44 protein-coding genes (2 of these 44 only partly in view) are annotated in these 57,671 nt (G+C 64.9%); 12 read left to right on the top strand and 32 right to left on the bottom strand.

All coding sequences use genetic code 11. The annotated features are described in order from the left end of the window. From KF715_06795 to KF715_06770, 6 genes are all read right to left on the bottom strand, one after another. Positions 1-1,138, bottom strand: the 5' portion of a protein-coding gene (locus tag KF715_06795) for a UDP-glucose/GDP-mannose dehydrogenase family protein (GenBank protein MBX3736374.1). The gene continues 125 nt to the left of window position 1, outside the view; only the first 1,138 of its 1,263 coding nucleotides appear in the window; the start codon lies at positions 1,136-1,138; its stop codon lies off the left edge, out of view. Positions 1,139-1,147: 9 nt separating this feature from the next. Then, positions 1,148-2,794 carry a hypothetical protein gene (locus KF715_06790; protein ID MBX3736373.1) on the bottom strand — a complete coding sequence of 549 codons (1,647 nt, stop codon included), beginning with the start codon at positions 2,792-2,794 and terminating at the stop codon, positions 1,148-1,150. A 4-nt stretch (positions 2,795-2,798) separates the two neighbouring features. Then, positions 2,799-3,785, bottom strand: a complete 987-nt coding sequence (locus KF715_06785; GenBank protein ID MBX3736372.1) for an NAD-dependent epimerase/dehydratase family protein — start codon at positions 3,783-3,785, stop codon at positions 2,799-2,801. Positions 3,786-3,789: 4 nt separating this feature from the next. Beyond that, complete coding sequence (locus KF715_06780; protein MBX3736371.1) at positions 3,790-4,521, bottom strand: class I SAM-dependent methyltransferase; 732 nt, start codon at positions 4,519-4,521, stop codon at positions 3,790-3,792. Positions 4,522-4,524: 3 nt separating this feature from the next. After that, positions 4,525-5,463: a glycosyltransferase family 2 protein gene (locus KF715_06775; protein MBX3736370.1), complete on the bottom strand. Its 939-nt coding sequence runs from the start codon at positions 5,461-5,463 to the stop codon at positions 4,525-4,527. Between the two features lie 71 nt (positions 5,464-5,534). Further along, a complete protein-coding gene (locus tag KF715_06770; GenBank protein MBX3736369.1) occupies positions 5,535-7,136 on the bottom strand; it encodes a hypothetical protein in 1,602 nt (533 codons plus the stop codon). Between the two features lie 167 nt (positions 7,137-7,303). Here KF715_06770 and KF715_06765 point away from each other — a divergent pair, with 167 nt between their 5' ends. Continuing rightward, positions 7,304-8,122, top strand: coding sequence for a hypothetical protein (locus KF715_06765; GenBank protein ID MBX3736368.1), 819 nt, complete (start codon positions 7,304-7,306; stop codon positions 8,120-8,122). A gap of 16 nt (positions 8,123-8,138) precedes the next feature. Here KF715_06765 and KF715_06760 read toward each other — a convergent pair whose 3' ends face one another. The 12 genes from KF715_06760 to KF715_06705 form a co-directional block, all read right to left on the bottom strand. Further along, the gene (locus tag KF715_06760) at positions 8,139-9,413 is read right to left on the bottom strand and encodes a glycosyltransferase (GenBank protein MBX3736367.1); all 1,275 of its coding nucleotides are present in this window, start codon (positions 9,411-9,413) and stop codon (positions 8,139-8,141) included. 14 nt (positions 9,414-9,427) lie between these two features. After that, the gene (locus tag KF715_06755; GenBank protein MBX3736366.1) at positions 9,428-10,849 is read right to left on the bottom strand and encodes a glycosyltransferase; all 1,422 of its coding nucleotides are present in this window, start codon (positions 10,847-10,849) and stop codon (positions 9,428-9,430) included. Positions 10,850-10,970: 121 nt separating this feature from the next. After that, positions 10,971-12,545, bottom strand: a complete 1,575-nt coding sequence (locus KF715_06750; protein ID MBX3736365.1) for a hypothetical protein — start codon at positions 12,543-12,545, stop codon at positions 10,971-10,973. A 13-nt stretch (positions 12,546-12,558) separates the two neighbouring features. Next, on the bottom strand, positions 12,559-14,223 hold the full coding sequence (locus KF715_06745; protein ID MBX3736364.1) for a phospholipid carrier-dependent glycosyltransferase: 1,665 nt from the start codon (positions 14,221-14,223) through the stop codon (positions 12,559-12,561). Then, entirely contained in the window at positions 14,220-16,844 is a 2,625-nt protein-coding gene (locus tag KF715_06740) for a hypothetical protein (protein ID MBX3736363.1), read from the bottom strand. The genes KF715_06745 and KF715_06740 overlap by 4 nt, the downstream gene beginning before the upstream one ends. A gap of 15 nt (positions 16,845-16,859) precedes the next feature. Next, entirely contained in the window at positions 16,860-17,453 is a 594-nt protein-coding gene (locus KF715_06735) for a class I SAM-dependent methyltransferase (GenBank protein ID MBX3736362.1), read from the bottom strand. Positions 17,454-17,477: 24 nt separating this feature from the next. Further along, on the bottom strand, positions 17,478-18,416 hold the full coding sequence (locus KF715_06730) for a glycosyltransferase (GenBank protein ID MBX3736361.1): 939 nt from the start codon (positions 18,414-18,416) through the stop codon (positions 17,478-17,480). A gap of 89 nt (positions 18,417-18,505) precedes the next feature. Then, positions 18,506-19,651: an acyltransferase gene (locus KF715_06725; protein ID MBX3736360.1), complete on the bottom strand. Its 1,146-nt coding sequence runs from the start codon at positions 19,649-19,651 to the stop codon at positions 18,506-18,508. Further along, positions 19,648-22,494: a glycosyltransferase family 39 protein gene (locus KF715_06720; GenBank protein ID MBX3736359.1), complete on the bottom strand. Its 2,847-nt coding sequence runs from the start codon at positions 22,492-22,494 to the stop codon at positions 19,648-19,650. Before KF715_06720 ends, KF715_06725 begins: the two co-directional genes overlap by 4 nt. A 258-nt stretch (positions 22,495-22,752) precedes the next feature. Continuing rightward, on the bottom strand, positions 22,753-25,593 hold the full coding sequence (locus KF715_06715; protein ID MBX3736358.1) for a glycosyltransferase family 39 protein: 2,841 nt from the start codon (positions 25,591-25,593) through the stop codon (positions 22,753-22,755). Next, positions 25,590-26,870, bottom strand: a complete 1,281-nt coding sequence (locus tag KF715_06710; protein MBX3736357.1) for a glycosyltransferase — start codon at positions 26,868-26,870, stop codon at positions 25,590-25,592. Before KF715_06710 ends, KF715_06715 begins: the two co-directional genes overlap by 4 nt. A 19-nt stretch (positions 26,871-26,889) precedes the next feature. Beyond that, positions 26,890-29,769 carry a glycosyltransferase gene (locus KF715_06705; protein ID MBX3736356.1) on the bottom strand — a complete coding sequence of 960 codons (2,880 nt, stop codon included), beginning with the start codon at positions 29,767-29,769 and terminating at the stop codon, positions 26,890-26,892. Between the two features lie 83 nt (positions 29,770-29,852). Between KF715_06705 and KF715_06700 the strand changes: the two genes are divergently transcribed. The 4 genes from KF715_06700 to KF715_06685 are packed head-to-tail and all read left to right on the top strand — an operon-like array spanning position 29,853 to position 35,227. After that, entirely contained in the window at positions 29,853-30,893 is a 1,041-nt protein-coding gene (locus KF715_06700; protein ID MBX3736355.1) for a glycosyltransferase family 2 protein, read from the top strand. After that, positions 30,893-32,773 (top strand): asparagine synthase (glutamine-hydrolyzing), encoded by a 1,881-nt coding sequence (gene asnB / locus KF715_06695; protein ID MBX3736354.1) that lies wholly within the window; start codon positions 30,893-30,895, stop codon positions 32,771-32,773. The genes KF715_06700 and asnB overlap by 1 nt, the downstream gene beginning before the upstream one ends. After that, positions 32,751-33,497, top strand: a complete 747-nt coding sequence (locus KF715_06690; GenBank protein ID MBX3736353.1) for a methyltransferase domain-containing protein — start codon at positions 32,751-32,753, stop codon at positions 33,495-33,497. Before asnB ends, KF715_06690 begins: the two co-directional genes overlap by 23 nt. Then, positions 33,494-35,227 (top strand): hypothetical protein, encoded by a 1,734-nt coding sequence (locus KF715_06685; GenBank protein MBX3736352.1) that lies wholly within the window; start codon positions 33,494-33,496, stop codon positions 35,225-35,227. Before KF715_06690 ends, KF715_06685 begins: the two co-directional genes overlap by 4 nt. A 4-nt stretch (positions 35,228-35,231) precedes the next feature. Here KF715_06685 and KF715_06680 read toward each other — a convergent pair whose 3' ends face one another. The 14 genes from KF715_06680 to KF715_06615 all read right to left on the bottom strand — a co-directional run bounded on the left by KF715_06680 (position 35,232) and on the right by KF715_06615 (position 50,173). After that, positions 35,232-36,026 carry a class I SAM-dependent methyltransferase gene (locus KF715_06680; protein ID MBX3736351.1) on the bottom strand — a complete coding sequence of 265 codons (795 nt, stop codon included), beginning with the start codon at positions 36,024-36,026 and terminating at the stop codon, positions 35,232-35,234. A gap of 33 nt (positions 36,027-36,059) precedes the next feature. Then, entirely contained in the window at positions 36,060-36,569 is a 510-nt protein-coding gene (locus KF715_06675; protein MBX3736350.1) for a DegT/DnrJ/EryC1/StrS family aminotransferase, read from the bottom strand. A 339-nt stretch (positions 36,570-36,908) separates the two neighbouring features. Next, positions 36,909-38,273: a nucleotide sugar dehydrogenase gene (locus KF715_06670; protein MBX3736349.1), complete on the bottom strand. Its 1,365-nt coding sequence runs from the start codon at positions 38,271-38,273 to the stop codon at positions 36,909-36,911. 13 nt (positions 38,274-38,286) lie between these two features. Then, positions 38,287-39,069, bottom strand: a complete 783-nt coding sequence (locus KF715_06665) for a class I SAM-dependent methyltransferase (GenBank protein MBX3736348.1) — start codon at positions 39,067-39,069, stop codon at positions 38,287-38,289. A gap of 1 nt (position 39,070) precedes the next feature. Next, positions 39,071-40,078 (bottom strand): NAD-dependent epimerase/dehydratase family protein, encoded by a 1,008-nt coding sequence (locus KF715_06660; protein ID MBX3736347.1) that lies wholly within the window; start codon positions 40,076-40,078, stop codon positions 39,071-39,073. Between the two features lie 94 nt (positions 40,079-40,172). After that, positions 40,173-40,979 (bottom strand): hypothetical protein, encoded by an 807-nt coding sequence (locus KF715_06655; GenBank protein ID MBX3736346.1) that lies wholly within the window; start codon positions 40,977-40,979, stop codon positions 40,173-40,175. A 68-nt stretch (positions 40,980-41,047) separates the two neighbouring features. After that, positions 41,048-43,012: an NAD(+) synthase gene (locus KF715_06650; protein ID MBX3736345.1), complete on the bottom strand. Its 1,965-nt coding sequence runs from the start codon at positions 43,010-43,012 to the stop codon at positions 41,048-41,050. Next, positions 43,009-44,511 carry an FkbM family methyltransferase gene (locus KF715_06645; protein MBX3736344.1) on the bottom strand — a complete coding sequence of 501 codons (1,503 nt, stop codon included), beginning with the start codon at positions 44,509-44,511 and terminating at the stop codon, positions 43,009-43,011. Before KF715_06645 ends, KF715_06650 begins: the two co-directional genes overlap by 4 nt. Then, on the bottom strand, positions 44,508-45,278 hold the full coding sequence (locus KF715_06640) for a hypothetical protein (GenBank protein MBX3736343.1): 771 nt from the start codon (positions 45,276-45,278) through the stop codon (positions 44,508-44,510). The genes KF715_06645 and KF715_06640 overlap by 4 nt, the downstream gene beginning before the upstream one ends. Next, entirely contained in the window at positions 45,275-46,672 is a 1,398-nt protein-coding gene (locus KF715_06635) for an ABC transporter ATP-binding protein (GenBank protein ID MBX3736342.1), read from the bottom strand. Before KF715_06635 ends, KF715_06640 begins: the two co-directional genes overlap by 4 nt. Next, positions 46,672-47,913, bottom strand: coding sequence for a sulfate adenylyltransferase (locus KF715_06630; protein MBX3736341.1), 1,242 nt, complete (start codon positions 47,911-47,913; stop codon positions 46,672-46,674). Before KF715_06630 ends, KF715_06635 begins: the two co-directional genes overlap by 1 nt. Beyond that, positions 47,913-48,818, bottom strand: coding sequence for a sulfate adenylyltransferase subunit CysD (gene cysD / locus KF715_06625; protein MBX3736340.1), 906 nt, complete (start codon positions 48,816-48,818; stop codon positions 47,913-47,915). Before cysD ends, KF715_06630 begins: the two co-directional genes overlap by 1 nt. Position 48,819: 1 nt before the next feature. Continuing rightward, the gene (gene cysC, locus KF715_06620; GenBank protein ID MBX3736339.1) at positions 48,820-49,350 is read right to left on the bottom strand and encodes an adenylyl-sulfate kinase; all 531 of its coding nucleotides are present in this window, start codon (positions 49,348-49,350) and stop codon (positions 48,820-48,822) included. A 13-nt stretch (positions 49,351-49,363) separates the two neighbouring features. After that, a complete protein-coding gene (locus KF715_06615) occupies positions 49,364-50,173 on the bottom strand; it encodes an ABC transporter permease (GenBank protein MBX3736338.1) in 810 nt (269 codons plus the stop codon). 127 nt (positions 50,174-50,300) lie between these two features. Here KF715_06615 and KF715_06610 point away from each other — a divergent pair, with 127 nt between their 5' ends. The 7 genes from KF715_06610 to KF715_06580 all read left to right on the top strand — a co-directional run. Beyond that, positions 50,301-51,650, top strand: a complete 1,350-nt coding sequence (locus KF715_06610; protein ID MBX3736337.1) for a TolC family protein — start codon at positions 50,301-50,303, stop codon at positions 51,648-51,650. Next, positions 51,647-52,786 (top strand): efflux RND transporter periplasmic adaptor subunit, encoded by a 1,140-nt coding sequence (locus KF715_06605; GenBank protein MBX3736336.1) that lies wholly within the window; start codon positions 51,647-51,649, stop codon positions 52,784-52,786. Before KF715_06610 ends, KF715_06605 begins: the two co-directional genes overlap by 4 nt. 71 nt (positions 52,787-52,857) lie before the next feature. Beyond that, positions 52,858-54,057 (top strand): ABC transporter permease, encoded by a 1,200-nt coding sequence (locus KF715_06600; protein ID MBX3736335.1) that lies wholly within the window; start codon positions 52,858-52,860, stop codon positions 54,055-54,057. Between the two features lies 1 nt (position 54,058). Continuing rightward, positions 54,059-54,748, top strand: a complete 690-nt coding sequence (locus KF715_06595) for an ABC transporter ATP-binding protein (protein MBX3736334.1) — start codon at positions 54,059-54,061, stop codon at positions 54,746-54,748. Between the two features lie 285 nt (positions 54,749-55,033). After that, a complete protein-coding gene (locus KF715_06590) occupies positions 55,034-55,216 on the top strand; it encodes a hypothetical protein (protein MBX3736333.1) in 183 nt (60 codons plus the stop codon). A gap of 24 nt (positions 55,217-55,240) precedes the next feature. Next, entirely contained in the window at positions 55,241-55,894 is a 654-nt protein-coding gene (locus KF715_06585; protein MBX3736332.1) for a cytochrome c3 family protein, read from the top strand. After that, on the top strand, positions 55,894-57,671 hold the 5' portion of the coding sequence (locus KF715_06580) for a TAT-variant-translocated molybdopterin oxidoreductase (GenBank protein MBX3736331.1). The gene runs 1,546 nt beyond the window's last position; only the first 1,778 of its 3,324 coding nucleotides appear in the window; it begins with the start codon at positions 55,894-55,896; its stop codon lies off the right edge, out of view. Before KF715_06585 ends, KF715_06580 begins: the two co-directional genes overlap by 1 nt.

Genomic DNA, 57,671 nt, shown 5'->3' with positions numbered 1-57,671 from the left:
CGCGCAGGGCAGACCACTCGGTGCAGATGGCGACCGCGTGCGCGCCGGCGAGCGCGGCGTTGGGCGAAGCGACGAGCGGGATGTCGCGATGTTCGGCGTCGGTCTCGCGGATGAGCGGGTCGAAGGCGCGCACGGTGGCGCCCGATGCGGCGAGGGCGCGGCACAGTTCCACGGCGGCGCTGCGGCGGAGCGTGCTGGTGCCCGGGGTGTAGGCGAGGCCGAGGACGGCGATGGTGGGGTGCGGCACGTCGGCGAGGGCGGCGGAGATTTTGCGTGCGGCCCAGCTGCGGTGGCGGTCGTTGCTTTGCTTGATGGCGGGAATGAGGGCGAGCGGGAGCTGGCGCACGGCGCCGAGCTCGCTGAGCGCGACGACGTCGCGCGCGAGCGTGCCGCCGGCGAAGGGGCCGCCAGCGCCGAGGTAGGCCCGCGGGCCGATGCGCGGCTCGGATTTGAGACCGGCGGAGATTTCGGCGGCGTCGGCGCCGACGGTTTCGGCGACGGTGGCGATTTCGTTGATGAAGGCGATGGAGAGAGCGAGGAAGCCGTTGAGCGCGTGCTTGACCATCTCGGCGGAGGCGGGGCGCATCCAGAGCAGCGGCGCGCCGATGGGCGCGAGCAGGCGTTCGAGCGTGGCGCGGGCGGCGTCGGGTGCGCCGACGACGATACGTGCGGGTTTTTCGAAGGCGTCGATGGCCTTGCCGAGGCGGAGGTTTTCCGGCGAGCAGGCTAAGAGCAGATGCGGGTGCGCGGCGGCGAGGCGGGCGCAGGTGCCGACCGGCAGTTGCGACGAGAGGAGCACGGGGGTGCCGGGGCGCAGGTGTGGGAGGGCGCGTTCGATCTGCGCGACGACCCAGGCGGCGTCGGCGCGATCGTCGGAGTCGACCGGCGTATCGTAGCATACCCAAAGCACGTCGGCGGAAGCGACGGCGGCGGGTTCGACGGAGAAGCACAGCGCGCCACGCGCGAGGCCCGCGGCGAGGAGGTCGTCGAGGCCGGGCTCGTGGAGCGGGGCGCGGCCGGCGGCGAGTTGCGCGATGTTGGCGGCGTCGAAGTCGATGCCGACGACGGCGTGGTGGCGCGCGGTGCAGGCGGCGGTGACGGAGCCGAGATGCCAGAGGCCGAGGATGGCGACGTTCATGAGAGGTGATCAGGCGCCCGCGCGCTTCGCGTAGAGAGTGAGTTTGCGACCGTAGACCTCAAACGACTCGAGTCGGTCCAGGTTGGCGTCGCACCAGGTTTTGAGCTGCGGATAGAGGCGCCGGAGCTCCTTGTCGTAGGGCCAGAAACCGTTGCCGCTCATCTCATCGGTGAGGACGACGAAATGGCAGAGCTTGATTTTGTAGAGGATAGCGTCGGTCGGCTCCGCGAGAATCGAGTTGGGGAGTTGGATGACGAAGTTCACCCAGACCTTTTTCCGTTCGTAGCAGGTCACGGCGAGGATCTGGGCGTCGAGGTAATCGACGATCTGATCCACCGCGATGTAGGGATGATCGAAGCGGCGCGAGTGTGCGGTTTCGAAGATGCGGTCGGAGATGAAATTCACGGTGCGGGCGCTCGCAATCGTGTCGGCGTCGGCCACAGGCGCGAATTGGCGGGAAACATAAATGCCCGTGCTGCCGGCGAGAAGGGCCGCCGCGAGACTCGCGAAGGCGAGGCGGGGCCAGCGCCGGGTGTCGGCGAAATCGACCCGATCCCAGAGCCAGACGGCGAGTCCGAGAATGAGCAGCAGGGTGCCCGGCGCGAGGATGCCGAGGACGACCTCCGATTTTTGCCGGTGTAATGTCAGGATCAGCCCGGGGAATATCGCGAAGACAAACGCGATGACGAGCCAGTCGCTCCGGCGGGGGACGGCGCTCGAGCGCCGGGACGAGACCAGAGCGAGCAACGCCAGGGTGGCGAAAAGGGCGGCAGCGATCACGCCGAAAGCCAGGCCGAGGTGTTCCGTGGCGAATTGGCCGAAGACAAACTGGAGCGAGTGGAGCGGATCGAGACCGGGCGTGCGGACGTTGCTCTCGGCTCCCGCGATGTGGCCGATCCAGTAGTAGGTATAGATGCCTTCGCGATTGTGCCAGAATACGGGGCCTGCGCCCGCCGCGGCGATCGCGCCGGCGGCGGCGAGGCGACCGAGGCGACGCCACCGGTCGGCGCCCGCCAGGATCCAGCCGCCGAGCGCGACGAACACGATGGCAAAATAGGCGCCGGTGAGAAAGCGCGTGAGCAGCGTGAGTCCCACCGCAGCGCCGAACGCGAGTGAAGCGCCCGTGCGGCGAAATCCATCGGTGAGCAGCGCCGTGCAGGCGGTGATGCCCATCAGGCACATGGCGGCGTGATCGAGGCGGAAGTCGACCGCAGAGCCGGGCGAATTGGACCAGGGTGACGCGAGGCTGAGCACGAGAGCGAACGCGATCCAGGCGAGCGGACGCGAGCCGGTGAGTCTCAGCACGGTGAACATCAGCGCGGCCTGCCAGGCGAGAAACACGAGCATGTTCAGGCTCAGCGCCGCACTGCGCGAGGCCGAGCCGACCAGTGTGAAAATGCAGAGGGCGGCGGTGTCGTGGAGCGTGCCTTGGAGCGCGGGCTTGGTGAGCGTTTGTTTGAGTCCGGCCAGGAACCCGCCGCCCTGCGCTTTCTCGTAGGCGGTGTAAGCTTCGGTGAGGTATTGGATCTGGTCGTTCCAGCGCGGATAGAATCCCGCGTGGTGTCGCGAAGTCATGCGGTCGAAGAGGAGAAACTCGCCGAGCATCAGCACGATGGCGGCGAGCCAGAAGGTGCGGTCGCGGCGCAGCCAGTTCATGTCTTCATCCGCGGGCTTCGTAGACCCAGGGGTTGTCGCGCAGCCAGCGGACGGTGCGGACGACGGCGTCGGCGATGGTGAGCTTCGGGCGCCAGCCGGTGGCCGAGATTTTTTTCGTGTCGAGGAAGATGAAGGGATTGTCGCCGATCCAGCCGCGGTCGCCGCCGGTGTAGTCGAGGCGCGGTGCGAGGCCGAGTTCGCGGCAGATGTGGCCGATGCTTTGGTTGACCTCGACGTATTCGGGCGTGCCGAGGTTGTAGACTTGCGTGCGGTGCTTGGCGTCGCGCGCGGTGTGGGCGCGGGTGACGTGGAGAATGGCGTCGATGCAGTCCTGCACGTAGAGGTAGCTCTTGCGCTGGCGGCCGTCGCCGAGGACGCGGAGGTGATCGGGGTGCGCGAGGAGCTGCTTGTAGAAGTCGAAGACGTGGCCGTGCGTGTAGCGCTCGCCGAGGATGGAGACGAAGCGGAAGAGATAGGCTTCGTCGAGCTGCCCGCCCTCGGCGTAGGCGGAGATGAGGCCTTCGCCGGCGGTCTTCGAGGCGGCGTAGAGCGAGGTTTGAACGGGGAACGCGTCGGTCTCGGGCGTGGGGCGGTCGGGCGTGACGAGCGCTTCGCCGTAGACGGAGCCGGTCGAGGAGAAGGCGATGCGGCGCACGCGATTGGCGCGCATGGCTTCGAGGACGTTGAAGGTGGCGATGGTGTTTTGCTCCAGGTCTTTTTTCGGATGCGCCCAGCCGTCCTTGATGTCGGCGTTGGCCGCGAGGTGGACGACGAAGTCGGCGCCGCGCATGGCGGAGGTGAGCGCGCGCAGGTCGAGGTTGTCGCCCTGCATGAGCAGGAAGTTCGGGTTCGCGATCGCGGCTTCGAGGAAGCGGAGCTGGCCGGTGGCGAGATTGTCCCAGCCGGTGACGCGGATGCCGTCGGCGAGGAGCCGGTCGACGAGATTGGAGCCGATGAAGCCGGCGGCGCCGGTGACGAAGACGTGTTTCATGGGATCACGCGAGCGGCGTGGGCCGCGGGCGGAGGGAGAAGCCGATGCAGAGGTTGCAGAAATGGAAGGGGACGAGCAGCGGGAAATGGCGGCTGCGCTCGATGGTGAAGAGCGGCGCGAGCTCGGCGCGGATTTCGGGCACGAGGTTGATGTGTTCGCGGGTGTAGAACTCCGCGTAGGGCGCGGTGAAGTGGCGATACCAGAGGCGTTGCGCGGACATCCGGCGCGCGAGGCCGTAGGCGGGGCTGCCCTCGGTGGGGATGACGATGAGCAGCTGGCCGCGGTCCTTGTTCAGCAGGCGATGGAGTTCGCGCAGGCAGGCGGGGAGATCGGGCAGGTGCTCGAGGACGTGGATGGCGAGGATGCGGTCGAAGAAACCGTCCGGAAAATCCATGCGCTGCTGGCAATCGCCGACGACGGTGCGCACGCGCGGGAAACGCGCGCGGATGGCGGCGGCCATGTTTTCGCGGTATTCGTTGCAGTAGTAATTCGCTTCCTGCTCGGGTGTGAGGCGTTCGTATTCGAGGTGCGCGCCGAGGCCGGCGCCGATCTCGAGCGTGGTGCGGAAGCCCGGGCGCGAGGCGCGGACGGGGAAGAGGTGGTTGAAGTTTTCCACCGCGCCGTAGCGCGAGCGGCCGCCCAGCTCCTCGTGCCAGAGGCGCATGAACTCGTGGTTGCGCGCCTGTTGCTCGGGTGTGAGCGGCGGCAGGATTTTCGGCCACTTGGCGGTCGGCATGGCTCAGGCGTGGGAGTCGAAACCGGCGGAGCGCTCGACGATGAAGCGCGGTCGGCCGCGGACTTCCTCGTAGATGCGGCCGATGTATTCGCCGAGGATGCCGACGCTGATGAGCTGAATGCCGCCGAGGAAGGAGATGAGGATGATCGTGGTGGGGTTGCCCCAGAGAATCGTCCAACCCATGAGCTTGTAGAAAAGATAGATGGCCGCGAGGAGCAGCGAACCGCCGGCGATGACGAAACCGAAAAGTGTGCTCAACTGCAGCGCGTAGGTGCTGAAGCAGAAGATGCCGTTGAAACCGATGCGCAGCGAACCGAGGAAGCGGTTGTAGTTGGTCTGGCCGTGCAGGCGCGCGGGCCGGTCGAACGGAATGATGCACTGGCGGAAGCCGACGACGGCGACCATGCCGCGGAGGAAACCGTGGGTTTCGCGGAGGCGCACGACCTCGTCGACGACGCGGCGCGACATGAGGCGGAAATCGCCGGTGTTGGGTGGAATCTGGACTTCGGCGATGCGGTTGATGACGCGGTAGCCGACGGCGGAGACGAGTTTCTTGAGCCACGGCTCGCCGGTGCGCTGGCGGCGTTGCGGAAGGACGACGTCGAAGCCGTCGCGCCATTTCGCGATCATTTCGCCGATCAGCTCGGGTGGGTCTTGCATGTCAACGTCCATCACGATGACGGCGTCGCCGCGCGAGTAGGTCATGCCGGCGAGCGTGGCCATGGGCTGGCCGAAGCGGCGCGAAAGTTGGAGGAATTTGACGCGATCGTCAGCGGCGCGGGCGGCGAGAATGACCTCCTGCGTGCGGTCCGGCGAGGGGTCCATCGCGAAGATGACTTCGTAGTCGCTCGTGATCGGGGCAAGGATGGGCTGCAGCCGCCGAAGGAACTCGGGGATGTTCTTCTCCTCCCGATAAACGGGGACGACGATGGACAACTGCATGATCGAAAAGCCTCAACAGCCACTCTGCGGAACGCAAGACCGCGAGCGGTCGCTGACGAGGGCCGGGCCCGTCAGGGAAGCTCCGCGGCGTGAGCGACGAGGAAGCGTTGCACCTCCTCCAGGTGATCCAAGCGCACATACACGGCACCGCCGATCCAGAGAGTGGGCGAGGTTCGGAAGAGGCAGTATTCCTCGCTTTGCGCGAGCTGTTTGAGCGCGGAGGAGCCGCAACCGCCGACGAAGACGAGCACGGGTTCTCGGGCGACGATTCTGGCTCGCTGTTGGGCGAAGACGGCGGTGAAACGCGGGCCGAAGTAGTTCGCATTCGCGAAAGCCTCGGCGACATCGCCCATGTCGACCGGCGGCAGGTTGCGGGTGCGTTTGAACAGGTGGGCTTCCTCCGAGCAGATCCCGAACTCGCGATCGAGCAGCACCAATTCGGCGGTGTAGCGACGCGCGGCGGGCAGCGTCTCCGCGAGCTGGGCGTATTGCCATCTCATCAACGGGAGGTTGTCCGAGCGCCAGAGCATGCCCAGGCAGCCGATGAGGAGCGCGGAAGCGGCACCGGGACCGAGGGTGAAGCGCGATTGATAGTAGACGAGCAGCACGAATGCCTGCGGGCTGAGATACCAGTAGCCCGCGCCTTGGAAGTTCATTTTGAAGGCGGCGATCGAGGCGCCCAGGCTGAGCGCCAGCGCCAGCGCGGCCAGTGTTCGCGGCAAGCTGCCGGAGCGGGCGAGCAGCCATTTGCCGCTTTCGAACAGCACGGGCAGGATCGAAAGAACGATGATCGCCGCGAAAGCCGGGGTGCGGACGTAATGGATCATGGTCGCGAACGGCGAGGAGGCGGCCGCCCACGGGGATTTCGTGCCGAAGAAGCCGAAAAAATAGCGGTAATACTGCGCGAGATCGCCGTGGAACCAGACGGCGGCGAAGACGGCGCAGGTGCCGATCGTGTAGGCGGCGATGACGAGGTAGAGGCGGACGAGATCGCGCAGGCGCAGTGCATCGCGGCTCTGCTCCACGAGCAGCGGAATCACCAGGGCGACGGGATAGATCCGCCAATTCGTGCTGAACACGAGCGCGATCGCGAGGCAGGCGCCGTGGCGAGACACGCGCGATAACGTCGTGTCGCCCGGCGCGGCGTAGCCCAGAAAGGCCACGGCCAGCAGGGTGAGCGCCGTGGAGTCGCTGCGGCCGATGCAGGTGTTCCAATGGCCGATGTCGTGGAGGAGGATCAGCATCGCGGCGCTCAGGCCGAGCGCGGCGACGACGGCCGGGCCGAGCGGCAGTTTCCGGCGACTGTGCACGAAGGAGGCCAGCAGCGAAACGACAGGGAAGAGCAGGACGAAGGAGCGCAGGATGTATTGCGGCTCGACCGATGGCAGGGCGCGCACGAAGACCGACTTGATGAGCGGGTCGAAGATGCCGTGGTTCGCATTCGCGTAGGCAAGATGCGGATCGGTGAAGATGTTCACGCCGAACGAACCCGCGAGTGCATGCAGCCATGCCGTTCCCTCGCGCCACTCCAACTCGATGGGGTAGCCCGCGAAGCGGGCGAGGAACCGGTAGATGACGACATAGGTCGTCGCGGCCAGGACAAGTGCGGCCAGATGCGAAAGTCTCCGCCAGAGTTTGGGGTGCTTGAGCCAGCGAGAGAAAATGGGAGTCATCGAATACGAGTGGCGGCAGCACCGAGGCAGGCACCGGGCGCGACGTGGCCGCATGTCGGTGAGCTTTCTGCGCGGTGCTCGTTGCATTGCGAGCGAAGAAATATTTTGGGGCGCTCGTTTGCGGGTTGAGTTGGCTCGTGCCACTGACCTCATTGCCGGGCGAAAGCATGAGACGTTATCTTTACGCAGGTTTCTGGCTGATGGCTGCGGCAGTGTTCCTGCGGGCGGAGGTGAACCGTGCGGTTACGATCGAAGCGCCCGGCGAAGCGGTCGCCGGGAAACCGGTTTCGGTGCAAATCGGTGCGAGCACCGATGCGACCGACGGCGAGCAGATCGGTTTCTTGCATGCCGAGTATTCGATCGACGAGGGACTGACCTGGACGGGTTGTTGCAATCTCGAGAACGCTGGAAAGAGCGCCGCGCGCCGGGTCGGCTTTACGGCGAGCGCCACGGGCGGCGTGGCGCTCGTGCGGGTGCGCGTGGCCTTCCGCGGTGGCGAGGCGGGTGATGCCGATTTCCGCGGGACGCCGATCCATTGGGACGAGAGCTGGAAAAACTGGCGCTGGCCGCCGGCGAAGTATGCGCGCATCGCCGTGCCGCCGCCGCAGCGGGTGGAACGCTCGATCCACATCGATGCCCCCAGCGAGGTGGCGGCCGGAAGCGTCGTCTCGGTGGCGGTCAGCGCGAACACCGGTGAAAACGGCGAGCGGATCGGTTTTTTCCACGCCGACTACTCCGTCGACGGAGGAAAGACGTGGACGAAATTCTGTTACGCCGAGGACAGCGGGCAGAAGCTGAGCCGAGAGATGCAGTTTGCCGTCGGTGCGCGGGGAACCAAGGCGATCATCCGGGTTCGCGCGGCGTTCCGCGGCGGACGCGATGGCGACGTCGATTTGGCCGGCAAACCGATCGAGTGGGGCCAGAGTTGGGAGCGCTGGCTTTCGCCGCCCGCCAAATACGCGATTATCTACGTGCGAGGCGCCTGAGATTCAGTCGCCCGCTTCACGACAGGCGCAGGCCGAGGCGCCAGGCGAATTCGAGGAAGGCGCTGCGGCGGAGATAGCACATGAGCAGCGGATGCCCCTCGATCTCGTGCGCGGGAAAGGTGCGGCCGTGCGTGCGCTCGCGGAGCCGGGTGATCTCGATCTGGCCGGTGCTGTGCATGACGGCGGAGGTTTTTTGCGCGGCGTGGGCGCGGAAGCAGGCGAGAAAATACGGGACGCGCACGATGTTCGCGCCGGCGGCGTCGAAGCGGAGCAACAGGTCCCAGTCGACCGCGAAGTGGAATGACGTGTCGAGTCCGCCAACGCGATCCCAGAGGCGACGGCGCCAGAACAGCGTCTCCTGCGGGATGAAATCGTTGAGGCGAAGGACGGCGGCGTCGTGGGCGGGGAGAAACCAGCGCGCGATCTCGCGGGACTGTTCGTCGACGACGACGCGGTGGCCGTAGAGGGCGTCGACTTCGGGGTGACGGGCGAAGTAGTCGGCGACGAACCGCAGCGCACCGGGCGCGTAGAAATCGTCGGAGTTGAGGTAAGCCATCACCTCGTCGGGCGCGCCGTGCGTGCGGGCGAAGCCGCGCGCGATGGCGTCGGCCTGGCCGGCGTCGTGTTCGCTCGACCACGCGACGAGGCGCGGATGCGCGGCGTCGCCATCGGCGGGGAATTCGCGCGCGAGGCGTTGGAGGATTTCCACGGAGCCGTCGGTGGAGCCGCCGTCCTGCACGACGTAGTCGACGGGTGCGTCCTGTTCGAGAACGCTGCGCATGGTTTGCTCGAGGTAGGCGGCGTGGCGGAAGGAGGGCGTGACGACGGTGAGGCGCGGCGCGGCGCGGCGGGAGGCGGGCGGAAATCTTTCCGGATCGATCGCGCGCGGCGGGTAGGCCATGTGCGACGGCATTTGGAAAAACATGAGCTCGGTCCAGTGTCCGCCGCCAAGCCAGAGCGGGAGCCACGAGCGCGGGATGCGGACGCGGCGATCGAGCGCGAGCGCGGTGGAGCCGTCGGAGAAGAGGAGTTTGATGCGGAGCTGTTGTGCGCCGGGCGGGAGCGTGCCGCGGATTTCGAAACCGGTGTCATCGGTCGGCGCGGCGGGCAGGGCGGCGCGCACGTCGGGGCGGGGCAGGCCGACGACGCCGTGGAGCGAGCGATCGCGGGCGAGAAGGCGGACGCCGGCGAGCGTGCGACCGTCGTCAGCGAAGGCCCAGCCGCGGATGATCACGCAGCGCGAGGGGCGCGACCAGTCGGCTGGTTGATCGATGTAGGAGTGAACGGGCACGGGGCCGCGGCGGCTCAGACGAACTTCAGTTTGCGGGCGGCGAAGAGCACCATGCGCAGGAGGAGCCAGCCGTGTTTCCAGCGCTGGATGTTGGTGGTGCCGTAGGTGCGCTCCTTGTAGCGGATGGGAACGTCGACGATGCGGAGGTTGAGCTTGGCGGCGCCGAAGAGCAGGTCGAAGTCGCCGAACGGATCGAAGTCGCCGAAGTAGGCGCGGTTGGCGGCGATCTGCTCGTAGTGGGCGCGAGTGAGGACCTTGGTGCCGCAAAGGGTGTCCTTCACGGGCTGGCCGAGCAGCCAAGTGAAGATGAGGCCGAAGGTTTTGTTGGCGCAGAGATTGAGGAACTGCATGGCCTTTTCGTCCATCGGGTAGACGAGGCGGCAGCCGTTGGCGAAGTCGGCCTGGCGACGCGCGAGGACGTCGTAGAATTTCGGCAGCTCCTCGGGCGGCATCGTGAGGTCGGCGTCGAGGATCATGAGGATGTCGCCGGTGGCGGCGGCGAAGCCTTTACGCACGGCGTCGCCTTTGCCGCGGCCGGTTTGCTGCATGATCTTGATGTTCCGCTGCGGGTAGGCGGCGGCGACGCGTTGGATCTCGGCCCAGGTGTGGTCGGTGGAGTTGCCCTCGACGAAGATGATTTCGGTGCCGGCACCGAGCTCGGGCGTGCGGAGGACGGCGGCCTCGATGTTGCCGGCTTCGTTGCGGGCGGGGATGACAACGGAGACGGTGCGCGCATCCGCCGCGGCGGAGCGGCGCGCGGGACGCGCGACGCCGAAAACGGTGAGGCAGAAGAGCGAAAAGAGCGGAGCGAGCCAGCGGTTGGCGAGGTGGTCGAGGCCGAGGCAGGGCACGGGCACGAGGAGGCGGCCCTGTTTCGTGACGGGCTGCCAGTCGGCGAGCTGCAGCAGGTTCTGCACGTCGGCGGTGCTGATCCAGCTGTTCTGCGGTTGCGGCGCATGAAGTCCGAACGTGCGGGCGACCGCGAGGATCGGGCGCCAGAGGTTGGAGTAGTAATTGAACAGCAGCCGCGTTTGCGGATGAGAGACCACATGGAGACGCTCTAGCAGGCGCTGGACGTCGGCGGCTTGGTTGAGCGTCTCCGACACGACGATGAAGTCGAATTTCTCGTCGAGGGTGAGCGACTCGCCGGCTTGCACGTGAAACTCGGCGCCGGGGAGGCGGAGTCGGGCGGCTTCAACCTGGCGCGGGGAAAGATCGAGGCCGACTTTTCGCCGGCCGTGGAGTTGCGCCAGCAGTTCGCCGTTGCCGCAGCCGATCTCGAGCACCGAGGCGGTCGGCGGGATCAGCAGGTTGTAGTAGTGGGCGAGCCAGCGCCGATAGCCGCGCGCGGTCCAGTTCAACGTGACGGGGACTGCTTCGTAGAAGGCGCGCACATTCCGCAGGTGAGGATCGGAGAGTTCCGGGAGCGACGTCATCGGTGAATCGTGGAGGCACCAACGTGGGGCACGGTAGCCGGGCGGGCAAGCCGGCGGTGGGGAAATCAGCGGTGGCGTCGCAGTGCGCCTCGGACTGTGGCGTGAGAGTGAGCCGTGCAGTTCACTCGCGAGTGAAGACGAGCACGCGCCATTGCGGGAGCGGGCCGCGGCCATCGGGCGCCGGCAGATCGCTCACCTGCACCTGCCTGAAGCCGAGCTGCTGGAGTTGCGCGATGTGCTCGGGGGTCGACGACCGATGCAAGTCCTGCTCGAGGTAGACGAGTCGCTTGATGGGCGCGGTGTCGGCATGTGCGAGATCTTCGAGCAGCATTGGGGGCGGCGTGGTCGGCCGCGTGAAGGTGATCGTGGCGCGCGAGATGAAATCGGTGGCGAAGAGGATGTCGCCGGGGCGGAGCAGCGGAGCGAGGGCGGCCGTGCCGACGCGCCAGTCGGAGTCCGGGGTAAGACTCGTATCGAAATACGGGTCGCGGTGGAAACTGCGTAGCTGATAAACGCCGGACACGACGAGCAGGGCGCTCGCGCCCAGGAGCACGGCGCGGCGGCGGGCGGGAGGAAGCAGGGCATCGCTCGCCGTGTGAATCGTGCGGAAGGCGAGCGCGATCAACCAGGTGAGAAAGAAGTAGTGAACGATGAAGTAGCGCGGCCAGACGGAGAGTGGCTCGACCTTGAAATAGTAAGCGATCTGGAAAGCGAGGGGCAGCGCGAGGGAGAGGATCATCAGCCAGGATTGGCGCGCGCATTCAGTGGTGAAATCCGCGGGCAATCGCGTGCGGCGGCGGAAGAGCAGCCACGCTCCGCCGAGGAGCAGAGCCAGCCACGCGATCGGCAGCAGCGTGGTGAACCAATCGTGGCCTGGCGCGTGTCCCGACAGGACCAGCTTGAAGCCCTGGTAAAGCTGCCCCGACAAAGTGACGTGGGCGCGTTCCCACAGGCCGACGTTGATCTTCTGACCATGGTCGCGGAGGTAGGGCCAGGTCAGCGAAAAGACCAGCAGGTAGCAGATGGCGAGGTGCGCGCTGAACCGCCAAAATTGCGCGCGGCGACGGAAAAGCAGGAAGGCGCCTTGCCCGATGGCGGGGAACACGATCCAGGTCTGCACGTAGAACGCCACGCCCAGCAGCAAGGCGTAGCCGAGGAAGCAGCCGATGTCGGCCCATTCGCGGTTGAGCGTGCGGCGATCGAGCGCGAGGACGAGTTGCGTGCTCCAGATGTAGAACGCGACCGCGACGATGTATTCGCGGATCTGCAGCACGTGCATGAAAAGATAGGCGTTGAACGCGAACAGCCCGACGAGGAAGGCGCGCGGCCATGCGGCCCAGCTCCGGCTCAAGCGCAGCAATCCCCACAAACAGAGCGCGAAAAACACGAGATTGACGGAGCGGAAAAACGCCAGGTCCTGCCGCTCGGCGAAGCGCATCAGTGCGTTTTGGAAAAGATAGTAGGCCGGTTGGTAGGCGAACGGATTCACCGCGGTCAGCACCTCGTTCCAAGTGGCGGTCGGCGCAGCTCCGGGGGTGAGATAATGTCCGCCATTGATGAGCCAGAGGCGGAAGCCTTCGTCGGTGGTGATGCCTTTGAGGTCCATCATCGCCGCGCAGGCGACGACGGCGGCCGCGCAAAGCAGGTGCGGCAGCCAGCGGACGAAGCGGGTGGATAAGGCGGACAGCGCGGACATGGGTGAAAGTTCCCTAGTGTCGGTGGGCGGGATCCGCGAGGTAGCGGCTGAGCGCCTGCACGAAATCCGGGCGAGTCGGATAGCGGGCCTTCATCGCGGCGCGGTAGGCCTCCGGATGCGCGTCGTGGTCGTAGAGAAAGGTGATGGTGAAGTCCGAGACCGGCACGGAAGCGTCATCCTGATAGCCGATGTATTTGGGAGCCAGATCGAGCGGCATGGTGAGCATGAGGATGAAGGCCGCGGTGAGGGCGATGGCGGCGGGCCAGCGTCGCTCGTGGACGTCCGCGCGGCGTTGCCACCATTCCTGGAGCGCGGCGAGGCCGAAGCACCAGGTGAGCGCGAGCGGGACCTCGACGAAGATGCTGTATTGGCTGAAATACTGCCGCTTGCTCATCATCCATATCATGCCGACCGATTGAGCGTAGAAGAGGAGCGCGAATGCGCGCAGCCGGAGATTGACGCTGCGGAGGCAAAGCAGAGCGATGGCGAACGCGGTGGTGGTCACGAGGAGCACGGGCGACTCGACGAAGAACCGCAGCAGCCCGTGGAGGCGATGGGTGACGCCGGGCTGAGTGTAGAGTTGAACGAGCGGATCCGGGAAGAACACGACGTCGAGCACCTTGACGCCGTAATTGGCGGCGGCCGCCGCGGGCATGGTCGCGCGCAGTGCGACGAACCAGCCGACGCACGCGCCCAAGGCACCGCCCAGCAGCAAGGCGAACTCGAGGGTGCGATCGATGAGATACGAAGTTATCCGCGACGGGCTGCGCACGAGCTGAAGGAGGGGCAGCAATGCCGCGAGGCCGACGAGCAGGCGCAGCCGGCGCGCCGCAGCGGGATGCACTTCGGAGCCGGCGGCGCTGAACGACAGCACGCAGAGCAGGAGGACCAGCCCGATCGCGGGCAGGATCAGCGTGGCGCGCGGGCTGAGCGGAGGCGCGGCGGAAGCCTCTCGCCCTTCAACCAGCGCGATCAGCGGGGACACGGCACACCAGCCGAAAACGAGGATGAGAAAGTATAGCCCGGGCAGTTTGGAGAGGATGGCGAAGCCGCCACCGGCGCCGGCCAGCACCAGCCAGAGGGTGCGACCGGCCGGTCGCGTGGACTGCGTCGCGAGCCAGACGCAGTGCATGGCCATCACGCCGAAAATCGTGCAGAGCAATTCCGGCCGGATCAGCAATCCGTGGAAAAGCAGGCCGGAACAGCCCGAGAGCAAGACGACGGCGAGGCAGCCGAGTTCGAATCGGCGCGTGGCTTGGGCCACGAAGAACCCGGCGAAAATAATGAAGAGCACCACCAGCGTGCGACTGTGTTGGCGCGCGGCCCGGACCAGGTCGGCGATTTGCGCGATGAGGTCGGGACTGCGAGCGAAGCGTTTGAGCGTCCAGACCGGTTGAGCGCCCACCGCGTCGCGCAGGCGAAAGTCGAAAGCGAGGAGGAGTTTCGTCGTGGTGGCGGGCTGATCCACGATGCCGAGCGGATAGCCGGAATTCAGGCTCAGGGCGTCGGCGATGTTGTGGATGTTCATGTCCGTGTTTCGATACCACGGATCGTCGCGCGAGATGCGCGTCATCGTGAGAAAGGCGAACAGCAACGCCAGCAGAGCGATGCCTGCGTGCGCGAAGCGGTGGCTATTCCTTGGAGCGGCCGGCGGCAGCGGCGGAGTCGTGGCGCTCATGGTTTCAGGCCCTCCACGCGCAGGCTGCGAAACATATAGAGATAGGCATCGGCCGCGGGGCGCGGTTGCTCGACCAGGACGACGGTGCGGCCCTCGGCCTTGCCGCAAGTTTCGTAGTGCTCGCGCGCGCCTTCGACGAGGGGCTTGCGCATCATTTCCACGTGGCGCCGCACGTCAGGGTAGCGATTGAGGTATTCATACCAATCCGGCCCCGGCTTGGGCGGCAGTTCATGGAGTTCGATGACATTGCCGCCGGAGTCCGCGGGGAACTCCAGGATCGCATCCTGCCAACTCTCGGGATCGGTGAACTCGATGCGTTGCGCGGCACGTCCGTTGCAGGAGATCTCGAGCAGGCCTTGACGGCGCTGGTGGAGATGGGCGCTGAGGCTGACGCGCAGGGTTTTCACGTCCGGCGCGGCGGGGATTTGCAACTGGATACGATCGGCGCGCATCCAGCGCAACAACGGTAGGGCGAGATCGGGAAACGGTCCCTCGGTCGGCAGCAGACCGCGACCGGCTTTGGTGGCCGTCGGTTCCGGGCGGCTGACGAACTCATATTGGAAAGAGAGTCTGGGGTCGGTCGAGGTGGCGGCGATGTATTGGTCGGGCGGGAGCGCCTCGAGCACGGCGGTGCTGCGTTCGGCACCGTCGGGGTCGGAGTTCCGCAGACGGAAACGAAGAGCGCGGACCGACGACGGATACGGTGCGGTTTGCGTGCCGGCGCGCGAGAAGGTGGCGAGGAGTCTATCGACGCCGCTTTCGGTTTCGGCGATCACGTCGACGCAGGCGCCGTCGCGTTGATGGAGTCCGGCGATATCGATCAGCAGTTGGGGCGGATTCGTGTCGCGGCTGCGCTCGACGGTCGCGAGCAGGAGGCCGTTATTGTCGAAGACCTGTTCGTCGGCGTTACCGGGCAGGCCGAAGTAGTCGCGTGCGGCGAATTCCGAACTGGTGCTGCCGAGCGGTTCGACGCCGGGCGTGGCCTTGCCGGGGAAGGTGAGAAGGACATAGGCCGGTCCCAGATCAAGATGGGCGAGGGCGCGGCTGCGGGCGCTGCGGGGACGGGAGAGAATGTTGTAGGCATCCGTGCGGAGGAGATCGTAACGCGGGACGGATCCGGTGCGGATGTGCGGGACAGCGGGCGGACTGAGGTTGAGTCGCGCATCGTGCACGAGGTGTTGCTCGAGCTCGGCGCGGAGCTTGGCTGGCTCCAGGCGCGGGGCGCTGGGATTGAGCAGCGGTTCCAGCGGGCGCCAGATGTTGTGACGAAGCGTATCCGAACCAGACCAGAGGCAGATGGCGAGGAGCGGAAGCGCGAGCGGCAACCAGCGGTTGCGCGGCGCCCCCCATCGATCCAGGGCGATGGCAAGACTGGGCGCGGCGAGGAGGATGGCGGGTGCGAGTTGGGGCGAGTGGCGAGTCGCGAGCGCGGGCAACGCGAGGATGACGGCCCAAGCAAGCCCGACCGCGCCGAGCCAGAATGCAGGCTGCGACCACTCGCGCGAGCGACGGAAACCCAACAGGGCTGCTCCGAGGCAAAGGCAGCCGGTGAGACCCGGCCCGATCGCGCGGTCCGCCCACGGGCCGACGAGTTCGCGCGCAGGCACCGCGTCCAATGTGGCCGATTCGGCGGCGATGGTTTCGGCAACGATGTGGACAAGCGAATCGTGGCGGGCGGCGGCGATCAGGCTGAGCAGCGTTGGCAGCAACCCCAGGGCGAGTCCCGGCAGCACGAGTTTCCAGCCACGGCGCAGGTGGACACGAAATGGACGCAGGGTTGCTAGGCCGGCGAGGCACAGCACGATCATCGCAGCGGCGAGACTGCTACCGGCGGCGAGTCCGGCGAGTGCGCCGCCGAAGAGCGCCGAAGAGTTTCGTCCATCCCTCGACCACGCGAGCAGGAACGCGGCGGCGGCGAGCAGAGCGACACCGGCGGCGAGGTGGTGATCGAGTGTGACCGCTTGGGTGAGCACGGGGAATGCCGACCAGGCACAGCCAAGAGCCAGGAGCGAGGCTTCGCGGCTGCACCCGGCGAGCCGGCAGAATCGATGCAGCGCGCAACCGCTGAACAACCAGAGGATGAGGTTGACGAAATTCAGCGTGGTCAGTTCCGGACGGAAGGTCAGCAGCCAGGAATGCAAAATGCCGTAGTCCGGAAAGAGACAGGGTTGGGACGGCTGGCCGCTCGTGCCCGCGAAGACATTGCCATCGACCAGAAACTGGAGTGCGCGCGGCAAGGTGCGGCCGAGCGCGTTGGGGTCGAGCGGCGCGTAGGTGGCGGCCAAGGCGATGCTGCCTGCGATGAGCAGGCCGACAGCGACCAGGGTGCCGAAATAGACAACGGGGTGTGTGGTCGCGGGGGCGAAGTGGCGACGGTTAGTCGAGGGAAAACGCCAAGCCAGCAGGGCGGTCGCGGCGCCGAGGGTCAGGGAAACGCCGAGGGTGAGGCCCACGTTGCCCCAGCGGTGGAAGCACGACAGCGTCAGTGCGGTCCCGACAAGATTCACCCACGCCAGCGCGCCGGCGCCGAGCAGTGTTTCCGAGGTGGTTTCCGTCCAGCGATAGGCCGCCGCGACCGCCAACCACACGAGCAGGATTAGATGAATGAAAAGCAATTCCATCGCCACGAAGCGCGTTCAGGCTGCCGGGGGCGTCGCGGGCTTTTCCATCGCGGACAGGCAGTTGAATCCCCAGAGGAAACGCCGATATACCGGACAGGACAGACCGTGACGCGCCGCGAGGGCCCGCAGGTCGGCTTCGGTATAGTAGTGTTTGTGGTCGGCGATTTCCGGGGCGGAGATGATTTTCAGGCGAAAGGCCATGAATTCCAACACGGGCTTGGCGGCGGGAGTCGGCGTGGTGACGAGGATGCGGCCGCCGGGCGCGAGGATGCGCGAGAATTCACGGAAAAGGACATCAACCTGGTCGAGCGGGATGTGCTCGAGCACGGCAAGGATGGTGACGAGGTTGAAACTCGCGTCCGGGTAGTCGAAGCGATCGACGAAACGGAATTGGCGCAGTTCGAGATTGGGTGCCGGTTGCGCGGGAGTGGCGTCGTAGTCGAGGCCGACGCCGCGCTTTATTTTCGTCTGCACCGAGCGCAGGAACATCGCCTGGTGCCCGCAGCCGAAATCGAGCATGGTGGCGTCGGCCGGCACGAGCCGGTGCAGGGCGCGGGAGCGCCAGCGGCAGATGAGAAGGTCGAGCGCGTTGAAGTCCTTGGTGCCCATGAGCGTGATGCGCCGTCTGCCGGATTAAGAGCGGCGGGCCCGCTTGATGAGCACGCGCTCGAGTTCGAGCAGCCGCTGGTTTGTCGTGCTCAGGACGAGGCCGAGCGCGATGCTGAGGCAGCCGAGCATGAAACCCGTGATGGAGAGGATGGCAGAGGGGCGGCTGGCGACGCGGTGGAGCTCCACCAGCTCGATCAGCGGCAGGACGGCGCAGGCGGCGCTGCCGAGGAGGGCGAGCAGGCCGAGGCTGCCGAAGAGCGTGAGCGGCTTGTAGGCGCGCATGAGCAGGAACAGGCGCAGCAACACGCGGATACCGTCCGGGAAGGTGCGGAGCTTGGAAAAGCTGCCGGAGGGGCGTTCGCCGTAAGGGGCTTCGATTTCACGGATGACGGCGCCGCGGTAAAGGCTTTGGACGGTGAGCTCGGTCTCGACGTCGAAGCCGCGCGAGGTGATCGGAATCGACAGGGCGCACTCGTGGGTGAATGCGCGGTAGCCGGAGAAAATGTCCGAGATTTGCGCGGCGAAGATGCGGTTGATGATCGAGCAGACGAGCTGGTTGCCGGCGACGTGGAACTTGCGGAATGATTTGTCGCTGTATTGCTGCAGGCGGGCGGCGACGGTCATGTCGGCGTCTCCACGGCGGATAGGTTCCAACAGGCGGTGGACGGCGGTGGCGTCGTAGGTGCCGTCGCCGTCCACCATGACGATGACATCCTCGGTGAGGAGTTCGAACATGGAGGCGACGACGTAGCCCTTGCCCTGGCGTTTCTCGCGGATGACGGTGGCCCCCGCGGCGCGGGCGAACTCGGCCGTGCGGTCGGTGCAGTTGTTGTCGAAAACGTAGATGGCGGCGTCGGGCAACTGGGCTTTGAAGTCGCTGACGACCTGCGCGATCGTCTTTTCCTCCTGATAGCAGGGGATGGCGACCGCGATGCGGAAGGCGGAAGGGGAGGGTTGAGCCATGAAGTTAGCAGAGAACTACGGAATCGCGGGACGGGATGGCAACCTCGCAGCGAAGTGCATCGACCGTCGCGCGGGATGCTCCGCCCGCTTTATTCGCGGCGGACCAGGACGAGTCGATGCGTGGTGGCGAAGGACTTGATCCGGTGCCAAAGGTCGGTGGCGACCGCAATCACCGCGGCGGCGCCGACGCAGATGATCATGATGAGCTCAGGGATGGCGCGACAGGACGCGAGCGCGTCGCTATAGCGCCACACCGCGAAATAGAGCAGCAGGATGTGCCACAGGTAGATTTCGAGGGTGAATTGTCCGAGGTAGGAGAACAGTCCGGGCCGGGCAAACCAGCCGAGCGCCACGCCCAGACCCAGGGCAAGCACGGTGGCGACGTCGTAGAGCAACATTTCGGGGCGGACGTAAGCCAGGTCGAGGGGGTTGAATTGGAAGTGGTCGCCCATGACCGAGCGATCGAGCAGGTGGTGGAAGTTCCACGCCATCGCCGCCAGCGCGATCGCCCCGGCACCGCCGCTCACGGCCACCAAGGTCCGGCGTGAAAGCAGCGACGTGAGAGTGCGGAAGTGGAGGCCGATAAAGAAATAAAACGCCCAAAAAAACGCGCTGGGCCGTCCCCAGACGTAGTAGTTGAGCGCTCCACGGTAGCAGAGAATCCCGAGCACGACGTGCACCGCGAAAAAAAGCAGTGCGAGCAGAGCCGCACTGGTCTGAAGGCTGAGTCGAGGTGCGAGCCGCTGCCCCCACGCGGGCAGGGCTTTGAGCAGGGGTTGGACGAGGTAGAGCTGGAGGATCAGCGGAATGAAATAGAGTGTGGGCTCGACGCCTTGATAGAGCAGGTGTTCGGCGAGCCAGCGGAGACGGGCGGAGAAATCGGGCAGCCGCGACCATTCCGCATAGTGATTGAGCAGGAAAAAGGCGGGGACGCTGGCGACGAGGTAAGGCACGACGATGCGGTGGAAGCGCCCGCGGTAGTAGTCGATCAGCGGAATCTCGCGACGGGACGAGCCGGCGAGCAGTCCCGAGAGAAAAACGAACATCGGGACCGCGAAACAAAACAGCTGGTTCAGTGAGAGACCGAGCAGGAACGAGGGACTCCAGACATGGAGGTCCGTGGTGACGAAGCTGCCGCCGAAATGCACGCACACCACGCCCACGATGCTGACGCCGCGCAGGGCATCGATGTAGGAGTTCCGGTCGGGACGAAGGGGCGCGACGGGTGTGCTCATAAGGATCGAAGCGCGTCGACCCGCAGATTGCGGAACATGTAATAGAGCGGAGCGTCTGCGGGCAGCGTTTCGAGGCGGCGTTGCAGGAACAGTTCCCGGCCTTCCTTTTGGCCGAAGTTTTCCCAGTGCTCCCGCGCGCCCTGCTCCGGCGGAATGCCTTGCGATTGGACGTAGGCTTTCACGTCCGGATAGCGGTCGAGGTAGTCGAGCCAGTCCGGCTCGCGGCCGAGCGAGACGTTGCGGAATTCGATGGTGTTGGTCGTTCCGGGGATCGCTTGGAAGTGCAGATCCTGGATCAGCCAGCGGCCTGCGCCGCCCCAGCGATATTGTTTGATTGTCCGGCCGTTGAACGCGACTTCGATGCCGACGCTTTCGCGGGTCTGCGCGCAAAGTTCGAACGAGAGGTCGATCGTCGAGCGTTGTGAATGCGGGGGCACGGTGATCTGCACGACGGGGGTCTTGGCCCAGCGTATCGCCGGCAAATCCCATTGGGGGAAAGGTCCCTCGAGTGGGCCCAGGCCGGTGAGAGCGGCGCGCGTTTGCGGCGCCGAAACAATGAACTGATCCGAAGCGATCTTGTAAGGATCGAAGGGGGTTTCGACGTCGGCGGACTCCTCCCGGGCGAGGTGGGGCATGTCCATGCTGCCGACGAGGGTGCCAGTGCCCGTGTCGTGCAGCCGAAAGGTGAAGCGCTTGAATCCGCGGGTTACGGTGGCGCGAGCTTCGCCGGTGGAGTCGAATCGAGCGAGCTCTGCGGCGGTGCCGTCATCGTATTCCACGCCGACGGTCAACCGGGCGTGGTCGGGCGCATTGAGTCCGGCGACTTTGATTTGCAGGTTGGCGTAGCGATTGGGTTCGCGAGGACCGTAGTGCAGCTCGACCAGCACTTGGCGGTTCGAATCGCTGGCCGGTTTCGTCTCGGGATGCGCGGTCAGGCCGTAGTAGTCCAGTGCCGGCTGGCCCTGGCCGATCGTGCCGAGATACTCGATGCCGGCGGTGGGTTTGCCCGCGAACGGCACCACGGTGCAGGAGGAGAGTTGTTCGATGTTCGTGTAGGCTACTTTTCGGACAAACCCCCATTCCGAAAACAAGTTGTAGGCCTCCGGCGTGGTGTGGTGAAACGAGGTGAAGCGTTGGTGGCGCCCCTGGCCCATGAGCAGGAAGATGCGTTCGTTGCCTGCGGTGGACTGCACGTTCACCACCGGCTCCGCCGCGAGGCGCTGCACCATCAGCGGTGGGAGCGCGGGCCACGCGGGCGGCGGCGGTTCGCCGGCCCACAAGGGAGCGTAGGGGCGGCTGGTGTTGTGGAACAGGTAGACGGCGGCGAGCCAGAGCGCGAGACCGGCGAGGACGGCCACGCCGTTGCGAATCCAGCCGCGCCAACGCTCACGGTCGGACCAGACGCTCTCGAGTGCGGCGCCGAGGCACGGGCTGAGCACGAGCATCGCGGGCACGAAGTATCGCTGGTTGTAGAGCGACCATTTGTTTAGCCAGAAGTAAGTGGCGAACCACCCCAAACCGAGCGCGGCGCACCACACGATTGCGCGGGGAGAGCGGCGAAAGCGCACGAGGCAGAAAACGGCCGCCAGGAGGGTGATCGGACCGGCGAAACCGAAAAAGACGTGGTCCTCGTTCAGGTCGGGCGGGAAAAGATACAGCTCGGAGAAGGCGTAGGCATCGTTCCAGTGCGGGAAGAAAGTCCGCACGCCCCACGCGTTGAGTTCGGAGGTCACCGTGAGGTCGAACGTGAAGCGATGCAGCGGCTCCAGGAAAAGCTGCACCAGGAAGGCGCGGGAGGTTTGCCAAACGCAGGCCAGCGACCACGGCCGGTTGAGGGTGAAGTCGTAGGTCTTGGTGATCCACTCGCCCTTGGTCGCGAGGTTGATCAACGCGAAGGGCGCAGCGAAAACGGCGGCAGTCGCGGCGGGGAGCCACCACGCCTGCACGCCACGGGCGAATGCAGGAAGGGCGCGACTGCGTGCGTGCCGCCAGAGCGCGACGAGGGCGATGAGGCCGGCTGCCGGGGCGAAGAACACGACGGTCAATTTGGACCCGGCGCCCAATCCCGCAGCGAGTCCGGCGAGGATGGCGTGCCGGGTCTGGCGTTGGTCGCACCAGCGGAGAAAGAAAACCAGGGCGACGAGCAAGGCCGCTGCGGTCGGGAGATCGTTGGTCGTGCTGGAGGCTTGACCGAGCGTTTGCGTCGCCGTCAGCGCGAACCAGGCAGAGCCGAGGCTCGCGTTGGCGCCGAGTCCCGCCAGGCGACCGATGCGGTAGACGGCGATGCCACTCGCGAGCCAAGTGAGCACGTTGATGAAGGTCAGAGCCTGCAGGGGCGGACCGTAGATCAGCGTGAAGAGCTGGAGCAGGTTGTAGTTTAGCGGGAAATAGATCTGCCGTGGATTTCCAGTATCGAAATGCGCCAGGTTGCCCTGACCCAGGTAATACATGGCTCGCGGGAGATGGTAGGTGAGCGAGTCGAAATTATTGGGCGCGTAGGTGGCGGCGACCCGCACGGTGACCCAAATCAGCGGCAGGAGGGTGATGGCGCTGGCGAACAGCAGTCGCGGGGAAGGACGGTCGGAGTCCGGCGACTCCCGCGCGGGAGCGACCCATCGCATCGCGATCCAAGTCGCAATCGCGATGAGGAGCGAGGTGCGGAAATACCAGGCTGGATCGCCGAGCCGATGGCAGGAGGAAAGCAGCAGGGCCGTCGCCACAATATTCCCCCAGAGGAGAAGCAGAACCGTCAGCGCTCGATCCAGCCACGACGCCACGAGGCGGCGCGCCGTCACCGTGGACAGAACGACTAGAACGGCGGAGTGCGCGAGATAAAGCGTCATGCTTCGCTAGATAGGCGCGAGTGATGTAGATGGCGGCTGGGGGAAGGCAACCCGCGAGAACCAGGGGACCCCACGCGTGTGCGCGATTGCCCGGCGGCGTCCGCGACGCCCGGTGCGTAATCCTCGTGGCGGCCGAGGGTGTGCGAGTCCGGAACGCGCTGGCGTGCGTCGGAGTTGCCTGGTTGCGGCGCTGAAGGAGCGGCGATCACGAGAGTGAGAGGAAGCGAAGGAGGCACGATTGGCGGCGCCGTGAACAGATCAAGGTTCGCGCAGGCCTTCCACCACCAGGTCGCGGAAAATGTAGTAGCGCGAATCGGCGACGGGCGCGGGTTCGAGCGCATGGCGAAAGCGGAGCGCGCGGTGCTCTTTCCGGCCGAACGCTTCGTAGTGCTCGCGGGCGCCTTGCTCGAGCGGGATCTTTTGCGCGACGACGTATTCCTTCACATCGGGATTGCGGTCGAGGTAGTCGAGCCAGTCGGGTTCCGAACCGACCGCGATGTTACGGAACTCGATCACGTTGCGGCCGGCGACCGGCGTGAGAGTCAGCGCCTCGTCGATCCAGGCATTATGATCGTCGAGATCGTAGTATTTCATGAGCTGACCGTTGTGCAGCAGGGCGATGGCGGCGCGTTCGCGTGAGAAGCTCCTGAGACTGAAGCCGAGCCGCAGCGTGACGAGATCGTCGTCGGCAGGAACTTCCAGGCGGACGATCGGTGCGCGAGCCCAGCGGATGAGCGGGAGTTTCCACTGCGGATAGGGGCCCTCGGCGGCTTCGAGGCCGGTGGTGCGAACGTAAGTGAGCGGGTCGTTGGCGACGAGCTGGTCTCGGAAGATGACGGTGGGTTCGAAGGGAGTGCCGAATTCCGGCGGCTTTTCGCGGGTGAGGCGGGGGATGCTCACGGCCCCGATGGGCCGGCCGCTGACATCGTCGTCGGCTTCTATGAAAAAACGGCGGAAGGGCTTCGTGATCGAGGCGGAGGCTTCGCCGGACGTCTGGAGCGTGGCGAGGATTTCGCGGGTGCGATCCTGGTATTCGACGCTGACGCGGAGTCGGGCTTGATCGGCGGGATTGAGGCCGACGACTTGGATGCGAGTGGCTTGATAGCGGTTGGGCTCATGCGGCGCGTAGCTCAACACGACGAGCACTTGCCGATCGTTCGAATGGGAGGGCCGTTCATTTGCGCGGGGGGGCAGCCCAAGGTAATCCTGCGCTTCGACGCCTGCGCCGATGGTGCCGAGGTATTCGACTCCGGCCGTGCGCTTGGTCGGGATCTTGACGAGAGTATAGGAGGATTGCTGCGCCATGTTCACGTAGGCGACTTTGCGCGCGAGGCCCCATTGGGAGAAAACGTTGTAGGCGTCCGGCATCTGGCGCGCGAACGATGTGAAGCGCTGGTGCTCGCCCGGGGTCATCAGAAGGAAGATGCGCTCGTTGCCGTCGGTCGCTTGGATATTGATGCGCGGTTCGGCGGACAGCCGGTCGGCGAGGCGTGGCGGGAGTGCGGGTAATGCCGCGGGGGCGACGCGAGCTGTCCAGAATGGGATGAAGGGGCGGCGGGTGTTCTGCGTGAGATAGGCACCAGCGAGCCACAGGCTGCTGAGCGCCAGTGCACCGAGCAGGAGGCGGGCGGCCCGGCGGCTGCGCGTGCCGGGCGCGCCGCGGTCCCACAGGATCGCAAGGCACGGCGTCATCAGCGCCAGGGCGGCCACCATGTAGCGTTGGTTGTAGAGCGACCAGCGGTTGAGCAGGAAATACGTGGCGAACCAGCCGAGCCCCAGAAACGCCAACCAGACCGTTGCGGAGGGAACGCGCTGCGGCCACACGAGGCAGAGCAGCGCTGCGAGCAGGATCGCCGGGCCGGTGAAACCGAACCAGACGTGATCCTCGGTGAGATCGGGCGGGAACAGGAAGAAGTCGGAAAATGCGTAGGCCTCGTTCCAATGGGGGAACAGCGCGTGGCCGGCCCACGCATTCAGGCGTTCGGTGCGTTTCGGTTCAAAATCGAAGCGACTGAGCGGTTCGAGGCAGAGCTGGGCGAGATATCCTTCGGCTGTCTGCACGGCGGAGGCGAGCGAGAGCGGACGGTTCAAGGTGTAGTCGTAGGCCTTCGTCATCCACTGGCCTTTTTCCGCGAGGTTGATGACGGCGAAGGGCGACGCGAACGCGAGGGCGAGCGCGGTGGGCAGCACCCACGCGCGGAGGGTGCGGCCGAGCACGGTGCGCCGGCCGTTGCGCCACTGGCGGGCGGCCCAAAGCAGGAGAAGCAGGCCGGCGGCAGGGGCGAAGAAGACGACGGTCAGTTTGGTGCCGGCCGTGAGCCCGGCGGCGAGTCCGGCGAGGAGCGCGTCGCGGCGCTGGCGCGATTGCGTCCAGCGTGCCGCAAAGACGAAGAAGGTCGTGAGTCCCGCGGCGATCGGGAGATCGTTGGTGGTCGACGCCGCCTGCGCGAGAATCTGCGTGGCGGTGAGGGCGAACCAGACGGCGATCAAGGCGGCATGCGCGGAGAGGCGCGAGAGGCGGCAGAGGCGATGGAGTGCCACACCCAGGGCGGCCCACGAGAGGAGATTGAAGAACGTGAGCACCTGCCGCGGCGGTCCGTAGGTCAGACCGAAGAGCTGGAGCAGGTTGTAGTTGAACGGAAAGTAAGTCTGCCGGTCGTTGCCGGTGTCGAAGTGTGCCAGGCTGTTCTGCCCGAGGTAGAACATCGCGCGCGGCAGGTGATAGGTGAGCGAGTCGTAGTTGTTCGGCTCGTAGGTAAGCGCGACACTGAGACTGGCGATGGCGAGCGGGGCCAAAGTGACGGCGAAGGCGAGGACGAGACGTCGATCCGCGGGCGAGTCCGCGGGATCAGGTGCGAGCGGAGAGACGCGGCGAACAGCCAGCCAGGTCAGCGCGGCCAGGCTCACCGAGACTCCGAAAAAAACGCCGGAGTGCCCGAGCAGCTTGACGGCGGAAAGCAGCAGCGAGGTGAGGACGATGTTGCCCCAGCCCAGCAGCAGAGTGGCGAGAAAGCGCTCGCTCCAGCGGCGCGTGAGCGGACGGGCGGCGACGAAGGAAAGTCCCGCCAGCAGTGAAGCGTGGAGGGTGAACGCGATCATCGCGTGGAGCGCGGGCTGTCGCCGACGGTCGCGGACGAGCAGGGCGGAGCGAAGTAGTCGCGCCAGCGGTGGGCGTGTGCGGTGAAGCCGAAGTGCCGGACCGCGTGCGCGCGGGCCTGGGTGCCGGCGTGTTCGCGAAAGCCGCGGTCGGCGATCATCGCGCGGAGCGCGACGACGGTTTCCGCGATGTCGCGATTGCGGACGAGTTTCCCGGTGACCTCGTGTTGCACGATCTCTTCGACACCGCCGGTGCGAAAAGCCGCCACCGGCACGCCGCAGAGCTGGGCTTCCATGAGCGTCTGGCCGAAGGCTTCTTCGGTCGCGGTGCCGAGGTAGACGTCGGCGGCCTGATAGATGAGGGCGAGTTGGTGCGCCTGCAGATGGTAGCCGAGACCGATGAGGCCGGGAATTTCCGCGGCGTTGTGGCCGAAGGCGGCGAAGGTCGCCTCGCCTTGGAGCGCGGCGATGATCTCGCGCAGTTCGGGGCCGCCTTTGCGGTGCTCTTGGAAGTTCACGGCGGCGCAGAGCACGACGGGTTTGTCGTCGGGCAGGCCGAGGTGGCGGCGGGCGGCCGCGCGATCGCCGGGGCGGAAGACGTTTTCGTCGGCACCGAGGTGAACGGTGGCGACGTGCGGGCATTGCGGGATGGCGGCCTGAAACATGCGCTCGCTCCATCGGCTGTTGGCGACGACTTCGATGTCATGGGCCGGGCCGAAGACATCGCGGCGGAGTTGCCAGGCCGGGGCGATGAGGGGGGGCGCGAGTTTCGGATACTGCTCGGCGGTGGGGCAGGTGTCGTTGCAGCCGGTGAGGTAGAGTTCGCAGTTGCCGGGATAGGCGCAGCGACCGGTGTAGAGGTAGGCGTCGTGGACGAACGCGATGACGCGGCAGCCGAGCGCGCGCAGGGCGGGGAGGAGTTGGAGCGTCCAGCGGGCGGCATGAAGGTTGCCGACGAAAACGACGGAAGGGTTGAAGCGGGCGACCTCGAGTTGCAGGCCGGCGATGACGGCGCGGTCGGAGAGGAACTTGTCGCCTTCGAGGCCGTTGACCTCGCGAAGGCCGAGCCAGAGCTGGGGATCGACGGGGCGCGTGGCAACGTGCTCGAGTTTGATCTCGCCGGTCGCCCAAGCGAGCGCGCCGACCTCGAGGCCGAGCGCGAGCAGGGCCTCGATCTGACGGGCTTGGGCAATGCCGGCGCCGTATTGGAAGCCGACGTCGTTGAGGAAGAGGACGCGGCGGGGCAGGCCGAGAGGGCGGGAGGAGTCGGGGACGGACATGGCGACGGGACGGATCGACTCAGGTGCTCGCGCGATGGGCGGCGTTCACGCGACGCAGTTCGGGCAGGAAGGGCAGGTCGGCGCCGCCGGTTTTCTGTTTCTTGTGCTCGCGGAAAATGGCGAGGATTTCCGGCACGGGCAGAATGCGGGCGCCGGCGCGCGCCATCCGCACCCACAGGTCGTAGTCCATGCTGAAGTAGAGGTTCTCCGCGATGCGGCCGCCGGCGCGATCGAAGATTTCGCGGGAGAAGAAGACCTCGGGTTGGTGGAAGAACCAGCCTTGCTGCCAGCAATGGTCGAGGTCGAGCAGGTGGCCGAGCGGCAGCGGCTGGATGTGGCCGAGCGCGAGTCGCGAGCGGTGGATGTGGTGCGGATTCGGCGCGAGATCGAGCACGCGGGCGCAGCGGCCCACGATCATGTCGGTGTCGTGGCGGAGGAAGGTTTCGCCGATGGTGAAGAGGCTGCCGGGGGCGAGTTGGTCGTCGCTGTTGAGCCAGGTGAGGATGCGGCCGGTGGCGCGGGCGAAGCCTTTGTTGAGCGCCTGGGATTGGCCGCCGTCCTTTTCGCTGACCCACCACGCGAGGCGTGCGGCGTATTTCTTGATGATTTCCACTGAGCCGTCGGTCGAGCCGCCGTCGACGACGATGTATTCGAGGTTCGGATAATTCTGATCGAGGACGGAGCGCAGCGTCTGCTCGAGGTAGGGCGCTTGGTTGTAGCTGACGGTGACGACGGTGATTTTGGGCCACTCGACGGGCACGGTCGGTCGTGCCGGATAGATGTCTTGTGCGCGCGGTTTGGGCCAGCCATGGGCCGGGTTGCCGGTGGGAAGGCGCGGACCGACCCAGGTGGCAGGCGGGCGCAGGCAGAAAAGGGCGCCGCCGTGCAAGGAGGTGCGCGGGGCGTCGCTGGGCAACCAAGGCGGCGTGGATGTGCAGCCCGAGATTAGCAGAGCGTGGTGCGGCTGCAGGCGTCCGAGCAGGCAGGGGAGGACTTCGTTCGCGTCCGAACCGTCGAACGCGACGGCGTCGGCCCACGGGAGGCCGGGTTCGAAATCTTCGGAGCCGGTTTTGCGATATTCGCGCTCGCCGAAGAGCATGTAGTGATCCCAGGCGCTGGGGAAATGGCCCTGCGCCACAGCATCGGCGACGTCGGGGTGGGCGAGCAGGTAGGCTTTGTCGTTAAACAGTGTATCGATGGAGCCGAGCCATTCCCAGAGGGACTCGGGGCGGAAACGGATGGGGCCGCGGGGATGTTGCGCGACGTCGGCGGGGCAACCGAAGATCTCGACGGAGGTGCCGTTGGCGGCGAGCCAGAGCAGCTGGGGCAGGAGGCGCGGGTGGTATTTGGCGACGATCAGCTTGCGGAGATGGCAGGCGTAGGGATCGAGGGAGGCGCGGATCGCTTCCGGATCGCAGGCGGCTTGTTGGTCGAGGCGCGCGGTGAGCTCGGCGATGGTTGCGGCGCGTTCGGCGGCGAGTTTCACGTGGGCTTGGAGGACGCCATCCTGTTGCTCGATAAATGCGACGTTGTGCGCATGGTCGGCGTAGGCTTGCTTGAGTTTGCTCTCGTAGTAGCGAATCGACTCAAGGCGATCGGCACTGTCCTTCTCCACCTGGCGCAAATAGGTTTCTGTGTTGCGGAGGTTGGCGCGGGTTTCCTCCACGATGGCTTCCAACCGTTGCGTCGGGTTGTTTCGGCGGTCTTGCCAGAGACTCAAGCGATCCAAGTCGAAGTCCGGCAAAAGCGCCGAAGCTTTCCCCGCGCCACTCGCGTGATAGGGTTGGGGCTCGATGGGGACTTCAGCGAAGCGACCGGACTGCAGCGGCGTTTCGGGCAAATCGAATGCGGCCAGTCCCCAATCAGGTCCGTTCAGTGTGCACGGTGCGGTTCCCGCGCGCATGCCGTCAACCAAGGGGGTTAGGACATGCCAGTCTGGGCTGAGAATCGCTTTCTCGTTCAAGCGGGCAAAAAGTTTTTTTTCCCCCTCTGGCGTCCAACCTGATCCCAGGCTGTGTTCGATGTGGAAACAGACGCACGGAGGCAGAAGCGAGATTTCTGTGAGACCCGCGTAGTGCGCGGCGGCGAGGCCGACGCTGTCGATGTTCATCGAGAACGCCTCGAACTCGGGGTAGCCCGAGATGCGCGCCCAGCCGTCGCGGGAGAGGAGCGTGAAATCGCCGCAGGCGTTGGTGTGCAGTTCCTCGAGCGGAGCGTCGCGTTCGACGGCGATTGCCCAGACGCCGTCGGTCTGGGTGAGGCGGGTGTGCGGAAGCGGCGGCAGGGTGCCCGGATCGGGGTTGCAAAGGCGCTTGGAGCGCTCGTTGCCGTAGAGGTGTTCCACCAGCGGGCGAGGGTGGAACCGATGATTGCTGCGCACCGGGTGCGACCAGGCGTAGGCGAGAGTTTCCTCGAGGGTCAGCGTGTCCGGCAGGGTGCTTTCGATGTCGTAACGATCGACGCGATACAGTCGCGCGGGATCCAGCGTCCGGGTGCTGATGAAGCGAACCAGCTCGTCGGAGAAAATGATATCGATGTTTGTCGCGAGGACGAACTCGCCGCGGGCGCGGCGGATGCCGACGTTCTTCGCGATCATTTGGAAGAAGGCGAGCTGGCCGGAATACTTGAGCGTCTGGTGCAACACCGCGGGCACGGAAATGACGCGGGCCTGGCAATAGCTCGAGTTGGCGGGCAACTGGAGGACACCGGCAAGACCTGGGCGACCGGCGACGGGATTCCAGTCGACGAGGATCAACTCGGCGGGCAGCTGGTATTTTTCGCACTGCCGCGCGAAGCTGTTGACGAAAATCTGAGTGCGGCGCAGCGGATCGCCGCCGTGATCGTCATTGCGTGACGCGGCAACGACAGAAAGGTAGGGTCGGGTGTTCGGCGGCGCCATTAAGGGCCTCATCAAAGACGGTGTGTCGCGCCGCTGTAAAGCCTGCGCGCGCGGGCTCGCAGACGAGTTCCGCGGAGGAGGAAATGCTTGCTTCCCCGGCGGCATGTCGGGAGCGTTGGGCGGGAATGACCCCTTCCGCAGCAACCGGCGGTCAGCCGGAAGTTAGTGTTTTCGTCCCCGTCCACAATGAGGAGGCGAATATCGAGCCGTTGCTCGATCGTCTCTATCCGGTGTTGGACGGGATGTTTCCGAACCGGCCGGACAGCTACGAGGTGGTGGTGGTGAACGACGGCAGTCGCGACGGTTCTCTTGCCCGCCTACGCGCGGAGGTGCCACGCCGGCGCAATTTGGTCGTGGTCGATTTGCGGCGCAACTATGGCCAGACGGCGGCGATGAAGGCTGGCATCGATATAGCGCGCGGACGTGTGCTTGTGAGCCTCGATGCCGACCTGCAGAATTTTCCGGAAGATATTCCGGCTTTGCTCGCGAAACTGGACGAAGGATTCGACGTCGTATCTGGCTGGCGGAAGGATCGGAAGGACGCGAAAGTGCGGCGCAATTTTCTCAGCGCGGTCGCGAACGGCATTATCTCGCGGGTCTCGGGCGTGCGGTTGAACGATTACGGCTGCACGTTGAAGGCCTATCGCTCCGAAGTCATCAAGGAGGTGCGTTTGTTTGGCGAAATGCACCGCTTCATCCCCATCTACGCGCACTGGATGGGGGCGCGAATCGCCGAGTTGCCGGTGCGGCACGCCGCCCGGTCGGCTGGCCAGTCCAAATACGGAATGGAGCGGATTTTCAAAGTGATGTGCGACATGGTGACGATTAAGTTTCTCGATCGCTATCTCGCCAAGCCGATCTACGTGTTTGGCGCCTTTACCGCGGGCTTCGGCGTGCTTGCGGTGGCCGTGTTCGCGCTGAGTCTCTATTTGAAGTTCGCACGGGGTGTTTCGATGATCCTCACGCCGCTGCCGACTCTGGCCGGCGTCCTGCTCCTCGCGGCGGTGATGAGCCTGTTGCTGGGGCTGGTCGCAGAGATCGTGGTCCGCATCTACTTCGAAACGCGCGGGGGAAACGCCTATTCCGTGCGAAATGTCTGGCGAGCGCCGGGGGGCGAGTCCTGATGTGCGGCATCGTTGGCTTCTGCGGCCCGGTGGGGGACGCGGCGGTCTTGGGCCGCATGATGGACCGGCTGGCACACCGCGGACCGGATGGACGCGGGACTTTCGCGCGCCCCGATCTCGGCTTGTTTATCGGGCATCTGCGCCTGGCCATTCTGGACCTCGTCGGCGGCGCGCAGCCGATGTGGAACGAGGATGGCGCGATCGGGATCGTCTTTAACGGCGAGATCTACAACCACGCCGAATTGCGCGCCGAACTCGTCGCCCGCGGCCATCGCTTCGCCAGTGATCACTCGGACACCGAGGCGCTGGTGCACGGCTACGAAGAGTGGGGCGAGGGGTTGCTCCCGAGGCTGAACGGGATGTTTGCGTTCTGCATCATCGATCTGCGGCGCGGGGAATTGTTTCTGGCGCGCGACCGGTTTGGCGAGAAACCGCTCTTCTATACGCGGCAGCGCGGGGTGTTCGCGTTCGCCAGCGAGGCCTCGGCGTTCCGTTGCCACCCGGCGTTGCGACTCGAGGCGGACGACACCTCGATGCAGAAATTTCTCGCATGCGGCTGGCTGGCTTCACCGCGCAGCTTCCATCGCGGCGTAGCCAAACTTCCGCCAGGAAGCTCGATCGCTGTTCCGTTTGGCGGGGAGCCGATGGCGCCGCGATCGTATTGGCAGTTCCGCGTGGAACCGGAAGCCGCGTGGACTCGGCGCTCCGACCGCGATCTGACGGAGGAGCTGGCGGCGCAAGTGGAACGCGCGGTCCGACGCCGACTGGTGGCTGATGTCCCGATCGGCGTGTTCCTGAGCGGCGGTCTCGATTCGAGCGCGATCACCAATGCCGCCGCGGCCAGCGTGCCGAGGGGGCGATTGGAGACCTTCACCATCGGTTTTGAGGACGGGTCCTACGATGAGCGCGAGTCGGCCGCAGCCGTGGCGGCGCATTTGGGGACAGAGCACCACGAACGGGTGCTGACGCTCGGCAACGCGGCTGAGTTGATGTCCGGGGTGCTGGCGAGAATGGATGAGCCGATCGCGGATCCCTCGATTTTACCGACCTACCTGCTCTGCCGTTTCGCGCGCGAGCGGGTGACCGTGGCGCTGTCGGGCGATGGCGGCGACGAGTTGCTGGCGGGATACGACACGTTCAGCGCGCTCGGTCTGGCGCAGGTGGCTGCGCGTTGCTTGCCGCGGGGCATGCTGCGGTGGCTGCGCGCGGGCGCGGAGCGCTGGCCCGCCTCGGACCGGAACATGAGTTTTGATTTCAAGGTGCGTCGCGCGTTAGGTGGTCTTGTTCGGCCTCCGGAAATGTGGAATCCGGCTTGGATCGGGCCCGTCGCACCGGAACTTGTGCGCGAGCTGGTGGAACACCCGCTGAGCCCAGAGGAACTTTACGAAGAACCCATCGCGCTGTGGCGCAGCCGTCCAGATCTCAGCGTCGAGGAGCGGACGCTGGAGTTCTACACCCGGTTTTATCTGACCGAAAATATCCTGTTCAAAGTCGACCGCGCCGGAATGTTCAACTCGCTGGAATCGCGCGCAGTGTTTCTCGACAACGATCTCGTCGATTTCTGCCGCCGCTTGCCCTACGCGTTCAAGATGCGCCGCGGTCGGACGAAGTGGCTCTTGCGCGAGGCCCTGGCTCAACGCGTGCCGTCTGCAATCCTGGAACGGCCCAAAAAAGGCTTCGGCGTCCCGGTTTCCAAATGGCTGCGCGCGCTCCCGCCAGAGAAATTCGACGTTCCGCTGCCGGAGCTTCGCCGTCCCGCGGCGAGGGCGATGGTCGCCCGGCACCAATCGGGTCGCGCCGATTACCGTGGCGCCTTGTGGGGCCTGTTGCAGCTGCAGGCTCTCGACGCATCCCAGCATGAGCGAGAACACCGCGTATAACCCCGGTCAGATCGAATCCAACTATCCCTTGGGTTCGGAGAATTACTACTGGTTCGTGGCACGCAACCGCGTGCTCGAGCGTGCGATTCGCAGCGTGCATGCCGACGGGGCGATCTTCGATGTCGGGTGTGGACGGGGATTCACGCTGGCGCACTTGATCGCACACGGATTCGACGCGTGGGGTAGTGATCTCGCGGATTACGGCACGCCGCACCCCCGCGCGATGGGTCGCGTGTTCTACCGCGAGCCACTCGCACAACTGGACGCGGCGCTGCGCCATCGGGTGACGACCATCCTGTTGCTGGACGTGATCGAGCACCTGCCGCAGCCTGCCGAGATTGTCGCCATGGCTCGCGCGGCCTTTCCGAACTTGCGCCGGGTGATTGTGACGGTGCCGGCGCGAACGGAAATCTGGAGCAACTACGACGAGTATTTCGGGCACTTCCGCCGCTACGATCAGCCGGCGCTGCGGGAGTGGGCGCGCGTCGCGAATCTGGAGGTGGGCCGGTTGAGCTACTTTTTCCACGCGCTCTACTGGCCGGCTTGGGTGGTGGCGCGGACGACGCGCCGCCGTTCGACGACCGTGCAGGTGCCACGGTGGCCGGCGCTGCACCAGGCGTTGGGGGGCGCGCTCGCGCTCGAGGCGGCTTTGCTCCCGAGTGGCTGGCGTGGCAGTTCGCTGCTGGGAATATTTTACACGCATCCCGAATCCCCTAACCCATGAAACCGGAAAACGCCTCTCTGCCCGTGCGCGTGCGTTGGCATCTTGCCGATCTTGTCATCATTTTGACGGCTCCCTTGGCCGCTTGGTGGCTCTTTCGCATCAAGATGTTCATGCAGATCGCCTACGCGGATCCGTGGTTCTACACGGGAGCGGGACAGGAATGGGTCCAACTGGCGAAGCACTATGGCTGGGCCTACTACTATGTGCGGTTCCCGGTGATGTTCCTGAACACCGTGTTTTGCAACGTGCCGCAGCCGGACGTCGGATTCATGCTGCTTCGCTATCTGCTCATTGTGCTTTCGGGAGGGGCGCTCTACGCGCTCGCGTTGAGCCGGTTTGGACGGGCTTCGGCCATCGCGTCCTTTGCGTTCCTGTTTTTGAACCCGCAGTTTATCTCGGTCCTCAACTGGGACCTGACGCCGTTTCTTTCCGTCCCCGCCACTCTCGCGGGCGCGAGTCTGTGGCTCTATCGCGGGCGGGCGCAGTTTGTGCGATCTTTCGTGAGTGGTGCGCTGTTCTGCGTCGCGGTAAACTGCCACATCTTCACGATTACTGCGGTCGGTTGTTTTGTCGCGGGCGTGGCGGTGTCACACGCCTGGTGCCGTTCCTCCTGGCGAAATTGGCTGACGGAGTTTGGCGGCGCGCTGATCGGGTTTGCCGCCATGTGGACGATCGGGTGGCTCTATTACCGTGGCATTTTTGGTGCCTCGGCCAACTACCTTTTGTTTTGGGACGTGAACTGGCGGACATTGCGGACCGGGAGCGACTACGCCATCTCGCATGCCGTGCCTTTCCAACGGTGGTGGAACACCCACACGTATGTCTATGTGCCGTATCTGCTGTTGCTCGCCGGCCTGTTGACTTCGCTCCGTCGTCGGTCGTGGACGGCGCACGATTACGCCGTCGTGACCGGGCCGGTGTTCCTGTTGACTTTCTATTTCGTCTACCGGTTCGGTCTCCAGTGCTTCGTCTTCGAAGAGGGCACCTATTTTGGTCACATCTGGGCGCTGACGCCACTGCTCGTGGCAGTGGTGGCTGGCTCTTTGGAGTCGGAGTTGCGAGCTTGGCGCGGATGGAGCGCGGTCGCGGCGGCAGTGCTGGTTCCGCTTGTGCTGACGGTGTGGGGGAATCAGACAGCGCGCACGATCTGGCCGTGGCTAGCGCAACACCGCTGGCCCGTGGTCCTAACGTTGCTGTGTGGCGTGGTGGCCGCCGTAGTTGCGATCAAGGCGAGCCGGTCTCTGATCCGGTGGATCGCTTTCGCCGTGTTGGTCTGTGCCGCTCAGGTTCTCAGTCTGATCCCTGCGGTGGGGAATCGCATGTATGGCAGTCCGGACGAGGAGCATCAACGTGCGGTCTACTTGGCGGCGACCCAATACACGCACCGGTGGGGAACTTACGCGCGCTCGGGAGAACCGCCGCTGCTGTGGTTCAGCAGTTCGAGCAGCGATTACGATATCTATAGCGTCGCGTTTGCGACGCTCGGAAACACGTTGCACAATATCTGGAATGTTTCGGGCATGCCCGAATTCGGCGAGTTCGAGCGCAAGCGTCTTGCCGAACAACGTCCCAAGGTTCTTTTTCTCCTGGGCAAGCGAGCAGAGGAAATCGCCGCCGGAAAGGAGAGTCTGACGCGCTCGGGCTTGGCGTTGGTCACGATTGAAAACGCGATGATCGGGACCGAAAAGTTCCCGATTTTGCTCGAGGTCGTTCGGTTGTCGCCGCGGTGACTGGCTACGGGCGACGACCCGTGACGCACCACGACATTTCGTTTACCCACGTGGCTTGAACGTCGACCAATCCGGCGTCGCGCAGTAGGGAGATGGCTTCGTCACGCCGGTAGTATTTCGCAATCTTGGGGATCAGGTGATCGAACACGATGGCGCGAAGATGGCGGAAGGTGAGTTGGCGCAGGAGCTTGAAATAGGCGATGCGGCCGAAGCCAAGCCGGAGACCGAGCCACAGCACGGCGGTCGGAAACCACGAGAGCCAGTGCACAATGCCGAGTGGCAGCTTGCTGAGGACATTGATGCGGATCGGGTCCAGCACGTGAACGATCCAGCCGTTGTTCTCACGGCCGTAGAGCCAGACCAGGACGAGGCCGCCGGGCTTGACCGCTTCGGCGAGCCGCCGCGCCGCCAACGGCTGATTCTCAAGATGGTGGACGACGCCGATGCTGAATGCGATATCGAAGCTGTCCGGTTCTACCGGGTCGTAGATGCTGTGGTAGCGAACGTCGGCCTGAGGAAACAGCGCGAGATTGCGTCGGGCGTGAGCGAGCGAGCGTTCGTCGATGTCGATCGCCACCGCGGCAGCAGCGCCAAATTTCAGCGGCCAGTAGGAATTGCGGCCGATGCCGCAGCCACCGTCGAGGATGCGTTTGCCTTCCCAGTCGCTCGGCTGGAGCGGCGCGGTCCAGCGGCGAAATTGCTCCTCATGCTCGGGGAGAATCTCACCGTAGATATTCCACGAATAGCCGAAGCGTTCGGGAGAGCCGGTTTGAAGATCGACGGCGGAGGGAGAAGACATGGCTAAGAAAATAGCACGATGACGATGGCAGGTTCAGCGGAAGGCAAGGATTGCTTCGCTGACTCGCGACTGCTGGTCGAACGTCATCGCATTGAAGAACGGTAGTCGCAGCAACCGATCGCTTGTATTTTCGGTCACGGGGCAGTCGCCCGGTGCGCCGTTCCAGCTTTGGGCGTAGGGCGAAAGATGCAGCGGTTGATAGTGGAATACGGTGTGGATGCGCTGTTCGCGGAGGTGCGCGATCAGCGCGCTCCGTGTCGCGAGGTCGGGTAACAGCAGATAATACATGTGCCAAGCCTGGTTGCAGTGTTCTGGCACGATGGGTCGTGTCGCGCCCAGCGATTTGGCCCAGGAGGCGAGTTCGGCGTGATAGCGCGACCAGAGATGCTGTCGCTTCGCTTGGATTTGCGGCCAGATTTCCAGCTGTCCATAGAGGAAGGCGGCAAGCAGGTCGCTCATCACGTAGCTGCTGCCAGCGTCGGTCCAGGTGTATTTATCGACTTCGCCGCGGAGAGCAGAACGTTTGCTGCAATCGTTGCGCACGGGGCGCCTGAGCCAACGCGGTAATACAAGCCATGCATTACGAGGTCGGACAGGACGCGGGCGAACGAGATGCCGTTCAGCGATAGCAAGCCGTAGAATCCTTCGACGTAGGAATTGAAGAGCCAGGAGATCTCGGCGTTTTCCGTGCTCCACCGTAGATGTGGTTAAAGCCCGGCCGCGCCGAAGACGAGCGCGGCACCGATCGCCAGAATGACGTGACGCGAAAGCGGTCGCGAGGCTGCCGGGGCGTCATGGCGCGGACGAGGTTACGCCGGCAAGCTAGCGGCGCGCTGCCGGAGCGAAACAGAGAATATGCGCGTCAGACCGTCCGCCAGTGGTTCAGAGCGTCCACAGCGGGCTGACGCCAGCGGCGGCCGATTCAGTGTCGCGGCAGAGGCCGACGGGCACGTAGGTGATGCGCGAGTCGGCGGCGAGATGCTTGAGCGTGCGCCAGAAGTCGACGACGGTCACCGTCGTTTTCCCCTGCAGCAGCTGGTCCGCGGTGAGCTCCGTATAAGCTCGGTCTGTCGTGGTCACGAGCACCACGTTGGCGTCTTTTAACGCGGCCGCGAGGGAGTCGGTGATGAGCGCGTGCATCTTGAGTGCGGTCTCGGCGTGTGGTGCGGCGAGGGTATCGTGGCCGACCACTCGATAGCCGGCTTCGGAGAGCGCTTTGCAGAGGTAGACGCCGGGGGATTCTTCGATGACGTGGGAGAGCGGCTTGTAGGCGAGGCCGAGCACCGCGACGTTAGCACCCTTCGGGAAGTGCGGCTGGAGCTTCTCGACGTAGCGTTGGGAAATGCTGCGGTTGTAGTCGTCGTTGGCCTTGAGCAGGCGGCTGTCGACGCCGAGCTCGCGGCCCATGAAGGCGAGTGCGACGTTGTCGCGGGGGAAGCAGGGGCCGCCGAAACCGAAGCCGCCGGTGAGGTATTTGCGACCGATGCGCTTGTCCATGCCGAGGGCGTCGGAGACGACGTCGACGTCGCCGCCCGGGATCTTCTCGCAGAACTCGGCGAGCATGTTCGCGTAGGAGATCTTCATCGTGACGTAGCTGTTCACGGCGATCTTCGCGAGTTCGGCGTTCTCGAGGCTCATGCGTTTTACGGGCGCATTGTTCTGGGAAACGCGGTGATGGACTTGCTCGAGCAGGTCGCCGGAGCGCGAGTCAAATTCGCCGAGAAGATAGAAGTCGGGGTTCAGGAAATCGCGGATGACAGAGCCGAGCGCGATGAATTCGGGATTGTAGCAGAGTCCGAAATCCGGGCCGCATTTTTTGCCGGATTCCTGCTCGAGGATCGGCAGCAGGCCGTGGCGCGTCGCGCCGGGCAGCACGGTGCTGGTGAGCACGATGACGTGGTAGCCGTTTTTCTTTTTCAGGGCTTGGCCGAGCGATTTGAAGGCGTAGCGGGCGTATTGGAGCGTGAACGCTCCGCGTTCGTCGCTGGGCGTGGGCACGATGACGAAGCTGATGTCGGAGCCGAGCACGGCCTCGTCCGTGCTTATGGTCGCGCGGATGCGTTCCTTGTTCGCGGCGATAGTTTCGCCGAGGTTGGTCTCCTGCACCGGTGCGCGCCCGGCGTTGACCGCGTCGACGGCGTGTTGGTTTACGTCGACACCGATGACATTGAGGCCGCGGGAAGCCATGCCGGCGAGCATGCTGCCGCCGAGTTTGCCGAGGCCGATGACCGAGACGTTCTGAATCATGACAGGGGGGAATTTAGCGGTGCAGTTTGGCGGTGATCAGGGTGTGCCAGCCGAGCTTTTGCTCGAGCGCGCGGAACATTTCGCGAGGCATGGCCTTGAACCAAGGCTGGAGCTCGTATTCGTAGTGAACGTATTTTTCGATGACGTAGGGGAAGATGTGATCCTGACGGATCTCGACGACATCGTAGCCGGCGAGCAGCGCGCGCACCTCATCATGCGTATAGGTGAAAGCGATCGGGCAGCCGGACTGGGCCTCCGGCTGATCGAAGCCGGCCTCGATCATGATATTTTTCCACGAATTCTTGGCGTAAAGCATCAACCGGAACTCCGATTGCTGGCTCATGAATTTGCGGACTTCCGCGACGATCTTCTCCGGGTGTGGCGCGTGGTGGATGACGCCGAAGGAGTAGATGAGGTCGTAGGTCTCGACGGGCACGAATCGCGACAGTTCCTCAGCGTTGCCCGAGTAGAATTTGCCTTTCAGGCCGAAGACCTCAAACCGCTGGCGCGCGAGCTTGAGCGATTCGTCGGAGAGTTCGATCGCAGTGTAGTCGGCACCGGCTCGGGCGAATGAAACCGCCGCCGTGCCGAGCCCGCAGCCGATCTCGAGGACTTTCTTGCCCTTCCATTTTTCGAATTCGCTGAAGCCCGGAATATGCGGCTCGACCATGTATTTGCGCGCTTCGACTTGGTCGAAGTATTCGCGCGTGCCGACCGGCGCCGTGCCATGGCGGAGGTTGCACGGGCGGCGATTCCAATAATTGCGGACTTCGTCCAGAGATGTGGCGGTGGTCATGTTAACTTTGGTTGACGACGGAGTCCTTGGAGGCGCCGGCTTTCATCTGGTCGTAGATCCAGGCATAGGTTTTTTCCATGCCGGTGCGCAGAGGGATGGAGGGCTCCCAGCCGAGGTATTGGCGGATGATCGTATTCTCGGAGTTGCGGCCGTTGACGCCCTTGGGGGCGGAGAGGTTGTAGTTGCGCTTCAGCTTCACACCGGCGATCGACTCGACGAGGTCGACGAGCTGGTTGATCGAGACCTTCTCCTCGGAGCCGAGGTTAATCGGGAAGGTGATCGTGTCGCTGCGCATGATGGCCTGCGTGCCGCGCAGGCAGTCGTCGATGAACATGAAGCTGCGCGTCTGTTCGCCGCTGCCCCAAATCTCGATCTCGTGCTGGCCGCTCATCTGGGCGGCGATGACCTTGCGGCAGATGGCCGCAGGCGCCTTCTCACGGCCGCCGTCGAATGTGCCGTGCGGGCCGTAGACATTGTGGTAGCGGGCCACGCGGGTGACCAAACCGAAGTCCTCGGTGAAGTGGCGGCACATGCGCTCGGAGAAGAGTTTTTCCCAGCCGTAGCCGTCTTCGGGCATGGCGGGATAGGCATCGGCTTCCTTGAGGCCGGTGACGTTCGGGTCGGTCTGTTTGTCGTGGGCGTAGACGCAGGCGGAGGAGGCGTAGAAGAGTCGCTGCACGCCGTGCTCACGGGCGGCTTTCAGCAGGTGCGTGTTGATGAGCACCGTGAGCATGCAGAGGGCTTTGTTCTTTTCGATGAAGCCCATGCCGCCCATGTCCGCGGCAAGATTGTAGACCCAATAGGCGTCCTTGGTGGCGCGGCGGCAGGCTTCGAGCTCCTGTAAATCGGCCGAGATGTTTTCCACGCCGTCGAAGCGTTGATACCAGCGGGAGAGCGGCTTGATGTCTACGGCGCGGATGCGCGTGTGACCTTGTCGGAGCAGATCGGCCACCAAGTGACCACCGATGAAACCGCCTGCACCGCAGACGACGATCAATTTGTCTTTCATGGAGAAATGGGAAGGGGGAGAACGTCAAACGCGGCGGCCGGAGTCAACGGCGCTTTGCCAGCGCGGCGTTTCACCCGATGGGGCGAGGATTTCATCACGCCACCGCCCGCCGCGGCGGCACATGCGGCGCAATTTCGCGACCGATATCGTTAGCGGTCACGAAGACCGGCCAGCGGAAAAGCCAGAGGGGATTTTCGTTCGGGTGGTGCGCGCGCAGAAATGCGCCGTAGTGCGGCTCGCCGCGCAGGAAGCCTTCCAGATGCCATTGCCCGAGCACGGCCTGGAGGCGGGGCTTCTGGACTACTTTGCGATAGCGAAAGGCGTAGTGCTGCATGATCCCGGGCACGCTTTTCGAGGGGCCGTAGAGCAGCCATTTCAGGTCGTTATCGCAGTCGAAGCCCATGCCGTCAGTGCGGCCGGTGTCGAGACGTGCTTGCAGGTCGCAGAAATCGACCAGCGAGTCGTCGGCGTAGCGAAGGGTGAATCCAAAATAGGTGTCCTGGATGGTCACGCGGGCGCGGCCGGCGTGAACGATTTCGACCAGGGTGGTTGCGTGCGTGGCTCCGGTCTCGGGATCGCCCATGTCGTAGACACAGGCGCGATAGCCGAAGAGCTCGTAAACGCGACGTGCCAGTTCGGCGGCACTATCGCAGAAGCAACCGGCCGTGTGCGTCAGCGTGCACCACAGCAACGCCGTCGGCGACAGTTGGTGGTGCTGGAAGCCTCGGCGGTGAAGAACGGTTTCCTCGTCGGAAGCGCAGACAAAGCGATAAAGCCAGCGACGCAGCGCGGTGACGCGGGCGTCGTCGTTCAGTTCGCGCTTCGTCAGTTCGGGGATGGCGGATTCGAGATGGTGGCGAAGCCAGAAATTGGCCAAATCGCCGTCACGCGGAAGTTGCATGGCGGATCGTGGAGGAGAGTTGGCCCGTGAGTGTTCATGATGCGAAGAGGTGTCGGCCAGGGACCGTCCTAGCCTTTTGACAATCGAGCGAGCTCAACCCGCCATTCTGCGACCGAAGCGTCGCTGGGCATGCGCCAATCGCCGCGCGGCGAGAGGGCCACCGAGCCGACCTTGGGGCCGTCCGGCATCGCGGAGCGTTTGAATTGCTGGGAGAAGAAGCGCCGGACGAATACGTCGAGCCAACGCAGGATCGTGGCGCGATCGAACTGATCCGCGAAGGCGAGCTCGGCGAGATAGAGAACTTTCGCCGGCCGGCTGCCGTGGCGCACGATGTGGTAGAGGAAGTAGTCGTGCAGCACGTAGGGGCCGACGACATCTTCGGTCTGCTGGTGCTGTGCGCCGGCTTCGTTGATCGGGAGCAGCTCGGGGCTGATGGGGGTGTCGGCGATGTCGTGCAGAACCTGCGAGGTCTCGCCGGAGAACTCGGAGTCGGCGCACCAGTCGACGAGGTAGCGCACGAGGGTCTTCGGCACGCCGCTGTTCACGTGATACATCGACATGTGGTCGCCGTTGAAAGTGCACCAGCCGAGCGCGGACTCGGACAAGTCGCCCGTGCCGACGACGAAGCCGCCGACCTTGTTGGCAAGATCCATCAGGATCTGGGTGCGTTCGCGCGCCTGCGCGTTTTCGTAGGTGATGTCGTGGATTTTCGGGTCGTGACCGATGTCGGCGAAATGCTGGCGCACTGCGGGTTCGATCGGGATCACGCGGAGAGTGGCGCCGAGCAGCTCAACGAGTTTCTCGGCGTTGGAGCGCGTGCGTTTCGTGGTGCCGAAGCCGGGCAGCGTCGGCGCGAGGATGCCCTTGCGGTCGAGCCCGAGCAGGTCGAACGCGCGGACGGTGACGAGGAGCGCGAGGGTGGAGTCGAGGCCGCCGGAAATGCCGAGGACGACGTTCTTCGCGCCGGTGTGTTTGAGGCGCTTGGCGAGGCCGGTCGACTGGATGGCGAAAATCTCGTGGCAAATCGCGGCGCGGGCGGTGGCGTCGCGCGGGACGAACGGATATTGCGGGTTCGGGCGGAGCGTGCCGAGCGGTGCGGACGGCGGAACTTTGGCCGCAAGGGATACCGGCACGCGGCGGAAGGCGACGGTGGCGCTGGCGGCGGAGAAGGAGCTGTTGCAGAGCCGCTCGTGGAGCAGACGGCCGACGTCGACGTCGGCGTAGACGATCTGCGAGTCGAATTTGAAGCGCGCGGATTCGACGAGCATCGAGCCGTTTTCCGCGATCATGCAGTGGCCGGAGAACACGACGTCGGTGGTCGACTCGCCCGGGCCGGCGCCGGCGTAGGCGTAGGCGGTCATGCAGCGCGCAGATTGCTGGCGGACGAGGTCGCGGCGGTAGTCGGCTTTGCCGAGCAGTTCGTTGCTCGCGGAGGGATTGAGGATGAGGTTGGCGCCGGCGAGCGCGAGGTCGCCGCTCGGCGGGTGCACGGCCCAGAGGTCCTCGCAGATTTCGACGCCGAAGGTGCAGCCCGACGCGACGTCCTCGAACAGGAGCTGGCTGGCGAGCGGCACGCGCTCATCGCCGAGCGCGACTTCGGCCGGACCCATGCCGGCGGCGGAGGTGAACCAGCGTTCCTCGTAATATTCGGCGGTGGTCGGGAGATAGACCTTCGGCACGAAGCCGAGGACGCGGCCGGCGCCGAGCACGGCGGCGCAGTTGTAGAGGCGGCCGTTGTGGACGAGCGGCAGACCGACCACGGCGTGAATGGCGAGGTCGCGTGTGGCGGCGGCGATCTTTTGGATCTCGTCCTTGGCGCGCTCGTGGAGCAGCGCTTGGGAGAACAGGTCGCCGCAGGTGTAGCCGGTGAGGCTGAGCTCGGGGAAAAGCGCGAGCGCGGCGCCGTTTTGCGCGGCGGTTTGCAGGCACGCGACGATGCGCGAGGCGTTGAACTCGACGTCGGCGACGCGCAGTTCGGGCGCGGCGGAGGCGACGCGGAGGAAGTCGGGACTGGAGACGACGCCTTGGTTCATAAAAACGCGGGATAGAAATAAGGCCCTTTATGCTCGTTCAACGAGAACCAACCCCAGTGGGCTTGGTGAGAATGGCGGGGGCCAAGCACCGCGACCGCATGGCGTTCGAGGTCGGGGTCTGATTCAAAGACCAAACGGATCGCATGGTCGGAAGAAAAGTGGGTGAGCCGGTTGCGCTCGAGAAAGTCAATCAACGCCGGCAGATCCGTCCGCCACGACCACGCATTGCCTAGGGCCAGCATGCCGCGACCATTTTCGTCGTAGGGGATGGCCGAGGTGTAGCGACCGTCGGAGATGCTGTTTAGCACCACGACGTGCTCGCGCTGCTCCAGCAATGGCAGCAGGCATCCTAGCACGCATTCCACCAATCGCGGCAGTTGGACGTTCTCCCACAAGACGAGCACACGAACAGGTGGATCAAGCAGGCAACGCAGCTCCGCTTCGGTCGGTAGGCCGGAAGAATGCGTCAGTGAGCCCGACGGCGCCGAGGTCGACTCCGCGGCAAATACATGGCCGCGCGCCGCCGATTGTATCGACTGCGCACCATCGAGTGCCGCCCGCGTCGTTTCCAACGCGGAAGTGCCGAAACCGAGCACCAAATCAGGGGCGAAGGCCCGCGCAAATGCCCAGAATTGCCAGCGCTGCCATTCAGGGGACTGGCCAGGTGGGAAAACAGGTAGTTGTGGCGCGGTCAGAGCGGTGCCGAGAGCCTTGGGGAGATACCATTCGTTCGCCCAGGGACGGTTCTCCGGGTTTCTGGGGATGAGCCGTATGATGTCCTTGGTTGTGCCGGAGGCCGCGGCCCAATTCGCCACGGCGATCGGCAACCAGCCCAGTCCGAATGGCGCCGTCCGTTTGAAGAGGAAATTTTCGGAATCGAGCGGGCGCGTCGCGGTGTAGCCGCGAGCAGCGAGCCAATCAAAGACCTCCTCCGGCGAGGAGCCCTGCAGTGCGAGGTTGCGGTTGATTTCGACAATCACCCATGGGTCGAATTGCTCGAGTGTCCGCTTCGCCCCTCGCAGCACCTCGAAATCAAAGCTGTCTACGTCAATCTTGATCAGGTCGACTCGGGACAACTGTCGTTGGAAGACGAAATCATCGATGGTGGTGAAATCGTAGTCCCCCGATGCCGGCTGCTCGCCCCAGATACGGAACAGTGCGCGGTGGCTTCGGCCGCTCTCCGCCCCCAAGGCGACTGGAATGACATCGACGTTTCTCAGGTCGTTGTATGCCAGGTTGTCGCGCAGCATTTCGTTGGTCGACGTGGGTTCGAATGCATAGACTCGTCCCGTCGGCGCTAGCTGTCCGAGGAGGATGGAGTGATATCCGATATTGGCGCCGCAATCGAGCGACACCCAGTCGGGGCCGACATTTTGCACGAACCACGCTTTCACCCCGAGTTCGCACCACCGGTAATACTCCGCGAACTGCGGGTAATATGCCCGCAAAGTAATCGGCGGACGGTCCGGAACATGCGTGACGATGGGGGGCGTGATCACAGGGCCAGTTGATAACCGAGGTCGCAGTAGATCTTGATCGCCTCCGGCCGCAACACGGCGCGAAGAAGCTCAGGTGAGATATTGAGGGCGACGTTAGAAACGGACGAGGCGTGCGAATTTACCGGTCGCGATTCGAGCACATGCTTCGCCCACCACATGGGGGCGGTGACTTCGCCAGCCGTCAGGTGTCGAAGCAATGCTTCGAGGCTTGTTGCGCTGCGACTGATATCCTCTAGGCGGAAAATAGGCCCCACTGCGGTTTCTTCGACAATGGCATTGAGCATGTTCGCGGCGTGAAACTGAAGACGTTCGTCGTAGCTCCATCCTGTCGGGTCAAACCCGCACGTGCGTGCCATCATGTCGACATGGCTGACGTCCCAGCCTTGGAAAGCTCGCAGCCGGTTCATCAGAGCCAGCTGAGAGCGCAGTCGTGGCAGCGGATCGCGCACGAGCACGGCCGAGCGGAAGCGATCCCCGAATTCCTGTCGCAGTGCGGGAATCGTGTGGCGCGACACGCCGTGCACGTCCCCCGCGCAGGCATGGGCGTAGCCCTGTGCTCCGACAATACGCAGATATTCGACGCCGTCGACTGGCGGACACCCGGCGAAGATCTTCCACATCGTGCCGGCGGCGTGGACGCAGAATATGTCAGGGTGGGCATTGAGCGCCCGCGCGAGCCATGACGTGCCTGCGGCGCCCCACGATACCACCGCGAACAGCCGCGGTGGCGGATAGATGTCGAGGACTGCGGATTGGAAAGGTGTCACGACTGAGAAGCGCCGGCGGGGGAGTGGAGGGATATTTCCAAAGGGCAGTTCGTGTGCACGGGACCCACCGCGGGTATCGGGTGACGCGGGCGCATTTCGAAAGCGATGAGATTCTCCATGCAGTCGAGGATCGTCGCATTGGAGAACGTATAAACTTCCGCATGTTCCTCGGAGAGCGGTGTAATCGCGAAAAGCGCGGCCATGAGCGTGTAGTGTCCGTGCGCGAGCGGAAGCTTGAACTCATAACGGGCCTCCAGCCGGTGACCGGACTGCAGGTTGACGGACGCGGAGCCGTCGAGGTTGCTGATCGTGAGCACGACGTCCTGCCGTGCCGTCTTCACACGCACACCGACACGTATCTTACCTTTGAAGGCGGTTCGCGCTTCGATGGCGAAGCGCAATCGGACTTCCGCTCCGAAATCGAATTTGTGGTCGGGCACCGGTGTGCCGTTGCATAGTTCCAACGCGACGCCGCGAATCTCCATCTGGTGCGTGCCATAGCGGCCCTCCCCGGCTCCCGGCGGGAGGGCGAGTTCTCCGCCTGAAGGAGCTGCCGACGTCGGGGCTTTTTCCGCGGCCGTGAGAGGCTCGCCCAAGGTGACTCCTTGCTCGGCCCAGCAAAATTTCTCGTAGGCTTTGGCCACTTCTTTCGCTTCGCCCCACATTTCGGCGCGACCGTTTTTCAGCCAGAGGGCGCGCGAGCAGATCGAACGGACGGTGCCGAGGTCGTGCGAGACGAAGAGCAGGCTGACGCCGTTTTCGATGAGTTGCCGGAGACGGCGGAAGCATTTCGCCTGAAACGGCGCGTCGCCGACGCTGAGCGCCTCGTCGACGATGAGAATCTCCGGGTCGACGCAGGTGTTCACCGCGAAGGCGAGGCGCATCATCATGCCGCTCGAATAGGTTTTCACCGGTTGCTCGATGAACTCGCCGATGTCGGCGAAAGCGGCGACAGAATCGAAGCGCTTTTCCATCTCGGCTTTGGACAGGCCGAGGACCGCGCCGCTGAGGAAGACGTTCTCCCGGCCGGTGAAGTCGGGGTTGAAGCCGGCACCGAGTTCGAGGAGTGCGGCGACGCGGCCGCGCACTTGGATTTCGCCGGCGGAGGGCTGCAATGTGCCGGCGATGAGCTGGAGCAGGGTCGACTTGCCCGCGCCGTTACGGCCGACGATGCCGATGGCTTCGCCGCGGCGGAGCTCGAACGAAACGTCGTGCAGCGCGTAGAAGTCGCGGTAGGCGGCGTGGGCTTTTTTGCGCAACGACTCGCCGGCCGAGCCGGGCACCCAGCGCGCGGCCTCGGCGAGCAGCGGACCGAGCAGGCGCTGTGCGGGATCGCTCCAAATGCGGTAGGCCTTGGAGAGATTGCGCGCGGAGATGAGGGTTTCGCTGTCCATCACAGGATCATGCCGGCACCGACGGTGGCGTGCGTCGCTTCGTCCACGAGGAGCACGCTGCCGGTCTGGCGGTTTTTCTTGTAGTTGTCCCAGAACAGCGGGGCCTGCGAGCGGAGAGTGACGCGCGCGAGGTCGTTCATGCCGATCGGGCCGGGCTCGCTGGTGCGGTGGAGACTGGTGACGTCGAGCTTGTAGCGCACTTCCTTGATCAGGCATTTCGCCTCGCGGGTGGTGTGCTGGAGGACGTAGCGGCGCGTCGGGTCGAGCGGCTTGTCGGAGAACCAGCAGAGCATGACGTCGATCTCGTGCGAAGCGGTCGGGTAGTTGTTGGGCCGGGCGAGCATCTCGCCGCGGCTGACGTCGAGGTCGCGGTCGAGCTCGATCACGACGGACATCGGGTGAAAGGCTTGGGCGACGGTGCCGTTAGGGTCGCGGATGCTTTTGATTTTCGCGGTGAAGCCGGTCGGCAGGTGCGTGACCTCGTCGCCGGGGCGGAACACTCCGCTGGCGACCTGGCCGGCGAGGCCGCGGAAATCGGGCGCGGCGGGGTCCTGCGGGCGGATGACCAACTGCACGGGGAAGCGCGGATCCTGGTGGTTGGCGTCGTTGCGGACGAAGACGTTCTCGAGCAGGTAGAGGAGGGGCGTGCCCTCATACCACGGCATGTGCGGGGATTTTTCGACGACGTTGTCGCCGGGCAGCGCGGCCATCGGCACGAACTGGATGTCGGCGGCGTCGAGGCGCTCGGCGTAGGCCATGAACTGCTCGCGCACGCGCTCGAACTCCTCGCGGCGGTAGCCGACGAGGTCCATCTTGTTCACGCAGACGACGAGGTGCTTGATGCGGAGCAGCGTGCAGAGGAAGGCGTGGCGGCAGGTCTGCTCGGTGACGCCGCGGCGCACGTCGATGAGGAGGAGCGCGAGCTGGGCCGACGACGCGCCGGTGACCATGTTGCGCGTGTATTGGAAATGGCCGGGGCAGTCCGCGAGGATGAACTTGCGCTGCGGCGTGGCGAAGTAGCGGTAGGCGACGTCGATGGTGATGCCCTGCTCGCGCTCGGCCCGGAGGCCGTCGGTGAGGAGGGCGAGGTCGGTGTAGGCGTCGCCGCGGCGCTCGCTGGCGCGCTGCACGGCGTCCCACTGGTCCTCGAAGATGGATTTGGTGTCGTGCAGCAGGCGGCCGAGCAGCGTGCTCTTGCCGTCGTCGACGTTGCCGCAGGTGATGAGGCGGAGGAGGTCCATCAGAAATAGCCCGCGCGCTTGCGGTCCTCCATGGCGGTCTCGGAGCGGCGGTCGTCGTGGCGCGTGCCGCGCTCGGTCTGGCGCGCGGCGGCGACCTCGGCGATGATCTCGTCGAGGGTGGCGGCGGTGGAGCGCACGGCGCCGGTGCAGGTCATATCGCCGACGGTGCGGAAGCGCACGCGCTCGCGGCGGGGCGTCTCGCCGGGCAGGAGCGGGAGGACGGGCGAGGCGGCGAGCAGCGAGCCGTGGCGGAGGAACACCTCGCGCTCGTGGGCGAAGTAGAGCGAGGGCAGGGGCAACTGCTCGCGCTGGATGTAGCACCAGACGTCGAGCTCGGTCCAGTTGCTGAGCGGGAAGACGCGGAAGTGCTCCCCGGGGCGCTTGCGGCCGTTGTAGAGATTCCAGAGCTCGGGACGCTGGTTCTTTGGATCCCACTGGCCGAAGTCGTCGCGGTGGGAAAAGATGCGTTCCTTGGCGCGCGCCTTTTCCTCGTCGCGGCGCCCGCCGCCGAGCGCGGCGTCGAGCTGGAGCTCGGCGATGGCGTCGAGCAGCGTGATCGTCTGGAGCGCGTTGCGGCTGGCCTGCGGGCCGGTCTCCTCGATGGCGCGGCCGGCGTCGATGGTGTCTTGCACGCGGCGGACGAGGAGCTTGAAGCCGAAGTCGCGCGCGAAGGCGTCGCGGAAGGCGAGCGTCTCGGGGAAGTTGTGGCCGGTGTCGACGTGCAGCAGCGCGAACGGCGGGCGCGACGGCGCGAAGGCCTTGCGCGCGAGCGCGGCGAGCACGAGCGAATCCTTGCCGCCGGAGAACAGGATCGCGGCGCGCGGGAACTGCACCGCCGCCTCGCGCAGGATGTGCACGGCTTCGTGTTCGAGGGCGTCGAGGTGATCGAGGTGGAGTTGCGACATGTCAGCGGAGCGCGGCGCGGGCGAAGGCCAGCAGCCGGGCGGCGGAGTCGGCCGGGGTTTCGGCCAGCGTGTCGAGCGAGAGGTGGGCTTGTGTGGGCGGCTCGAAGGCGGACGAGATGCCCGTGAACTGCGGCACCTTGCCCGCGGCCTGGCGAGCGTAGAGGCCTTTGACGTCGCGGGCACGGCAGACATCCAGCGGTGCCGAAACGTGAATCCAGCGCACGCGAGCGGCGCCGACGATCCGGTCGACGTCGGCGCGGTTGGCCTCGCGCGGCGTGATGAACGAGGCGACGACGGTCAGACCCGATTCGCTGGCGAGGCGCGCAACCTCGGCGGCGCGCCGGAGGTTCTCGGCGCGGTCGGTGTCGCTGAAGCCGAGGCCGGCGCACAAGCCCTCGCGCAACCGGTCGCCGTCGAGCGTCAGCACGGCGCGGCCGTCGGCGCGCAGCGACGCGGCCAATGCGCCCGCCAGGGTGGATTTGCCGGCGCCGGAGAGGCCGAAAAGCCAGAAGACCAAACCGGGAGGCGGCAAGACAGGAGGTGCCTCAGAGGACATCGGCGAAGGCCGGTTTCAGCCGGCGAAAGATGGCGTAGCCGACGTAGCAGGATAGGAGGCCCACGGCATAGAGATAGGCGAGGTGAGTGCCGCGGATCGGCTCGTGCCAGAGGACCGTGTGGCGGGAGAGATCGATGGCGATGAGCGCGGGATTAAAGCGCATGACCGGCCATACGTCCGGCGGGATCCGGGAGCTGGGGTAGAAGACGGCGCTGGCGAACAGCAGCGCGAGCGAGAGAAACTGGATCAGTTGGGCGAGATCGCGCAGGAAGACCCCGAGGGCGGAGAACAGCCAGTTGAGGCCGAGGCAGGTCAACAGCAACGGGAACAGAATCACCGGCAACCAGAGGGCGGAGAGGGTGAGTCCATCGCCGAGGGTGACGACGCCAAGCAGCACGAGGGCGAGGCCGATGAGCAGGTGGATCGCGGCACCGCCGACGTTGGCGGCGGGCAGGATTTCGAGCGGGAAGACGACCTTCTTGACGAAGTTCGGGTTGCCCACGATCACGATCGGGGCCGTGACAAACGTCTCGGTGACGAAATGGAACAGGGTTAGTCCGAGGAAGATGGTCAGGCCGTATTCGAGCCGAGTTTCGCCAGCCCGACCGAATGTGCCGCTGAAAATGTAGCCGAACACGAGCACATAGAGCGCGAGCATCAGCAGCGGATTCAAGATCGACCACACAATGCCGAGGTAGGAACCCTTGTGCCGCATCTCGACGTTACGCAGCGTGAACTGCCACAGCAGTTCGCGATGGCTGATGAGATCGGCGGCGAATGGCGCGATGCGGCGCAACATGAAAGGGTGAGTCTCCAGTCGGGCGGAAATCGCGCAAGGCTAGTTTTTCGCAGGCGGGTCGGCGGCGCTCGGTTGTCGTTTCGGATTGCCAAGGTTCGGCATTTGCTGCGCCTTGGCGAGATTGCCTATGAAATTGCGTTATTCGATCCTGGCTTGCGTGGTGATTGGCGGTGGCGTGTTGGCGGCTGCCTCCGTCGACACTTTGACCCTGCCTGAGCGGGCACTGCCTGGCTTGGATCCGATTCTCCACGATGCGGTGCAGCAATCGCCGCAGATGTTGAACCATGCGCTTGATCTCGAGATAGCGGAAAATAGTCGCATCGAAGCGCGCGCAGGTTTGCTGCCCACGCTGGGTGGCAGCTATCGGATGACTGAAACGCAGGACGATCGCGCCGATCAGACCGAGGTTTTACGGGTGAAAAAGGTCTATTACGATCTTTCGCTCTATCAGCCGCTGTTCTTCTGGGGTGAGCGCCGCAACAACGCCCGCATTGGTGTCATCGCCAAGCAGATGGCGGAAGGTAATTACCGCGAGGCCTATCGCCAGCTGGCGCAGCAATTGCGCTCAGGTTTTGGCAATCTGATCATTCAGAAAGTTGCTTTGGCCCGTGCTCAGCGCTACATGACTTACGCGCAGCAGCAGGTGTCGATTGCCGAGGCACGTCTGGCCAAAAAGGAGATCTCCGATCTCGATGCTTTCCCGGTGCGCCTTGCCGCCGAAAGGGGCCAAATCGCACTTGAGCAATCGGCGTTCGATTTTGAGAACGCCAAACAGTCGTTCGCACGGCTCGCAGGCATCCCGGCGATCGCAGATAGTCAGATTCCCGACGAGATTCCCCTGGTGCCGTATTCGCCCGAGGTGTTCGAGCAACTGCTCGCCACGTTTCTTGGCGCCAAGGAGAGCCCGAACGTCAATGTAATCAATCAGCGTCGTCAGGTTGAAATCAATCAACTCACCTTTCGCAACCAGCAGACCCGTCTGCGTCCGAAGATCTCCGCGGTGATGGGTGCGAGCCAGGACGAACAGGCTTATTCGATCAACGCCTCGCAAAAATACCGCGTCGACTCGCGCTATATCGGTGTGCAGGTTACATGGAATATCTTCGACGGCTTTGCCAGCTATGCGGCGACGCGCAGCTCGCTCGCCCGCCGCCGCCAGGCGGAGAACGAGCTCGCAGAAGTTTCCGAACGCATGCAGCGCCAGGCGCAAACGCAAGCGCGCTATATAAACTTCGCGGCTCGTTCGGTGGCTATTTCCGACCGCGGTCTCGACTCCGGTCGCGGTGCGCTCCGTGCGAAGGAGGGTGAATTCAAGCGTGGCATCGCTTCCGAGTCGGACGTTTCGCTCGCAGAATTGGCGCTCTTTGATGTGAGAATTTCCGCCTATAGCGCCCGGCTCGATCTGATGCTCAAAATCGGCGAATTCCTGGGAACCTTGAACCAGGATCCGGTGGTCGCACTCCTTCCGAAAAAATGAGCAACCGCACAGCTGGCAAAACCTGGGTGGTGCGCCTCGCCGCCGCCGCCGCCATTTTCGCAATCATCGTTTGGCTGATCGGTTTCCTGCTGCGCCCGGTCGCCATCGTGGCCCCCGCGATCCGCGGATCGGCCGTGAACACCGTGCAGGGCACCGTCGAGGTCAAGGCCGAGTTCGCCAACGAATTGAAGAGCGAAGTCCGCGGTCGTGTGATCGACAGCTCGCTGGATGTCGGCAAACGCGTCTTCCGCGGCGACGTGCTGGTGCAACTCGACACCGGCGACGTCGATATCGAGATCGAACGGATCAAGAACGACATCGTTGCCGCCCGCCGCAAGGTCGAGGTCGGATCCACCATGCGGGCGGACGTCCTCAACATGCGTGACACCGTCGCCAACCTCACGCGTCAGGCCGAAGCCGGTGCCTATCCGCAGGCCGAGCTCGAGAAACAACGCCGCTCCCTCCAGCAGCTCGAGCAGAAGATGGAACTCGACGAGGTGAATCTGAAGCTCGCCCTGCAGACACTCGAAAACAGCTTGCGGGCCAAGGAGCGCGAGCGCGCCAAGATGACGGTGATCGCGCCGGCCGACGGCGTCGTTACGGCGGTCTTCGCTCGCGTGGGCGACCTCATCGGCGAAAACACTCCCATCGCTACAGCCATGGCCACCACGCGCACGGTCGAGGCCAAGCTCAGCGAAGAGAAATTCGCCACGGTCAAAGTCGGGCAGAAAGCCTCGGTTCGCTTTCTGACTTACGGCGCCGATCAATACTACGCGGTCATCTCCAAGATCCTTCCCTCGGCCGATTCCGCGACCCAACGTTACACCGTGTTCCTCGACGTGTCCCTGCCTGAAGGCCGCGTTCTCGTGCCCGGCCTGACCGGCGAAGTGAGCATCATCATTTCCGAGCGCAAGAATTCCATCCTGATTCCGCGCCGTGCGCTGGTCGGCGACTACGTCTACGTTGCCAATGGCAGCAAACTCGAACGCCGCAAGGTGGAGAAGGGCTTCGAAGGGTTGAATCAAGTCGAGATCCTCAAAGGTCTCAACGTCGACGAAAACGTGGTTGTGGAGGAGCAGGACCGCTTCCGCGACGGCGACCGCGTCCGCACCGAGCTGGCCAAGGCGCAGCAGTAACGACTCGCGTGGCCGCCGTCTCGACGAATCTTCGCATCGCCGTCCGCTTCCTGACCGCCAAGAAGCGCTCGATGCTCATGAGCCTCGCCGGCATCGTGTTCGGCGTCGGCTTCTTCATCGTCACGCAGGCGCAGACGAGCGGCTTCGAGGACTTCTTCATCAAGACGATCCTCGGCACCAACGGCGCCATTCGCATCGAGGACAAGTTCCAGGACACCATTTACGCGATGTCCGCCGCCGGGCATGACAAGGACGCGAGCAAATTCCTCGTCTCCGCCCGCGAAGGCCGGCGCTATATCGAAGGGGTTGAGAATCCCGAGTTGCTCATGCGCGCGCTGAAGGAATTTCAAAACGTCTCCGGCGCCTCGATGGTGGTGCGCGGCTCCGTCGTGGCCGACAGCTCCTTCAAGAACGACACCGCGCAGGTCTTCGGCATCAAGCTCGAGGATCACCTCGCGGTGTCCGATCTCGAACACCAGATTGTGCGCGGCACGCTCGAGGAATACCGTAGCACGCCGAGCGGCGTGATCCTCGGCACAGTGCTCGCGAGCCGCCTGCAAGTCAGCATCGGCGACACGCTGATCCTCCGGGCGGGCGACCAGCAGCGCCGCTATCGCGTCTGCGCGCTCTACGAAACCGGCGTCAGTGACATCGACAAGGTCCGCATCTACATGCATCTCGGCGAGGCGCGCTCGCTGTTGAAGAAGACCGTCGGCGCCTCCTTCATCCAGGTCGCGCTCTTCGACAAGGACCGCGCCCCGCAGGACGCGGTGCAGATGGAAAACGTTTTCCGCCACGGCGCGCAAGGCTGGCAGGAACGCGAGAAAACGTGGCTCGAGGTTTTCCGCGCGCTGCGCGTCTCGTCGGCGCTCACGGTTTCCACGATCATCCTCATCTCCGGCCTCGGTATGTTCAATACCCTCGCGATGATCGTCATGGAGAAGACCAAGGAGATCGCGATCCTGCGTTCCATGGGCTACACGCGGCGCGACATCTCGCACATCTTCATCTGGCAGGGCACCATTGTGCTGTTGGTCGGCACTATCCTCGGCTGGGTGTTTGGGGCGAGTGTCACTTACGGCGTTTCCAAGCTGCCCATCCGCATTCGCGGCATTTTCTCGACCGACAGCTTTGTCGTCGCCTGGTCGATCTGGCACTACGTGGCGGCGACCGTCACCGCCGCAGTTGTCGTCATGACTGCCTCGCTCATCCCCGCGCAGCGCGCGGCCAAGCTCGAGCCCGGCGATATCATCCGCGGCACCTCGCAGTAACATGGCCACGGCAACCCAAGTCGCGCTCCGCTGCGAGAATCTGCACCGCTACCTCGGCCAGGGCGATGGTCGCGTGCATGTGTTGCGCGGCGTATCGTTCGAGGCGCATCCCGGCCGCGTCACCGCGATCGTCGGCCCTTCCGGCTGCGGCAAGTCCACGCTACTCTACCTGCTCGGCCTCCTCGACAAGCCGGACGACGGTTCGATCTGGATTCGCGAGCAGTTGATGTCGAACAGCGGTGACGTCGAGCGCACCGCCGCGCGCGGTGAGCACATCGGCTTCGTTTTCCAGTTCCACTTCCTGATGCAGGAATTCTCCGCACTGGAGAACGTCATGATGCCCATGCGCAAGCTCGGCAAATTGTCGGAAGACGAAATGGTCGCGCGCGCGAAGGTGCTCCTCGGCGACGTCGGTCTTGGTGAAAAGACGCACCGCCTCGCCACGCAGCTCTCCGGCGGCGAACAACAGCGCGTCGCCATCGCCCGCGCCCTCGCCAACCAGCCCGCGATCATCCTCGCCGACGAGCCGACCGGCAACTTGGACCAGAAAAACTCCGCCATGGTCTTCGATCTCCTGACCCGCCTCGCCAAGGAAAACGGCCAGGCCGTCGTGCTCGTCACGCACAACCCGGACATCGCGAACCGCTGCGATGAAATCCGGCCGATGCGCGACGGCGAGTTCGTCCGCTGAGCCGGCCGGAATAGGGAAGGGAAGTGCCTGCGCGGCGCTTATGACGACGAATCTTGCGGTCCTTTTCCCGCATCTGACCTGTCGCGCGCGGCGCGTCGTCGATGGCGCGCCGCTGGGATTTTCCCTCTGAAAAACGGTCCCGCCCGCACCGTGCGCGCGGATTAGTCCGGTTCGTGCGATTCGCCCCGTGTGCTAATAGTCGCCCGCGGCAAAATGCCCGTGGAAATTTTGTTTTACTTCCCAGAAGGGCCTTCCTTTTCTCGCCGCTTACGAACCACACACACCGTGAGCCCAAACTGTTCGCGCAAATCGTTTTTTGCCAAGTTGGGCGGCCTCATCGCCGCTGTTGGCATCCTTCCCAAGGTCCTCGCGAAGTCCGAGACGCGCGCTGCCGCTCCCACGGTCCCGACCACCATCGCGCTGCGCCCTGAGCAGCGCGCCGTGCCCCGCCAGGAAGGCAGCTTCTAAACCGTCCCGCGTCTCCGTCGACCCATGTCGAAAATCTTCCCGAAATCCGCGAACGCTCTGCCGCTGCAGATCGTGATCTTTTTGTTCGTGCTCGGCAGCGTCGCGACCGCCGCCGTCACCTACTACTCGACGCCGAAATACCTCCGCGTCGGCTACCAGCCGATCCAGCCGGTCCCCTTCGACCACTCGCTCCACGCGGGCAACCTCGCGATCGACTGCCGCTATTGCCACGCCTCCGTGGAAAAGTCGGCCACGTCCAGCGTCCCCACGGCGCAGACGTGCATGAACTGCCACTCGATCATCAAGCCCCAGAGCCCGCTCCTCGAGCCGGTGCGCAAGAGCTTCGAGACGGGCGAGCCCGTGCCGTGGGTGAAGATTCATCAGGCGCCCGACTACGTCTACTTCAACCACTCCGTGCACGTGAACCGCGGCATGAGCTGCGTCGAGTGCCACGGCAAGGTGAACGAGATGTCGACGGTCTGGCATGACAAGTCCCACTCGATGGGCTTCTGCCTGGATTGCCACCGCAACCCGGAAAAATTCGTCCGCAAGCCCGCCGACGTTTTCAACCTCAACTCGAAGACCGTGGCCGAACAAGCCGGACTCGAAGAGGCCCACAAGATGATTGCCGATTGGAAGGTTAAGCCCCCGCAAAGCTGCTCCGGCTGCCACCGCTGATGAAACGCAAATTTGACCATCCCGCCGCTCCCGCGAACGGCCAACGCTACTGGCGCAGCCTCGACGAGCTCGCCAACACGCCCGGTTTCCGCGAGCAGCTCGCCCGCGAGTTCCCCGAGGGCGCGTCCTCCATCGAGGGCGTCGACCGCCGTCAGTTCATGAAGATCATGGCGGCGTCGTTCGCGCTCGGCGGCATCGGCCTCGCCGGCTGCCGCCGCCCCGAGACGAACATCCTGCCCTACGGCAAGTCGTCCGAATATATCGTCCCGGGCCTCCCGCTCTACTACGCCACCGCGATGCCGCTGCGTCGTCACGCGCAGCCGCTCCTCGCCGAGACGCACCAAGGCCGTCCGACCAAGCTCGAGGGCAACCCGAGCTACGACCCGACCGGCGGCGCCAGCTCGCTGATGGCCCAGGCGTCCGTTCTCGATCTCTACGATCCGGACCGCGCCACGCAGCACGTCCGCCAGGGCAACGCCATCGACACCGCGGCGGTCAACGACCTGCTCGCCTCGATCGCGAAGCAATATGCCGGCAACGGCGAAGGCCTCGCGTTCCTCGCCGACGAATCCGCCTCGCCGACCCGCGCCCGCCTCGTCGCCGCGCTGAAGGCCAAGTTCCCGCGCGCCATCTGGGCCGAATACGAGCCCGTCGCCGACGAAGCGCCGGCCGATGCCGCGCTCGCCTCCTTCGGCCAGAACGTGAAGCCGATCTACCGCTTCGCGAAGGCCAAGCGCGTCCTCTCGCTCGACGCCGATTTCTTCCACGCTGAAGGCGGCGCGCTCGAATACGCTCGCGCGTTCTCGAAGGCCCGTCGCGTCGTGAAGAAGGACGACCCGATGAACCGCCTCTACGTCGTGGAGAGCGCGTTCACGCTGACCGGCTCGATGGCGGATCACCGCCTCCGCCTCGGCAGCTCGCAGATGCTCGCGTTCGCCGCCGCACTCGCCGGCCACGTCACGGGCAGCGATGCCCACGCCGCGCTCGCGCAAGGCCTCGGCGACGTGAACCCGAAGTGGATTGAGGAGTGCGCCAAGGACCTCGCCGAACACCGCGGCGAGTCGATCGTCATCGCCGGCGCGCACCAGCCCGCCGCCGTTCACGTCCTCGTCAACGCGATCAACGCGCACCTCGGCAACATCGGCTCGACCGTCGAGTTCGTCGCCGCCGAGCCGCGCACGGCCTCCACGATCCAGGCGCTCGCCGCCGCGATCAAGGCCGGCTCGGTCAAGACCCTCTTCGTCCTCAACGGCAACCCCGCCTACAACGCGCCCGCCGACCTCGAGTTCGGCGCGCTGCTGAAGTCGGTCCCCGACGTCATCCGCTTCGGTTATCACGCCGACGAGACCGCCGCACTCGCGGGCACGACGCTCGCGGCGACGCATTACCTCGAATCGTGGTCCGACGCCCGCACGCTCGACGGCACGATCGTGCCGATCCAGCCGATGATCCTCCCGCTCTTCGGCGGTCTGATGGAAGTCGAGCTGCTCGCGCGCCTCGCCGGCGAACAAAACCCCGAGGCCTACGCGCAAGTCTTCGCGACGATCGGTGGCGTCACCGGCGGCGACAAGAAGGCCTTCGAGAAATTCCTCCACGACGGCGTGCTCGCCAACTCGGCTTACAAGCCGGTGTCGGTCACGTTCAACGCCGGCACCGCCGACGCGCTCGTCGCGAAAGCCTCCGCCACCACGGCGCCGGCCTCCGGCAACCTCGAAGTCCGCTTCGCCACCGACCACAAGCTCGATGACGGCCGCTTCGCCAATAACGGTTGGCTGCA

It is taken from the genome of Candidatus Didemnitutus sp. (genome assembly GCA_019634575.1).
Classification (GTDB): Bacteria; Verrucomicrobiota; Verrucomicrobiia; order Opitutales; family Opitutaceae; genus Didemnitutus.
The sequence above is the reverse complement of the archived record's forward strand: the minus strand, read 5'-3'. Positions and strand labels throughout refer to the sequence as shown.

What these genes read in the sequence shown, in the direction of transcription:
- KF715_06595 (MBX3736334.1), top strand. Translation starts at nt 54,059, where the DNA reads ATGGCCACGGCAACCCAAGTCGCGCTCCGCTGCGAGAATCTGCACCGC.
- KF715_06765 (MBX3736368.1), top strand. Translation starts at nt 7,304, where the DNA reads ATGAGACGTTATCTTTACGCAGGTTTCTGGCTGATGGCTGCGGCAGTG.
- KF715_06585 (MBX3736332.1), top strand. Translation starts at nt 55,241, where the DNA reads ATGTCGAAAATCTTCCCGAAATCCGCGAACGCTCTGCCGCTGCAGATC.
- KF715_06615 (MBX3736338.1), bottom strand. Translation starts at nt 50,173, where the DNA reads ATGTTGCGCCGCATCGCGCCATTCGCCGCCGATCTCATCAGCCATCGC.
- KF715_06610 (MBX3736337.1), top strand. Translation starts at nt 50,301, where the DNA reads ATGAAATTGCGTTATTCGATCCTGGCTTGCGTGGTGATTGGCGGTGGC.
- KF715_06750 (MBX3736365.1), bottom strand. Translation starts at nt 12,545, where the DNA reads ATGTCCGCGCTGTCCGCCTTATCCACCCGCTTCGTCCGCTGGCTGCCG.
- KF715_06685 (MBX3736352.1), top strand. Translation starts at nt 33,494, where the DNA reads ATGAAACCGGAAAACGCCTCTCTGCCCGTGCGCGTGCGTTGGCATCTT.
- KF715_06605 (MBX3736336.1), top strand. Translation starts at nt 51,647, where the DNA reads ATGAGCAACCGCACAGCTGGCAAAACCTGGGTGGTGCGCCTCGCCGCC.
- KF715_06735 (MBX3736362.1), bottom strand. Translation starts at nt 17,453, where the DNA reads ATGGGCACCAAGGACTTCAACGCGCTCGACCTTCTCATCTGCCGCTGG.
- KF715_06715 (MBX3736358.1), bottom strand. Translation starts at nt 25,593, where the DNA reads ATGATCGCGTTCACCCTCCACGCTTCACTGCTGGCGGGACTTTCCTTC.
- KF715_06775 (MBX3736370.1), bottom strand. Translation starts at nt 5,463, where the DNA reads ATGCAGTTGTCCATCGTCGTCCCCGTTTATCGGGAGGAGAAGAACATC.
- KF715_06665 (MBX3736348.1), bottom strand. Translation starts at nt 39,069, where the DNA reads ATGACCACCGCCACATCTCTGGACGAAGTCCGCAATTATTGGAATCGC.
- KF715_06710 (MBX3736357.1), bottom strand. Translation starts at nt 26,870, where the DNA reads ATGTCCGTCCCCGACTCCTCCCGCCCTCTCGGCCTGCCCCGCCGCGTC.
- asnB (MBX3736354.1), top strand. Translation starts at nt 30,893, where the DNA reads ATGTGCGGCATCGTTGGCTTCTGCGGCCCGGTGGGGGACGCGGCGGTC.
- cysD (MBX3736340.1), bottom strand. Translation starts at nt 48,818, where the DNA reads ATGTCGCAACTCCACCTCGATCACCTCGACGCCCTCGAACACGAAGCC.
- KF715_06755 (MBX3736366.1), bottom strand. Translation starts at nt 10,849, where the DNA reads ATGACGTCGCTCCCGGAACTCTCCGATCCTCACCTGCGGAATGTGCGC.
- KF715_06770 (MBX3736369.1), bottom strand. Translation starts at nt 7,136, where the DNA reads ATGACTCCCATTTTCTCTCGCTGGCTCAAGCACCCCAAACTCTGGCGG.
- KF715_06635 (MBX3736342.1), bottom strand. Translation starts at nt 46,672, where the DNA reads ATGGACAGCGAAACCCTCATCTCCGCGCGCAATCTCTCCAAGGCCTAC.
- KF715_06630 (MBX3736341.1), bottom strand. Translation starts at nt 47,913, where the DNA reads ATGGACCTCCTCCGCCTCATCACCTGCGGCAACGTCGACGACGGCAAG.
- KF715_06740 (MBX3736363.1), bottom strand. Translation starts at nt 16,844, where the DNA reads ATGGAATTGCTTTTCATTCATCTAATCCTGCTCGTGTGGTTGGCGGTC.
- KF715_06785 (MBX3736372.1), bottom strand. Translation starts at nt 3,785, where the DNA reads ATGAAACACGTCTTCGTCACCGGCGCCGCCGGCTTCATCGGCTCCAAT.
- KF715_06730 (MBX3736361.1), bottom strand. Translation starts at nt 18,416, where the DNA reads ATGGCTCAACCCTCCCCTTCCGCCTTCCGCATCGCGGTCGCCATCCCC.
- KF715_06745 (MBX3736364.1), bottom strand. Translation starts at nt 14,223, where the DNA reads ATGAGCGCCACGACTCCGCCGCTGCCGCCGGCCGCTCCAAGGAATAGC.
- KF715_06655 (MBX3736346.1), bottom strand. Translation starts at nt 40,979, where the DNA reads ATGCAACTTCCGCGTGACGGCGATTTGGCCAATTTCTGGCTTCGCCAC.
- KF715_06660 (MBX3736347.1), bottom strand. Translation starts at nt 40,078, where the DNA reads ATGAAAGACAAATTGATCGTCGTCTGCGGTGCAGGCGGTTTCATCGGT.
- KF715_06780 (MBX3736371.1), bottom strand. Translation starts at nt 4,521, where the DNA reads ATGCCGACCGCCAAGTGGCCGAAAATCCTGCCGCCGCTCACACCCGAG.
- KF715_06650 (MBX3736345.1), bottom strand. Translation starts at nt 43,012, where the DNA reads ATGAACCAAGGCGTCGTCTCCAGTCCCGACTTCCTCCGCGTCGCCTCC.
- KF715_06700 (MBX3736355.1), top strand. Translation starts at nt 29,853, where the DNA reads ATGCTTGCTTCCCCGGCGGCATGTCGGGAGCGTTGGGCGGGAATGACC.
- KF715_06680 (MBX3736351.1), bottom strand. Translation starts at nt 36,026, where the DNA reads ATGTCTTCTCCCTCCGCCGTCGATCTTCAAACCGGCTCTCCCGAACGC.
- KF715_06705 (MBX3736356.1), bottom strand. Translation starts at nt 29,769, where the DNA reads ATGGCGCCGCCGAACACCCGACCCTACCTTTCTGTCGTTGCCGCGTCA.
- KF715_06690 (MBX3736353.1), top strand. Translation starts at nt 32,751, where the DNA reads ATGAGCGAGAACACCGCGTATAACCCCGGTCAGATCGAATCCAACTAT.
- KF715_06720 (MBX3736359.1), bottom strand. Translation starts at nt 22,494, where the DNA reads ATGACGCTTTATCTCGCGCACTCCGCCGTTCTAGTCGTTCTGTCCACG.
- KF715_06670 (MBX3736349.1), bottom strand. Translation starts at nt 38,273, where the DNA reads ATGATTCAGAACGTCTCGGTCATCGGCCTCGGCAAACTCGGCGGCAGC.
- KF715_06600 (MBX3736335.1), top strand. Translation starts at nt 52,858, where the DNA reads ATGCTCATGAGCCTCGCCGGCATCGTGTTCGGCGTCGGCTTCTTCATC.
- KF715_06790 (MBX3736373.1), bottom strand. Translation starts at nt 2,794, where the DNA reads ATGAACTGGCTGCGCCGCGACCGCACCTTCTGGCTCGCCGCCATCGTG.
- KF715_06725 (MBX3736360.1), bottom strand. Translation starts at nt 19,651, where the DNA reads ATGAGCACACCCGTCGCGCCCCTTCGTCCCGACCGGAACTCCTACATC.